Source organism: Rhizobium sp. 1399 (assembly GCF_031455475.1).
Lineage (GTDB): Bacteria > Pseudomonadota > Alphaproteobacteria > Rhizobiales > Rhizobiaceae > Rhizobium.
The window spans coordinates 222702-278618 of the sequence record NZ_JAVDSU010000008.1 but is presented as its reverse complement, the minus strand read 5'-3'; the positions used below and the strand labels follow the sequence as shown (position 1 = coordinate 278618).

General features: G+C 60.6%; 54 protein-coding genes (2 of these 54 running past the window's edge). 21 read left to right on the top strand and 33 right to left on the bottom strand.

Features of this window, described 5'->3' with window-relative positions:
- Both J2X71_RS24595 and J2X71_RS24590 read left to right on the top strand, forming a co-directional pair.
- Window positions 1-861, top strand: partial view of a hypothetical protein gene (locus J2X71_RS24595; protein WP_310386104.1) — the end only. 879 nt of this gene lie to the left of the window's left edge; only the last 861 of its 1740 coding nucleotides appear in the window; the start codon falls outside the window, past its left edge; its stop codon occupies window positions 859-861.
- A gap of 252 nt (window positions 862-1113) precedes the next feature.
- Window positions 1114-1896, top strand: a complete 783-nt coding sequence (locus J2X71_RS24590; RefSeq protein WP_310386103.1) for a DUF481 domain-containing protein — start codon at window positions 1114-1116, stop codon at window positions 1894-1896.
- A gap of 45 nt (window positions 1897-1941) precedes the next feature.
- On the opposite strand, the gene J2X71_RS24585 is transcribed toward J2X71_RS24590, so the two are convergent.
- Entirely contained in the window at window positions 1942-2958 is a 1017-nt protein-coding gene (locus J2X71_RS24585; protein ID WP_310386101.1) for an HAD family hydrolase, read from the bottom strand.
- Window positions 2933-3937: a formylglycine-generating enzyme family protein gene (locus J2X71_RS24580; RefSeq protein WP_113322695.1), complete on the bottom strand. Its 1005-nt coding sequence runs from the start codon at window positions 3935-3937 to the stop codon at window positions 2933-2935. Before J2X71_RS24580 ends, J2X71_RS24585 begins: the two co-directional genes overlap by 26 nt.
- A 231-nt stretch (window positions 3938-4168) precedes the next feature.
- On the opposite strand from J2X71_RS24580, the gene J2X71_RS24575 reads away from it, so the two are divergent.
- Window positions 4169-4924 carry a transporter gene (locus J2X71_RS24575; protein ID WP_405049746.1) on the top strand — a complete coding sequence of 252 codons (756 nt, stop codon included), beginning with the start codon at window positions 4169-4171 and terminating at the stop codon, window positions 4922-4924.
- 15 nt (window positions 4925-4939) lie between these two features.
- On the opposite strand, the gene J2X71_RS24570 is transcribed toward J2X71_RS24575, so the two are convergent.
- From J2X71_RS24570 to J2X71_RS24520, 11 genes are all read right to left on the bottom strand, one after another.
- Window positions 4940-6238, bottom strand: coding sequence for a hypothetical protein (locus tag J2X71_RS24570; RefSeq protein WP_310386096.1), 1299 nt, complete (start codon window positions 6236-6238; stop codon window positions 4940-4942).
- Window positions 6235-7791 carry a VWA domain-containing protein gene (locus J2X71_RS24565; protein WP_310386095.1) on the bottom strand — a complete coding sequence of 519 codons (1557 nt, stop codon included), beginning with the start codon at window positions 7789-7791 and terminating at the stop codon, window positions 6235-6237. The genes J2X71_RS24570 and J2X71_RS24565 overlap by 4 nt, the downstream gene beginning before the upstream one ends.
- On the bottom strand, window positions 7788-8777 hold the full coding sequence (locus tag J2X71_RS24560; RefSeq protein WP_310386092.1) for a VWA domain-containing protein: 990 nt from the start codon (window positions 8775-8777) through the stop codon (window positions 7788-7790). The genes J2X71_RS24565 and J2X71_RS24560 overlap by 4 nt, the downstream gene beginning before the upstream one ends.
- Window positions 8764-9276, bottom strand: coding sequence for a DUF4381 domain-containing protein (locus J2X71_RS24555; protein WP_310386090.1), 513 nt, complete (start codon window positions 9274-9276; stop codon window positions 8764-8766). Before J2X71_RS24555 ends, J2X71_RS24560 begins: the two co-directional genes overlap by 14 nt.
- Window positions 9276-10229, bottom strand: coding sequence for a DUF58 domain-containing protein (locus tag J2X71_RS24550; RefSeq protein ID WP_310386088.1), 954 nt, complete (start codon window positions 10227-10229; stop codon window positions 9276-9278). Before J2X71_RS24550 ends, J2X71_RS24555 begins: the two co-directional genes overlap by 1 nt.
- Window positions 10226-11203, bottom strand: coding sequence for a MoxR family ATPase (locus tag J2X71_RS24545; RefSeq protein WP_310386086.1), 978 nt, complete (start codon window positions 11201-11203; stop codon window positions 10226-10228). The genes J2X71_RS24550 and J2X71_RS24545 overlap by 4 nt, the downstream gene beginning before the upstream one ends.
- A 72-nt stretch (window positions 11204-11275) precedes the next feature.
- On the bottom strand, window positions 11276-12892 hold the full coding sequence (locus tag J2X71_RS24540; RefSeq protein WP_310386085.1) for an arylsulfatase: 1617 nt from the start codon (window positions 12890-12892) through the stop codon (window positions 11276-11278).
- A gap of 186 nt (window positions 12893-13078) precedes the next feature.
- Entirely contained in the window at window positions 13079-14293 is a 1215-nt protein-coding gene (locus tag J2X71_RS24535; protein ID WP_310386083.1) for an alpha/beta hydrolase, read from the bottom strand.
- Window positions 14294-14449: 156 nt separating this feature from the next.
- Window positions 14450-15553: a glycosyltransferase family 2 protein gene (locus tag J2X71_RS24530; protein WP_310386081.1), complete on the bottom strand. Its 1104-nt coding sequence runs from the start codon at window positions 15551-15553 to the stop codon at window positions 14450-14452.
- A 69-nt stretch (window positions 15554-15622) separates the two neighbouring features.
- A complete protein-coding gene (locus J2X71_RS24525) occupies window positions 15623-16534 on the bottom strand; it encodes a glycosyltransferase (protein WP_310386079.1) in 912 nt (303 codons plus the stop codon).
- Window positions 16527-16937 carry a hypothetical protein gene (locus J2X71_RS24520; protein WP_310386077.1) on the bottom strand — a complete coding sequence of 137 codons (411 nt, stop codon included), beginning with the start codon at window positions 16935-16937 and terminating at the stop codon, window positions 16527-16529. Before J2X71_RS24520 ends, J2X71_RS24525 begins: the two co-directional genes overlap by 8 nt.
- Here J2X71_RS24520 and J2X71_RS24515 point away from each other — a divergent pair.
- A complete protein-coding gene (locus tag J2X71_RS24515) occupies window positions 16929-17114 on the top strand; it encodes a hypothetical protein (protein WP_310386076.1) in 186 nt (61 codons plus the stop codon). The two genes, J2X71_RS24520 and J2X71_RS24515, sit on opposite strands and share 9 nt — an antisense overlap.
- 29 nt (window positions 17115-17143) lie before the next feature.
- On the opposite strand, the gene J2X71_RS24510 is transcribed toward J2X71_RS24515, so the two are convergent.
- The 5 genes from J2X71_RS24510 to J2X71_RS24485 form a co-directional block, all read right to left on the bottom strand.
- The gene (locus J2X71_RS24510; protein ID WP_029868588.1) at window positions 17144-18595 is read right to left on the bottom strand and encodes a hypothetical protein; all 1452 of its coding nucleotides are present in this window, start codon (window positions 18593-18595) and stop codon (window positions 17144-17146) included.
- Between the two features lie 133 nt (window positions 18596-18728).
- The gene (locus tag J2X71_RS24505) at window positions 18729-20096 is read right to left on the bottom strand and encodes a polysaccharide biosynthesis/export family protein (protein WP_405049744.1); all 1368 of its coding nucleotides are present in this window, start codon (window positions 20094-20096) and stop codon (window positions 18729-18731) included.
- Between the two features lie 8 nt (window positions 20097-20104).
- The gene (locus tag J2X71_RS24500) at window positions 20105-21055 is read right to left on the bottom strand and encodes a glycosyltransferase (protein WP_029868590.1); all 951 of its coding nucleotides are present in this window, start codon (window positions 21053-21055) and stop codon (window positions 20105-20107) included.
- A complete protein-coding gene (locus tag J2X71_RS24495; protein WP_405049743.1) occupies window positions 21052-22803 on the bottom strand; it encodes a Wzz/FepE/Etk N-terminal domain-containing protein in 1752 nt (583 codons plus the stop codon). The genes J2X71_RS24500 and J2X71_RS24495 overlap by 4 nt, the downstream gene beginning before the upstream one ends.
- 89 nt (window positions 22804-22892) lie before the next feature.
- The gene (locus J2X71_RS24485; protein ID WP_310386067.1) at window positions 22893-23606 is read right to left on the bottom strand and encodes a sugar transferase; all 714 of its coding nucleotides are present in this window, start codon (window positions 23604-23606) and stop codon (window positions 22893-22895) included.
- Window positions 23607-24078: 472 nt separating this feature from the next.
- Here J2X71_RS24485 and J2X71_RS24480 point away from each other — a divergent pair, with 472 nt between their 5' ends.
- The 5 genes from J2X71_RS24480 to J2X71_RS24460 all read left to right on the top strand — a co-directional run bounded on the left by J2X71_RS24480 (window position 24079) and on the right by J2X71_RS24460 (window position 30008).
- Window positions 24079-24816 carry a Crp/Fnr family transcriptional regulator gene (locus J2X71_RS24480; protein ID WP_007820756.1) on the top strand — a complete coding sequence of 246 codons (738 nt, stop codon included), beginning with the start codon at window positions 24079-24081 and terminating at the stop codon, window positions 24814-24816.
- A 119-nt stretch (window positions 24817-24935) separates the two neighbouring features.
- Window positions 24936-26327, top strand: a complete 1392-nt coding sequence (locus J2X71_RS24475; protein ID WP_029868542.1) for a glycosyltransferase family 4 protein — start codon at window positions 24936-24938, stop codon at window positions 26325-26327.
- Window positions 26324-27568, top strand: a complete 1245-nt coding sequence (locus J2X71_RS24470) for a glycosyltransferase family 4 protein (protein ID WP_029868543.1) — start codon at window positions 26324-26326, stop codon at window positions 27566-27568. The genes J2X71_RS24475 and J2X71_RS24470 overlap by 4 nt, the downstream gene beginning before the upstream one ends.
- 77 nt (window positions 27569-27645) lie before the next feature.
- Entirely contained in the window at window positions 27646-29127 is a 1482-nt protein-coding gene (locus J2X71_RS24465) for a lipopolysaccharide biosynthesis protein (RefSeq protein WP_310386064.1), read from the top strand.
- Window positions 29128-29177: 50 nt separating this feature from the next.
- A complete protein-coding gene (locus tag J2X71_RS24460) occupies window positions 29178-30008 on the top strand; it encodes a glycoside hydrolase family 16 protein (RefSeq protein ID WP_029868545.1) in 831 nt (276 codons plus the stop codon).
- On the opposite strand, the gene J2X71_RS24455 is transcribed toward J2X71_RS24460, so the two are convergent.
- Complete coding sequence (locus tag J2X71_RS24455) at window positions 30005-30886, bottom strand: LysR family transcriptional regulator (protein ID WP_310386061.1); 882 nt, start codon at window positions 30884-30886, stop codon at window positions 30005-30007. The two genes, J2X71_RS24460 and J2X71_RS24455, sit on opposite strands and share 4 nt — an antisense overlap.
- 93 nt (window positions 30887-30979) lie before the next feature.
- Here J2X71_RS24455 and J2X71_RS24450 point away from each other — a divergent pair, with 93 nt between their 5' ends.
- Genes J2X71_RS24450 through J2X71_RS24440 form a run of 3 tightly spaced genes read left to right on the top strand, consistent with a single transcriptional unit; the run spans window position 30980 to window position 33403 of the window.
- Complete coding sequence (locus J2X71_RS24450; RefSeq protein WP_405049742.1) at window positions 30980-31765, top strand: SDR family oxidoreductase; 786 nt, start codon at window positions 30980-30982, stop codon at window positions 31763-31765.
- A gap of 10 nt (window positions 31766-31775) precedes the next feature.
- Entirely contained in the window at window positions 31776-32480 is a 705-nt protein-coding gene (locus J2X71_RS24445) for a ribonuclease activity regulator RraA (RefSeq protein WP_310386059.1), read from the top strand.
- The gene (locus J2X71_RS24440; RefSeq protein WP_310386057.1) at window positions 32477-33403 is read left to right on the top strand and encodes a dihydrodipicolinate synthase family protein; all 927 of its coding nucleotides are present in this window, start codon (window positions 32477-32479) and stop codon (window positions 33401-33403) included. Before J2X71_RS24445 ends, J2X71_RS24440 begins: the two co-directional genes overlap by 4 nt.
- Window positions 33404-33515: 112 nt before the next feature.
- Here the strand turns inward: J2X71_RS24440 and J2X71_RS24435 are convergent, their stop codons facing one another.
- The 3 genes from J2X71_RS24435 to J2X71_RS24425 form a co-directional block, all read right to left on the bottom strand.
- Complete coding sequence (locus tag J2X71_RS24435) at window positions 33516-34487, bottom strand: D-2-hydroxyacid dehydrogenase family protein (RefSeq protein ID WP_310386055.1); 972 nt, start codon at window positions 34485-34487, stop codon at window positions 33516-33518.
- A gap of 107 nt (window positions 34488-34594) precedes the next feature.
- Window positions 34595-35791, bottom strand: a complete 1197-nt coding sequence (locus J2X71_RS24430; RefSeq protein WP_310386053.1) for a LysR family transcriptional regulator — start codon at window positions 35789-35791, stop codon at window positions 34595-34597.
- A gap of 31 nt (window positions 35792-35822) precedes the next feature.
- Window positions 35823-36743, bottom strand: a complete 921-nt coding sequence (locus tag J2X71_RS24425) for a methylenetetrahydrofolate reductase (RefSeq protein ID WP_310386051.1) — start codon at window positions 36741-36743, stop codon at window positions 35823-35825.
- Between the two features lie 507 nt (window positions 36744-37250).
- Between J2X71_RS24425 and J2X71_RS24420 the strand changes: the two genes are divergently transcribed.
- The 5 genes from J2X71_RS24420 (at window position 37251) to J2X71_RS24400 (ending at window position 41588) form a co-directional block, all read left to right on the top strand.
- On the top strand, window positions 37251-38210 hold the full coding sequence (locus J2X71_RS24420; RefSeq protein ID WP_310386049.1) for a VOC family protein: 960 nt from the start codon (window positions 37251-37253) through the stop codon (window positions 38208-38210).
- Window positions 38211-38213: 3 nt separating this feature from the next.
- Complete coding sequence (locus J2X71_RS24415; RefSeq protein ID WP_310386047.1) at window positions 38214-38942, top strand: PIG-L deacetylase family protein; 729 nt, start codon at window positions 38214-38216, stop codon at window positions 38940-38942.
- Window positions 38942-39613, top strand: coding sequence for a 4-carboxy-4-hydroxy-2-oxoadipate aldolase/oxaloacetate decarboxylase (locus J2X71_RS24410; protein WP_310386045.1), 672 nt, complete (start codon window positions 38942-38944; stop codon window positions 39611-39613). Before J2X71_RS24415 ends, J2X71_RS24410 begins: the two co-directional genes overlap by 1 nt.
- Window positions 39606-40664 (top strand): 4-oxalomesaconate tautomerase, encoded by a 1059-nt coding sequence (locus tag J2X71_RS24405; protein WP_310386043.1) that lies wholly within the window; start codon window positions 39606-39608, stop codon window positions 40662-40664. Before J2X71_RS24410 ends, J2X71_RS24405 begins: the two co-directional genes overlap by 8 nt.
- Window positions 40665-40730: 66 nt before the next feature.
- Window positions 40731-41588: a DUF1932 domain-containing protein gene (locus tag J2X71_RS24400; RefSeq protein ID WP_310386041.1), complete on the top strand. Its 858-nt coding sequence runs from the start codon at window positions 40731-40733 to the stop codon at window positions 41586-41588.
- A gap of 163 nt (window positions 41589-41751) precedes the next feature.
- On the opposite strand, the gene J2X71_RS24395 is transcribed toward J2X71_RS24400, so the two are convergent.
- The 3 genes from J2X71_RS24395 to J2X71_RS24385 are packed head-to-tail and all read right to left on the bottom strand — an operon-like array spanning window position 41752 to window position 43968.
- Entirely contained in the window at window positions 41752-42078 is a 327-nt protein-coding gene (locus J2X71_RS24395; protein ID WP_113319501.1) for a YciI family protein, read from the bottom strand.
- On the bottom strand, window positions 42078-42920 hold the full coding sequence (locus J2X71_RS24390) for a class III extradiol dioxygenase family protein (protein ID WP_310386039.1): 843 nt from the start codon (window positions 42918-42920) through the stop codon (window positions 42078-42080). The genes J2X71_RS24395 and J2X71_RS24390 overlap by 1 nt, the downstream gene beginning before the upstream one ends.
- Window positions 42913-43968 (bottom strand): alpha/beta fold hydrolase, encoded by a 1056-nt coding sequence (locus J2X71_RS24385; RefSeq protein WP_310386036.1) that lies wholly within the window; start codon window positions 43966-43968, stop codon window positions 42913-42915. The genes J2X71_RS24390 and J2X71_RS24385 overlap by 8 nt, the downstream gene beginning before the upstream one ends.
- Window positions 43969-44166: 198 nt before the next feature.
- Here J2X71_RS24385 and J2X71_RS24380 point away from each other — a divergent pair, with 198 nt between their 5' ends.
- The 3 genes from J2X71_RS24380 to murA all read left to right on the top strand — a co-directional run bounded on the left by J2X71_RS24380 (window position 44167) and on the right by murA (window position 47987).
- A complete protein-coding gene (locus J2X71_RS24380; RefSeq protein WP_310386033.1) occupies window positions 44167-44901 on the top strand; it encodes a GntR family transcriptional regulator in 735 nt (244 codons plus the stop codon).
- 156 nt (window positions 44902-45057) lie between these two features.
- Window positions 45058-46470, top strand: coding sequence for an aminomethyltransferase family protein (locus J2X71_RS24375; RefSeq protein ID WP_310386031.1), 1413 nt, complete (start codon window positions 45058-45060; stop codon window positions 46468-46470).
- Between the two features lie 203 nt (window positions 46471-46673).
- Complete coding sequence (gene murA, locus J2X71_RS24370; RefSeq protein WP_310386029.1) at window positions 46674-47987, top strand: UDP-N-acetylglucosamine 1-carboxyvinyltransferase; 1314 nt, start codon at window positions 46674-46676, stop codon at window positions 47985-47987.
- A 2-nt stretch (window positions 47988-47989) separates the two neighbouring features.
- Here the strand turns inward: murA and J2X71_RS24365 are convergent, their stop codons facing one another.
- From J2X71_RS24365 to J2X71_RS24345, 5 genes are read right to left on the bottom strand one after another with little or no spacing between them, the layout of a single operon-like run.
- A complete protein-coding gene (locus J2X71_RS24365) occupies window positions 47990-48688 on the bottom strand; it encodes an ABC transporter ATP-binding protein (RefSeq protein ID WP_310386027.1) in 699 nt (232 codons plus the stop codon).
- Complete coding sequence (locus tag J2X71_RS24360) at window positions 48688-49434, bottom strand: ABC transporter ATP-binding protein (RefSeq protein ID WP_310386025.1); 747 nt, start codon at window positions 49432-49434, stop codon at window positions 48688-48690. Before J2X71_RS24360 ends, J2X71_RS24365 begins: the two co-directional genes overlap by 1 nt.
- Entirely contained in the window at window positions 49431-50465 is a 1035-nt protein-coding gene (locus tag J2X71_RS24355; protein WP_310386023.1) for a branched-chain amino acid ABC transporter permease, read from the bottom strand. The genes J2X71_RS24360 and J2X71_RS24355 overlap by 4 nt, the downstream gene beginning before the upstream one ends.
- The gene (locus tag J2X71_RS24350) at window positions 50462-51322 is read right to left on the bottom strand and encodes a branched-chain amino acid ABC transporter permease (RefSeq protein ID WP_310386021.1); all 861 of its coding nucleotides are present in this window, start codon (window positions 51320-51322) and stop codon (window positions 50462-50464) included. The genes J2X71_RS24355 and J2X71_RS24350 overlap by 4 nt, the downstream gene beginning before the upstream one ends.
- Window positions 51323-51376: 54 nt before the next feature.
- Window positions 51377-52552, bottom strand: coding sequence for an ABC transporter substrate-binding protein (locus J2X71_RS24345; protein WP_310386019.1), 1176 nt, complete (start codon window positions 52550-52552; stop codon window positions 51377-51379).
- A gap of 333 nt (window positions 52553-52885) precedes the next feature.
- Between J2X71_RS24345 and ppk2 the strand changes: the two genes are divergently transcribed.
- Window positions 52886-53794 carry a polyphosphate kinase 2 gene (gene ppk2 / locus J2X71_RS24340; RefSeq protein ID WP_113319511.1) on the top strand — a complete coding sequence of 303 codons (909 nt, stop codon included), beginning with the start codon at window positions 52886-52888 and terminating at the stop codon, window positions 53792-53794.
- Window positions 53795-53833: 39 nt separating this feature from the next.
- Here the strand turns inward: ppk2 and J2X71_RS24335 are convergent, their stop codons facing one another.
- The 3 genes in view from J2X71_RS24335 to J2X71_RS24325 are tightly spaced (at most 3 nt apart) and all read right to left on the bottom strand, a layout consistent with a single transcriptional unit that may run on beyond the window.
- Window positions 53834-54676 carry an ABC transporter permease subunit gene (locus tag J2X71_RS24335; protein ID WP_310386017.1) on the bottom strand — a complete coding sequence of 281 codons (843 nt, stop codon included), beginning with the start codon at window positions 54674-54676 and terminating at the stop codon, window positions 53834-53836.
- Between the two features lie 3 nt (window positions 54677-54679).
- The gene (locus J2X71_RS24330; protein ID WP_310386016.1) at window positions 54680-55564 is read right to left on the bottom strand and encodes an ABC transporter permease subunit; all 885 of its coding nucleotides are present in this window, start codon (window positions 55562-55564) and stop codon (window positions 54680-54682) included.
- A protein-coding gene (locus J2X71_RS24325; RefSeq protein ID WP_310386014.1) for an ABC transporter ATP-binding protein crosses the window boundary here: on the bottom strand, window positions 55561-55917 show its 3' end. The gene runs 747 nt beyond the window's last position; only the last 357 of its 1104 coding nucleotides appear in the window; its start codon lies beyond the right edge, outside the window; the stop codon is at window positions 55561-55563. The genes J2X71_RS24330 and J2X71_RS24325 overlap by 4 nt, the downstream gene beginning before the upstream one ends.

The following is a 55917-nucleotide window of genomic DNA, read 5'->3' as shown; positions in this document are numbered from 1 at the left end:
CGTCAGGAGATCGTCGATGTTCTTGCTCGCCGCTTTGCAGCGACGCGGGGGGCGATCAATAATATCGAAACGCATGCCGGCAGTACGGAGTCGATCGGAAACGCCTGCGTCCTGCGTGCCGAATATCAGCTCGATGACGGCAGCTCGGACAATATGGCCGCGGTGCGCTCCTGCCTTGAACGGACGCTTGCCGCCGATCCGAGCAATTCCGATGCGAAGGCGCTGCTCGCACGTGTCCTCATCGCGCCGGAGGCCGCGGCCGGGGATGCCGCGGTGCGCGCCCGTGCTCTCGATTTGGCAAACCGCGCGGTTTCGCTCGCCCCAATGTCGGACCGCGCCTATGTGGCGCTGATGATGACGCAGTTCGCCGATGGGCGCATCGATGCGGCGCTGCAGGCCGGGAACCGGGCGATCTCGCTCAATCCGAGCAATCCGGATGCGGTGGCGAAACTTGCTTCCGTACTGTTTTCGGCCGGTTACTTCGACGCCGGTGTCGCCATGGCGCAGGATGCGGGGCGGGCCGTCGATATCGTGCCGCGTGATGCCATGCTCGTGCTTGCCCTGGATGCTTATCGCCGCGGTGATTGGTCGGAGGCCTCATTGCTTGCCGAACAGGTGAACTGCACCGATTTCGTCGTGCGGGCTTTACGGGTGGCCGCACTCGGTCAGCTCGGTTCCGACCAGGCGAAGGAGCGGCTTGCCGATGTGCGGGGCAGGGATCCGGATTTCGAGCGCACCTTGCGTTGGAAGCTCGAGGCAAGGCGCTTCCAGCCATTACTTTCGGCAGAGATCGTAGCAGGACTGACAAAGGCGGGGGCCGTATTCGCGCTCAACGACGTCACCGGAGCCGTGAACCCGTAAATGGGATTAGCTGCTCGCTTCCGTTCTCTGCAAAGCTCTCCTGCAACCTGGTGGGCCGATGCGACGAGAACATTCGAAGCGTTTTTCCTTTCGGCTTCCGAGGCAGAAGCGTCGCAATATCCCGAAAACGACAGGCCCGTTTACAGCGGCGTTTACGGCGCGGTTTACCGTAACGTACTTCCGCGTAGAGCCGGAGATGTATCCTATCGCCACAGGGGCGATTAAATTCGTGGGTCAGCAGAGGGATATTGGATGCGAACCACCATGCTATTGCTTTCCGCGGCCATTCTGGCCGCTCCCGCAGTCGTGAAGGCTGCGGATATTGCTCCCGTTCTCGCTCCACAGCCGCTGCCGGATGATCCTGACAAATGGACCTTTTCGATCTCGCCCTATTTCTGGGCCGCCGGGATCACGGGCGACACCGGTGTTTTCGGCCTTCCGGAGGTTCATGTCGACGAGAGTTTCGGCGATATTCTCTCGGATATCGATTTCGGCTTCATGGCAGCGGGTGACGCCCGTTATGACCGTTTCAGCATCGTGACCGATATTATCTATGCCCGCATAACGACGGACTCGGCCACGCCGCGCGGCATATTCGCCGACGAGGTCGACCTGAAAACGGAAACCTTCACGGCGATGATCGGTGCGGGTTACTCGGTGATAGACGAGCCCCAGGGCCGCCTCGATGTGATCGGCGGCGTGAAGATCTGGTATACCGAAACGACGATTTCCTTTTCCGGCGGCCCGCTGGGCGGCGTGTCAGGCACTGACGATGCCACTTGGGTCGATGCCATGGCCGGCGTCAGGGGGATGTATTCGATCACGCCTTCGATCTATTTTACCGGGTGGGGTCTGATCGGCGCCGGCGGTGCCGATCTCGACTGGGATGTCATGGCGGCTATCGGCTACAAATGGAATGACACCATTTCCGCCGTTGCCGGCTATCGTGCTCTCGGCGTGAACTATAGTGACGATACCCTGACCAACGATATCGTCGAGCATGGCCCGATCCTGGGCGTCGTCTTTCATTTCTGAGATTGCGCGAGGGCGCTCGCGGCAATCACCCGACCGAGCGCTTTTTCACTGATCGAAAGCGAAGATCTTTTTCCAGTCGTTCTTCATGTCGACCACCAGCCAGTTGCGGCGCTCGGCCTCGTTGAGTGCCTTATCCAGCTTCCCGAAGGCTGAATCCCTATCATAGGCGTATTCCCGCGCGGCGTCGGTATGGTGGACCAGCATGGCGAAGCCCGGACCTTTGCCTGCCGTCGTCCAGCGCATCATCTCGTAGTCGCCATCCGAATTGCCGGCGACGAAGATCGGCCTGAGGCCAATGAACTTGTTGATGCCCACCGGCTTGCCTGGACCATCGTCGACAAAGTCGATCTTCGGCAGGCGTCTGAGAACCGGAACGTCGCCGACCAGATCATATTCGGTGGCAATCGTACTGCCGACGACCTGTTCGGGCGGGATGCCGTAGATCTTTTCCGTCACCGGACGCATGAATTCCACGCCGCCGCCCGAGACGATATAGGTGCGAAAGCTGTTAGCGCGCAGATAGTCCAGCAGTTCGCGCATCGGCAGGTAGGTCATCTCGGTATAGGGCTTGCCGGTCTTCGGATGTTTCGATGCCGCAAACCAGTCGGTGACGATCGTGTTGAATTCGTCCGTGGTCGTGTTGGCATGCGTCACCATCACGAGGTCCACCATGCCCTTTTCACCACCTCTTGCGACGCCTTTCAGGTCGCCGCCGAGAACGCTCTTGAAGGGCTCTCTGGTCTTCCATTCGGGATGCTGTGGCGCGAGCGTCTTGACCCGGTCGAGCACAAAGCCGAGCTGCGCGTAGTAGGGCTGCTCGGACCAAAGCGTGCCGTCATTGTCGAAGACGGCGATGCGGTTCAAAGGCGCGACATAGCGCTCACCACCCTCCGTGACGGTTGCCTTGACGAAATCCGTGATGCGGCTCTTGGCGGACGTGTCATTCCACGAAGGCAGCGGCTCCTGCGCGAGGACCGGGTTCCACGATGCCGCGATCAGAAGGATGAGAGCGACGACGAGGGAGGCAAGGCTTGCGTCAATGGTTTGAGTGGATCGTCTCATGGACGTCCTCCGGTGGCGCTGAAACGCGTTTGATGCAGCGGAAGCCGAGATGGCTCGTCGATGTATCCTCCGGTTCGGCATGGCGGGCTGCCGGGCGATAGCGACGGCAGTAATTCGGTGCACAAAGATGCGAGCCGCCCTTCAGCACACGGCGCGGAATGCGGATGCTGGGTTGGCGGGGATCGTAACTCGCCTCCACGCCGCCGCCGCGCGGATTGCTTGGAATGCAGCAGGCTTTTGCAGCGGGTTCCGTGTGGCGGTCGGACCAGTAGTCGGTGGTCCATTCCCAGACATTGCCGATCATGTCGTAGAGGCCGTAGCCGTTCGGCGGAAAGCTGCGAACGGGCGAAGTCCGCTCATGGCCTTTCGGTTTCGTGGATGTCACGGGGAAGGTGCCCTGCCAGGTGTTGGCCATGGGGGTGCCGCCGGGCATCAGCTCGTTGCCCCAGGCGAATTCGGTATCGTCCAGGCCGCCGCGAGCTGCAAGCTCCCATTCCGCTTCACTCGGCAGGTCAAGGCCTGCCCAGTCCGCATAGGCCTTGGCATCGCACCAGGCGACATGAACGACGGGGTGGTCGAGCTTGCCGCGCAGGTCGCTCAGGCCACCGAGCGGCCTGCGCCAGTTCGCACCGAACTTGAAGGTCCACCACTGGGTGATATCAGACCCACTGACCGTCTTCGGCTGGAAAAAGACAAGCGATCCGGCGCGCAGCATCTCTGGCCTGGCGCCGGGGTAGTCCCTTGCCTCGGGCGTCTTTTCGGCGAAGGTGATATAGCCGGTCGCCTTGACGAACTCCGTGAACCTGCGGTTCGTGACCGGGATTTCGTCGATCCAGAAGCCATTGACCTTCACGGGATGTGCGGGCGCTTCCTCCGGGTAGTGGTCGTTCGAACCCATCGTGAAGGTCCGGCCGGGAATCCAGACCATGCCTTCGGGTGTCGCTCCCGAAGCCTGCCCATCGTCGAATGCCAACGCCATCGTCACCTCCGGAGTCTGAGCTTGAAGTTTCGCGCTTAAGCGGGGGAGACGGAAGTACGTTACCGTAAACGCGCTCGCGCGCGAGGTAATGGCTGGCGTAAATTTACGGTAACGTACTTGTTTGCGAGGGTGAGCCTGTGTCTTCTCGTGCCGCATGGGTATCGGAGGGATATTATGAGCCGGATCAGGTTGGCGTCTTGCCTGCTGGCGCTTTTGCACGGGCTGTTCGGCATGATCGGCTCGGCTGCGGCGCAGGAGTCCGACAGCGATCTTGCCAAGAAGCTCACCAATCCGGTCGCTTCGCTGATCAGCGTCCCCTTCCAGTTCAACTATGACCGCGGTTTCGGCCCGGAAGACGGCAATCGCGAGACGCTGAATATTCAGCCGGTCATTCCGTTTTCCATCAATGAGGACTGGAACATCATTTCGCGCACCATTCTGCCTGTCATATGGCAGGACGATATTGCTGGCTCCTCCGGGCATCAGTTCGGTATCGGCGATATCACGCAGAGCTTCTTCTTCTCTCCCAAGCAGCCCGGACCGGGTGGACTCATCTGGGGTGTTGGCCCGGTCTTTCTCATTCCGACAGCGACGGACGAATTGCTGGGGGCCGGGAAATGGGGCGCGGGTCCGACCGCGGTGCTGTTGAAACAGGACGGTCCCTGGACTTATGGCATTCTCGCCAACCATATCTGGTCCTTCGCGGGACAGAGCGACAGGGCGGATGTGAGCTCGACCTTCCTGCAGCCCTTCCTCTCCTACACGACAAAGGATGCCTGGACCTTCACGCTCAACACCGAGAGCACCTATGACTGGGAAGCCAACCAGTGGTCCGTACCGATCAATCTGCAGGCTTCGAAGCTTCTGAAATTCGGCCAGCAGCCAGTCAGCCTGTCCGCCGGCGTTCGCTACTGGGCGGATGCGCCCGACAATGGGGCCGAAGGCTGGGCCTTTCGCGTCGGCATGACATTCCTGTTTCCGAAATAGAAACCGGGTGGGCCGTCAGGCTGGCGATCTTTCATCGGCCGTGATCGGGTTGAGCGGCGGCAGCGCCGATCGTTTTTTCTCGTCGCTCACAGCACCGTGCAGGACAAGGGCCTTGGCGATTGCGGTCCTGTCGATATCCGTACCCACTTGTGCCGCAAAAAGCCTGCGTTCCAGAAGTTCGATCTGCTGCTTGAGGTCGGCAGAGCCCTCTCTTGCCAGCCAATCGGCGATAGTTCGGTACCCGAGTTCCGAGGCCCAGGCCTGCAGGGCCGCATAGATTGCGGTTTCGCTGCCGGTCCTGATGGTCTGCGTTATTTGGCGAAGGTGATGGGAGCGGGAACCGTCTCTGAGATCCCGATGTTTCGAGCGCCATGCGGCGAAACTGGGTGCGAGCCAGCGGACAATGAGGACGGCAGCCGCCAATGCGACGGCGATTGCGGCGATGAGCCAGATGCTGCGCGGGCGCGACGAGGGGTTCTCTTCCTGTGAAAGCTGTGGAGCGATCGCCTCTTTGACCGCTGCAGCGCCGACCGTGACTTTCACATCGGGAAGTGTCGCGGTTTTCTGCGTTTTGCTGTCGACATCGAACCACGGGTAGGAAACCGCGGGTATGTCGAATGTTCCGGCGGTGGCGGTGGTATAGACAATGGTTTCGGTGTGTCTGCTGGCCGTTTCCCTGTTCATATCTATGCCGTCTTCTATCTTCGGCGGCTTCACATATTGCTGCAGCCCGGATGCGGGACCGATGTCTACCGGCGGCATCATCATTGCCTGTGTGTCCAGAGCCGTGACGGTGATGGTCCGCGAAAGCGCATCGCCTGCCTTCAGCCTGGACGGATCACGATCGAAGGATTGTTCGATCGTCAAACCATGCGCCGCAAATACCGGCTGGTCCGGGAGGGAGTCGCCACCGACCGTGAAAGAAATACCCGGGATGGTGACGGTTGCCTTTGTCGGCTTTCCTTCCACGGCATAGCCAAGCTCGATCGGGATATCCGGCAGGGTAAAGAGGCCGGATACTTCCGGCACGATCGCATAACTGCGGCGGATGCCGGAATATTGCACGCCGTCGATGGTCTGCGTCAGGTTGAAGCTGCGCTCCTCCGGCAGGGTGACCATTGCGTTCGGAACATCGAATAGGGGAAACTGCGGCGGCGAGGTGAAGAAGTCGGGTACGAAGACATCGACCGTCAGGCGCATCTGCTGCCCCGGCACGATCTCGCCGTTGCCTTCGATCGCCGCCCGCGCAAACGGTTCGGCGGCGAGCGCACTCCCCGATATCACCAGCCAAAACAACAGGCCAAAGCGCATCATTGCTTTTGCTCCTGCGCTTCCATTGCGAACTTGCGCGCCATCAGGTCGGCCGGGCTCGTCTGAATGTTCTTCATCCACATCTCCGAGGTCTGTTCGGCGATGCTGATCTGCCCTTCCTTGCCTTTTTTTCCCTTGTCGTCGAACTGGACGCTGTCGGGCTTCTCGTTCGGCTCCTGCGGCTGCTCTTCTTCCTTCTCCTGTTGGGCCTTTAGTAGCCTTTCTGCGATGACGAGATCGGCCTCAGCATCCGGCCAATCCTTCTGTTTTTCGATCGCCTTCTGGTAAGCCGCGACGGCCTCTTCGAGTTTGCCGAGATGCAGGAGTGTATTTCCCTGATTGTACCAGCTCTCGGCCGTATCGATGGCTGCGAAGGCGTCGAGCGCATCCTGAAAATGGCCAGCCCGGTAAAGCGCGACGCCTTTCCACATGGGATCCCTGAAATGGCCGGCAGCCCTCTCGAAATCGGCCTGTTCGAAAGCCAGTCGCCCCTGCTGGTTCGGCGTCAGCCACAGATCCATGAAGTCAGCCGCCTCCGCCGGAGACGGCGTCAGCAATCGGATAGCGAGGAACAGAGCGCCGACCCTGATCACCCAGCCGCGTCGGAAGGAGAAGGCGAGCAACAAGGCGACCGGACCAACCAGCCACCAGCCGGCATCCCGCCAGCGATTGCCTTCGGAAGCCTGCGCATCGGCAAAATTCGTGCTGATGCGCTGGCTGATCCAGCGCACGTCCGTATCGTCATCCGTGATCGTTGCGACATCTGCCTCCGTCGCCGACTGTACCTGCTTCAGGGCCTCGACATCGAGTTTGGGCAGGAGGCGCCCGCCGCCCGCACCTGTCAGAAAGCTGCCGTCGGCCGTCTTGACCGGACCGCCCTCGGCAGTTCCTATGCCGAGAATGACGACGCTATTGGCATTTGCGGCCTTCAGTGCATCCAGTGCCGCCGGTTCGATACCATCGGTCAGAAACAGGATCGTGCCAGCCATGCCCTCGGTCTTGAAAAGGTTGTTCGACAGCGAAAGCGCAGCTGACGTGTCCTTGCCGGGCTTGGGCATGATCCGCGTCGCCAAGGCATCCGAGTAGCTCTCGATCAAGGAGGCATCTTCTGTCAGCGGTACTACGAGGTGGGCGCTGCCGGCATAGGCGACGACTGCGGTTTTCGCCCCGGGTCGCGCGGCAAGGATATCGCGGATCTTGAGCTTTGCGCGTTCGATGCGGCTGGGGCTGATATCGATCGCATCCATGGTCGGCGAAAGATCGACGGCGATGACGAGAGGCGCTGTATCCTCGACAAAGGGCGGGGCCTCGCGCTGCCATGTCGGGCCTGCTGCGGCGATTGTGCCCAAAGCCATCAGACCGGCGAGCAGCCATGCCGGATTGATCCGGCCATGACCGACAGGCTCGACGATCAGCTTGTCGAGGAGATGCGGCGCGATCATGCCCTTCCAACGGTCGCGAATATCGTCTGAGCGCGCTGCTAGCCAGAGGATGAGCGGCGGAACGAATAGCGCCAGCAACCACCATGGCCGCAGGAAATGCAGATCCGTGATCATGCCACAGTCCTCCTGCGGATCAGGCCGTAAGCGCCTGCAAAAAGGTGATAGAGGGCGAGAATGACGATCGCGGCGCCAAGCGGCCAATGGAACAGTTCGATACGCGGGCGCCAGGACAGTACCTTCTGTTCATCAGGCGTGATCTGGTCGAGAACGTCATATATCGCCTCGAGCTGGTTCTGGTCGCCGCCGAAGAAATAACGGCCGCCGGTATCTGCGGCAATCTTCTGCAATGTGCTCGTATCCAGCTTGTCCTCGCCTGTCGCGGCGGGATCACCGATGCCGATCGCATGGATGATGATGTTATTCCTGCCGGCGATCTCTGCCGCCTTCAGCGGCGGCATCTTGCTTGCCGTATCATTGCCGTCGGTCAGCAGAATCAGGACTTTTTCCGGGACTGTGGTCTTTTCGAACATTCTAAGCGCGAGGCCGATCGAATCCCCAAGCGATGTGCGCGGGCCGGCAATGCCGGGCAGCAATCCGTTGATCATCATCCGTACGAGATCATGGTCCATGGTGAAGGGCGCAAGCGGGTAGGGCGCATCGCCGAAAGCGATCAGGCCTAGCCGGTCGTTCGGTCGTTTCGTGACGAAATCGGCGACCACGGTTCGTACGGCGTCGACGCGCGCTCTCAGACTGCCGTCGGGTACCGGGAAATCACGTGTCTCCATCGATTGCGAGAGGTCGAGCGCCAAGAGGATATCGCGCTGCGGCTCTACCTTTTCGAGCGGTGGCTCGACGAATTGTGGCCGGGCGAGCGCCAGCACGACAAGGCACCAGGCGAGGCCCTCGACGATCGTCTGGTGCCATGCTCGCTTCGGCACGACGGAACCCTCTGTCGGATGAACGCCGGCGGCGCGTGTTACTTGATCGAAAAACGGCAGACGGATCGATGCCGATGTCTCCCGGTGCGGTGGCAGCAACCACCAGATCAGCAGGGGAAGTGGAAGCAGCAGAAGCAGCCATGGATGCTCAAGCTGATACATGGTGCCTCCTGATCCACCGTCTCGAATTGAGTATGAGCTCATTGGCGCTATCAGGGGGAAGAGCGGCGATGGCTGCACTGTCGTGATACTCGAGATCATCGAGCAGGCGGGTCAGCGCCTTGTACGCTCCGCGGCTGTCCATGCGCTGCAGCCACGCCTGACCGGTGAGGGCTGCGACATCACTCCTTGGCCATGCCGCGAGTGCCGTGCGCTTCAAGAGTTCCGACAGTTCGTGGACACCCTTTTCCCGGCTCGACGGACTGCGAATGTCGGCTTCGATGCCATCAAGCAATCGCAGAGCTTCCCGCCGGTAGGCATTGCGGCGATATCGCCTGAGCCAGACAAGGAGGGCCGCCAGCACTGCAATGCCGAGCAAGACAGCAAGTGCAGCCCAGCCCCAGGTCTGAGGCAGCCAGGAGACATGCGGCGGAACCGCAATGTCGTGTAAAGAGCGGAGTGCCGTTTCGGTCATCGGATCGAGCTGGATTTTCGGCTCCATCAGCGCCTCCGCTGCCGCCAGGCGGGTTGCTCGAGCAGGCGGCGAAGCTGCGGGGCCGTCTCCTCGGCAGTGGAGACGGGCAGCATGGGCAGGCCAAGTTCGCGTTGCCATGCCCGCAATTCGCGGCCGCGATTGCGGGCGAAGGTGTCGATGGATTTGCGCACGCCGGCCTGGCTGAGCGACAGTTCCGCCTGCAATCCTCCGCCGCTGACGACGATATCGGCGGATTTGGGAAGCTCCAGGAGAAAGGGATCGTAGATCAGCAGACAGATCACGTCATTGCGAGCCGAGAGTGCCAGCAGCAGATCGCGCGTCGTCACGCCGTGCCCGCCGAAATCGCTGATGATCACGATGAGATGATCGTGATGGGCGATACCCGCTACGCGCTGCAGCACTTCATCCAGCGAGGCCGGAGAGGGCGCGCCCGCAAAGCCGGCGTTTAACGCCGCGTTCTTGGCGGCAATCTTGTCGGCAAGCGCGATGATGGCATTGCGGCTCCGATGTGGCTTCACCTCCTCTATATCGCCATCGCCAAAGATGAAGCCGCCCACCCGGTCGCCCGATCCAAGAATGCGCCAGGCGCAGAGCATGGCGGCCTCGGCGGCGGTGACGGATTTCATGGCGCGGCGGCTGCCGAAGAACATGCTGATCCGCTGGTCGACCACCAGGATGGCCGGCCGCTCCTTCTCCTCACCATAGATGCGGACGACCGGCCTGCTCGTATGCGCCGTCACCCGCCAATCGATGGAACGGATATCGTCGCCCGGTAGGTAATCCCGCAATTCCTCGAAGATCAGGCCGCGGCCGCGCAGCGCCGATTGCATGCGGCCGGCGAGCTGCTGGTGGCTTCTTGCCTTCTGGACGAAGGTCAGGTTGCGGGCGCGGCCCTCGAGAGCGACGAGCTCTTCCGTCGTGACGTAGACGCCATCGTTGCTGAGGGCCGCGCCACTCATGAGACCGCGACCAGTTCGGTGACGCGGGCGATGACCTGATCGGCGGTGGTATTGGCGGCGTGTGCCTCGTAGGACAGGATAAGGCGATGGCGAAAGACATCGTTGACGATGGCCTTCACATCGTCGGGGGTCACGTAATCGCGGCCTTTCAGCCATGCGTAGGCGCGTGAAACCTTGTCGAGGCCGATGACGCCCCGCGGGCTGACGCCGACCTGCAGGAGTTTTGCCAGGTCCTTGTCGTATCGGTCGGGATAGCGCGTGGCTAAGACGAGGGCGACCATGTATTTCTCGACCGGTTCGGAGACCGTCACCGCGCCGATTTCCTTGCGGGCATCGAAGACCGCCTGCGGGTTCAGGCGCTCCGTGGCCGGCGCGGAACCTTTGGTGTGGGCAGCGTTCTCCTCGTCTCGGTTGAGCCGCATGATCGCGGCTTCCGATGCCCCGTCAGGATAGGTGACCTCGACATGCATGAGGAAGCGATCGAGCTGCGCCTCGGGCAGGGGATAGGTGCCTTCCTGCTCGATCGGGTTCTGTGTCGCCATGACCATGAAGAGATCAGGCAACGGATAGCTCTTGCCGCCGACGGTAACCTGCCGCTCTTCCATCGCCTCCAGCAGGGCCGATTGTACCTTGGCCGGTGCGCGGTTGATCTCGTCGGCAAGGATGAGATTGGCGAAGATCGGCCCCTCTTGAAACTTGAACTCACCCTTGCCGCCTTCAGAGAAATAGATCTCCGATCCGGTGATATCGGCGGGCAGCAGGTCCGGCGTGAACTGGACACGAGAAAGCTCTGAATCGAGGTTTTTTGCCAGGCTCTTGATCGCCCGCGTCTTGGCAAGGCCTGGCAGGCCCTCGACCAGCAGATGGCCATTGGCGAGCAGCCCGAGCAGCAGCCGTTCGACCATCTTCTCCTGTCCGATGATCGATTGGCTGATACGCTTGCCGAGATCCAGGATGTCGTCACGTGCCGTCATATGCGCTCCGCGTGAGTTCGAATTGCAGGCGCGATAGAATTTGCCACGCCTGCGGTCTTTCGCCAGGCGATGCTATTGGGCGCCAGCTGGGCTCTGCTCGAGCGATCGCATCAGCGCCTCAACCATCTGGTCGACGCTGAAGCTCGCCGAACGTTGGCTTGGCGGGAATTCGCGGAAGGTCTGGAGGAATGGCGCAACACGCCAGACGCCGTACTGGATGAGATAAGCATTCTTCGCCAGCCAGTCGTAATACTGGTCGGAGACGACATCGGCTCGCTCGTACGGGTCCATCCGCAGATTGAAGACCTTCGGTGCGCGCAGGCATACGAAGGGATTGGCCCATACCACGAAGCCACCCGGCTCCCGCTGTTCGCAGAAGACGATCTTCCAGTTGTTGTAGCGATAGGCGACGAGCTGTCCGTCGTCGTTGAAGTAGTAGAAGTCTTGACGGTTCGATTTCTCTTGCTGGTCCGTGAGATAGGGAAGCTGGTTATAGCCGTCGAGATGGACCTTGAATTGGTTGCCGCCGATCGTCGTGCCTTTTACCAGCTTGTCCTTGATGTCTGGGTCGCCGGCCGCGGCAAGCAGCGTCGGGAACCAGTCGAGTCCTGATATCATCTGGTTGGAGACCTCGCCGGCCTTGATATGGCCCGGCCAGCGCACCAGGGCGGGAACGCGGAACGCGCCTTCCCAGTTGGTATCCTTCTCGCTTCGGAACGCCGTGGTAGCGGCATCCGGCCAGGACCATTGGTTAGGCCCGTTGTCAGTCGTATAGACCACGATCGTATTGTCGGCGATGCCGAGATCATCGAGGGCTTTCAAGAGCTTGCCGACGTCGCCGTCATGCTCGATCATGCCATCGGCATATTCGTTGCCGGGCATGCCGCTCTGGCCCTGCATCGACGCACGCACGTGCGTGAAGGCATGCATGCGGGTCGTGTTCATCCAGGTGAAGAAGGGTTTGCCCGCCTTCGCCTGCCTGTCCATGAAATCGATCGCCGCGGCCGTCGTCTCATCGTCGATGGTTTCCATGCGCTTGGTGTTAAGCGCACCGGTATCCTCGATCTTTCCGTCTGCCGTTGCCTTCAGCACGCCGCGCGGTGAGCTGGTGCGAACGAACTCCTCATCGTCTTTCGGATAATAGGGACGTTCCGGCTCCTCTTCGGCATTCAGGTGATAGAGGTTGCCGTAGAACTCATCGAAACCATGCTTGGTCGGCAGGAATTCGTCGCGGTCGCCAAGGTGGTTCTTGCCAAACTGGCCCGTCGAATAACCGAGCGGTTTGAGGGCCTGGGCAATGGTGATGTCACGCGGCTGCAGGCCGACGGTTGCGCCGGGAATGCCGACCTTGCAGAGACCGGTGCGCAGACAGACCTGGCCGGTTATGAACGTGGAGCGGCCCGCCGTGCAGCTGTTCTCGGCATAATAATCCGTGAACATCAGGCCTTCCTTGGCGATGCGATCGATGTTGGGCGTGCGGTAGCCCATGACGCCGAAGGAATAGGCGCTGATATTCGTCTGGCCGACGTCATCACCGAAGATGACGAGTATATTCGGCTTGTCGGGCGTCGCCGTTGCGGCAGGAGCCGCCTCCTGAGCGTAGGCCATCGAAACGAAGGGTGCAGCGGCGAGGCTCATTGCGACAGCTGCCGTTGCCGAAAGAAGTCTCCCGGAGAGTGTCGTGGCCATCACGTCCTCCCCTTCGCAAGGTCGTTCAACATTCCGCTCTCCTTGGTGTCGGGCAGGGATGACCCCGCCGGAACTGGATCGTCGCCATTCGATCGGGAGAGACTTCTACTTTGAGGTCGTTTGCGGAAGTACGTTACCGTAAATGCCGGTGTTGCGAGACGTAACCGCCCACGTAAATCGCGCTCGTTACTGCGTCAGCGGCTTCGATTGCGGGTCGGCGCGAAGTGTATCTTCGACTTCGACTGGTTTTGCAGCGGCCGGCAGAGGCTGTCCGATGATCGTCAGCGGTGCTGCGACTGCCGTGCCGGCGACCTTACCCACTGTTTGCACCGTGCCTCCTACGACGGCGGCAACGCCCTCGCCGAGGGTGATGTTGGAGTCCGTCAGGGGCTGGCCAGTCATCAGCCGCTGGCCGATCAGCTGGACGATTTCGGGGCTTTCGGCAAATTTGCCGTGATTGAGCTTGTCACCGGTGTCGACCTTTGTCAGATCGATGGCCGCAATGCCGGCCTCCTCCAGCCTGCTGCGATAGGGTTCCTTGGACGGGTCGATGGCGCCCAGCCGGGATACTTTTCCGGTGATTAAGCTCGAAACTGCCAAAGCCCGATCGTCCTGCGAAACGAAGATCGTGAATTTCGGATGGGGCGTACCCATCTCCACGAACTGCTTGGCGAAAACCTGTATATCGATATCGGGCGAGGCAAGAATGACATCGCGGATCTTGGTGTTCACATGCCCGTCACGGATGCCCATCTGGCGCAGAGATTCCATGGCGAGCCAGGTTCCCATGGAATGGGCAAGAATAGTGATATCCTTGACGCTCGGATCCTGCGCGAGGATTCGCAGCGCCTGTTCGAGTGCCGTGCGCGAATAGTTCGTGCTTTCCTTGTCGTATTCATAGGCCGTCAGCTTTGCACGCGAAGGCCAGGTGAAAAGGACCGGCGTCGCCTTCATGCCGCTGTCGTGGACGATCTGGGCGAGGCGGAAGACGGAATCCTCATAGGTATTGTTGAACCCGTGTATGAAAACGAGTGCGTGGCCATCAACGAGATGCTGTTGGAACCACGCTCGCCCTTCCGCCCGCGTCTCGAGCTGCTCGACCCGCGTGACGGCGAAATCGGTCGCCGGGTTTGGCGGCAGCTTTTCGGGCCACTGTACGGTGCCAGCCGCGCGCTTCGGCGGAATGGAAATTGCGATATCCGTCAGGTAGGGCTTCGGACTGCGTTCCCCATTGAAAAGCGTCGCAGGATTTGCGGAAGGCTGACGAGTGGTCGCCACCAGCATCTCGACCTGCGAGGTTTTCGGAGTATTGGCCGTGAGGGCGACAGGGGTCATCACCCCGGTCGGATGGCCGCAGCTTGCCAGCACGGAAAATCCGGCAAGGAGAATGCGTCGCAGCATGATCACTTCCTGGTTCAACAGTCCGGCACTCTAGGCCACGCTACAGCGCGGATGGAAGTAAGTTACCGTAAATGCGGGTGTTAATACGAATGTTTGAGCAGCCTCGGCAGCGACCCGAAGTGAAGGCCGGCCGATGCGCCATCTAAATGTACGAATTCAACGGGAAGCTTGCGCTTCGCCCACGATGACTGCGCCTCCCTGTGCCGGGATACCTGCTTTTTCCTGTGAAAGCAGACTCTGCTGCCGCAGGTCGCTGTCGGACGCGCTGCGCCAGAGTTGCCAACCTTCGCCCTGTATAAGACCGCTGTCGGAGAGATCCTTCCAGTGGTGATAGGTGCTGGTGCCTGTGTGGACGAAGTTGCGAGCGTCTTCGGGGGAAGAGTACATCGTGTACTCGGCAGTATGCTCCGAGCGGTTGGCGGGATCGGCGACCTTGTTGAGAAAGCTCGACAGGAACTTGAAGTGCAGGAGGGCGCTTGTGATTCCGACAGCGCCGCGCATTTCGCCAAGGTTCAGGGCGAGCGGCCAGACCTGGTGCGAGGATTTGAGATAGAGGCGTTCACCGGATACGTAGATCAGCGGGATCTTGTTGAGCGCTGGGCCATCCCAGATGCGGCCGCGAAAATAGACACGACCGCGTACACCGCCCTTGATCCAAATAGTGCGGCTGTTCCTGTCGAAATGCGATTCATAGCCTGATCGGTCGAAGAGGCTGCAGACCTCGAGCGGATTGCGGCCGGGCTCGCAGATGTTTTCGCTGACCGGATTGCGGCTGTACATGTCGATCATGACCGAACGGAGCGAGCGGGCACCGACGGATTCCATGTAGGTGGTCAGCTGGCTGATCGAACACGTATCGCAATGCGGATAGACGAGAAACTCATCCGCATCGACATAGAGAACCCATTTTTCCTGGCAATGGCGGTTCATGACCGCGTTGATCCAGTCATTGCCGAAGCGCGCTGCCTTGTAGGAACCGGTGGCTGACAACAGCGAAACATCCTGCATGCCGGACAGGAGCTCGGCCGTGCCGTCGCTCGAACCGTTGTCGATGCAGATGAAGTGCTCGACACCGAGATCGCGATAATATTGCAGGAAGAACTCCATCCGGTGTCCTTCGTCGCGGATCACGCAGATCAGCACGTGGCGTGCCTGCTTCAGGCTATCGCGCAGCCCGGCATAACCGACCTGGCCAGCCTTCAGCGAACGGCGCAGCCGGGCCTTGGCGTAGTGCGAGATGCTGATCGTCAAAGCACTCATTTCTGCTCCTGAACACTGGTGCCGGCTTTAAAGACCGGCTCTGCCTGCAGGGATCGGGCCGACTTTTCGTCAGACGACATAGTCGCCGGCGAGCAGGGTCTGGACGCGCGGATTGGGCATCTCATTCTGAAGGGCATGCATCACGCGCTCGCGCATCGAACGATATTTGTAGACTACCTTGCGGTCGAAGCTGATGCCCCGGTAGAGCGCGTTATAGGCTGGGTGTGTCTTGCGCAGATCGATATAGACTTGGCTTTCGGTATCGCTCCACGGGAAGAACGTGCCGTGCCAGGGCTTGGGGTGCGCCATGTAGTGGACGATGGCGAGCGAGGACATGTCCACCAGATGCAGGAACTGCTTGGGGAAGTTCCACCGGTTCGACACCAGGATGAGCGAGGAGCCACAAACATAGTTCAACGCGCCCTGATCATGCTTGCCGTCGCAGGCTTCCGGGTTCGTGGCAAAGAGTTGCAGCGCTTCCGGCCCGATCCAGCCGTCGCGGTGGAATTTCAGAACGCCGGCATTGAAGTAACTGCTGTCCTTGCCGTTTTGCAGCAAGCCATTGATAGAGGTGTAATCGCGGGCTGCGAAGAACTTTCCGGGCGGCACGAAGGCATTTTCGAGATCGGCAAGGCTGCTGACGATCTGCGTGTCGCCATCCAGATAGATGATCTGGGTGTAATTGTCAGGCAGAATCTCGGCGAGTACGAGCTTGGCCATGGTGCTGACGCTGATACGGCCCATGAAATGCGAACCATCGAGCTTGCCGAGGGATTGGTGCAGTGCTTCTGTCGCATCCATCAGCTTGACACCGCTCAACGCCAGAAGGCTCTTCAGCTCCTCAAAATTGTCCAGATGTTCCGACATAAGAACACAGACATCCGTCTCGGAATTTGCAAATTTTCGGGCCTGCAGCGCCGAGAGAATAGTCGGAAAGGAATATTCGACATCCGTAACGTAGGCCACGCACTGATTACTCATGGTACAATCCTTCTCGTCGTTCTTCGTCGGCAAGTGTCTTTATTGAGTCTGTAAAAAATTTCTCTTTGTCGAGTTGCTGCCTTGTACTTGTCACAGGCGAGTAATTTCTCATCCGGTCGGGAGCCAATCGTGCCTCGTCGGCGTTTTGATCACGGCGGATTGTGAGAAAATTAACCATTGCTATCGCTCCACTACCAAAAGCCGGGTGTTGTGGATTAAGCCCTGTAATGTGAAGATCGGCACGGGGCGCATGTGGGACGATAGAAAGGAATAAGGCATCGCAATGCTGAACGGCACGATCATTGTGATACTGATTTCGCTCGCAGCCGGAGCGGCCATTCGCGCCTGGGCCTTCGCGATATTCGCGATCGTTGTAGCCCTCGGTTTCGGCATCGTGGCTCATCAAAACGCTTCGCTGCTTGAAGCCGCGCTTTACGGTCTCGCTATCCTCGTGCTGATGCAGGTCTGCTATGTGGCAGGGGTCTTCGTGGCCGGGCTTTGGCGCCGCAGCCGCAAGCCGTCCAAGGAGAGTGCGATCGTCGACCCGGCGCCCGTGCCGAGCAAGCAGCAGCAGGGCTGATATCACCGACATGTTTTCTGCCCCGCACATCATCGTGATGGAAATACCGGCGTACTCATCAGAGATGCCGGCGTCCTCTGCAGGCGGGTCATGCGGTTCTGCTGCCCATAGGGGGCGGTCAGGCAACCGCTTGCAAGCCCGGCCGTGATGCTGAAAAGCAGGCCGAGGTCGGTGCTGCTTCCGGAAATCGTCGCCGAGGCAATCTGCGCGACGGAAGCGAAAACGGCAGCCATCCCAATCGCCCGGTTTTCACGGCTCGCCAGTTTGCTGCGAGCAGCAGCCGTCAGGAGGCTGTAAAGGAAGAGCACGAATAGGACCGTCCCGGTGAGGCCGACGTTCGACAGAAGTGCGGCGGCGAAGCTCGATGCGCGCACGGTGCCGAGGCCTGCCCCGAAAGTGGCTGTTTCCACGAAAGAGACCAGCGCCAATGTGTTCCAGGCGGTACGCTCCTCGCCGGATTGCGATTCGAGCTTGTTGGCCAGGGTGACGTTCGCCAAATCGCCGACGGCGTTCCACGCGCTCGGGATCAGGGCCACAGCCATGATCACGCAGGGCACCATGAGCAGAGTGATCAAAAGGAAGGTCGCATAGGGACGTGTGGCCTGGCCGCTCAAAAGCCGCTTGAGGCTAAACAGGATCGCAACACCGATCATGAAGAGGCCGGCGACATAGGCAGTCGTCGAGGTGCAGAGGATCACGGTCAGGCCGACCGATACCGTTGCAAAGCCGGTGAAGCGGCTCGGGAAGCGCTCAAGCCAGAGGATGAGGGTGAAGCTGAAAAACACCAGAGCCGCCGCACCATAGGCACTTGCCTCCGGGAAGGAACCGACGATGCGCTTGAAGCCGCCGATGACCTCGGCTGTGTGCATCGTATAGTTGGCGTTGCGCATGAAATCGAGCAGGTCAGGCTGACCTATCGTGAACGTTGCGATATCGAGCAGGGCGAAACCCAGGCAGACGAGCGCCGTGACGATGAGCTGGCGGGCGATGAAGCGCCCGTGCCCGAGCCGGGCAAAACCGCAGACGACAGCGAAGCAGATGAGGTCGCCGAGCAGGTAGACGGACTGCGTGAGATTGGAGGAACCCGGCGCCAGCGGCGATGCCATGATCGACATCAAGCCGGAACTGCTACGTGCGGATGAATAAACCAGTGTCGCGCCGGCGAAAATGCGGGGCAGGAAGAAGGCCGATACGGCGGAAAACAGAACATAGGCCGCAAACCAGAAGCCGGGGCCGGGATAGGCCAGGCTGGTCAGGGCCGCCTGTTTCTGGCGGGGACGAAGCAGCACACCGATCGCGACGAAGAGCAGCAGCAGATGGCTCGGCTGAATGCTGCTGCCGCCGAGTGCGGGAAGCTGGAAGGCTGCGGCTGCACCGAGCAGCGTGGAGATGCAGAGGGCAGTTATCGCAAAGCGGGATCCATAGTAGACGAGCGCCAGGCCGAGCAGGAAGACGAGGAAGCCGATCGGTTCAATGGTCATGCCGCTACCTCCGAACAGCGTCGACGATTCTCTGCCGTCACGCCACGCACACCCTGCGTGCGGCGCAAAAAGACGGCAAATGCAGACATGAACTGAATTCCGACGCTAACAGGCATAGTCCTACCGTGGTCTCCTAGTTCGATCCCGTCCGCGATACCCAGTTGGGACGGGGCGTATCGCTTCGGGCTACATTAGGGATGAGGGCGGCGGCCGGCTGCTGGGGCTGCGATGCAGCAGATGAGGCATCGGCAGCTGCCTCGACGCCGATCTCGATGATGTCATGCGGCAACAGAGCGGTGTTTTCATTTGCCACGATATTGGTGTAGCTGCCGTCCTCGTTGCGGCGAATGATCTTGAAGTTCTTCTTCGTCGTGCCGAGAAGCGTCGATTCCGCACCCATGCGGGCGAGTTCGGCACTATATCCGGCCTGATCACCGAGCAGTTGCGCCACCTGCATGTCGATGCCCGCCTTGTTGATGGCGAGGCTGAGCGTGTTCAGCTCTTGCTGGTTTTCGGCGTTCCGCTTGTTGATTATAGTTGCCTTTTCACGCTGGCTCTCGTTCAGTCCCTGGCGGGACTTGGTCAGCGCGATCTCGAGGTCCAGCAGTTCGCTCTGGGTTTCAGCCAGGCCGCGGTCCACCGAATATTGGCGGGTATTGCTGGTCAGGCCCTTGCTGACGAGGCTGTTGACGTTGTTCAGCTCCTGCTGCGCAAGGTCGATCTGTCGCTTCTGGGAGACGATCTTGGCCTCCAATGACTGGATTTCCTGCGTATAGAGGCGGCTCAGATCGTCTGCCGCCTCAATCTGGCTGTTGGACTCGACAGCCCGCAGGCGCATCAGGTTCAGTTCCTCGGCCTTGAGCTTGTCGATATCCGGGACGCCTGCGATCTCGGCAGGAATGTCGAAATCTGACTGACCGGCGATCTCGGCGCGCAGGCGGGCTGCACGCATCAAGAGATCACGGCGATTCAGGAGGGCTGAGCGATAGTCGCCGGCCGACTGGATTCGGTCTCGCTGATAGTAGCTGCTGTCGTCACGCGACCGCATGTAGCCGCCTGCAATGCTGACGGCCTTGATGACGGTCATATTGGCCTCGAAGGGATAGCGTCCCGGCCGCTCGATGCTGCCGTTGACGAAGATCGGCGCGTGCTGGTCGATTTCGACAGCGATGAAAGGCCTTCCGGGAAGGTCGGCCTTGTCGGCCAGTGCGTCTGAAATGGCATCCGACAGCTGCTCGGTCGTCTGGCCGGAGGCCCTGATTTGACCGGCGATCGGGATCGAAAGATTGCCCGCATCATCGACGCTGTAGGTTCCATCGAGAGCTTCCCAGCTCGCATATTTGGAATCGGTGGAACGCCATTCCACGACCCGCAGCTTTATCTTGTCTTCGGGGACGAGCGTGTAGCTGTCGGCGTGGGCAGCACTCCATCCCATCGCGCAGGTAAAGACGGCGGCAAGGCCAACGAATGGAAGACGATCAAGGAAAGACATGGGCCACATGGCGTCTGTTACCTCCGTTTTGCCGCGATGGATGGCGAAGGCATCTCGCGATTTGGGAACTGGCTGAGTTCGAGGATGCGCATGGGAGATGCACGTCCCATCAGCAGATCGGACAAAGCCAGGAAATTGCCGTTCAGCCGGCCACGACGGTCGACCGCGCGATCATTGAGCAGGGTGCCCCGGGCGTTCGCCAGGATATTGCGGCCGATCTGCGCCAGCGCACGGGTCAAGGACATGGTGCCCTTGCGCATCAGATGCACGGGATTTGCGACTTGCGAATAGCCGAGCCTCTTGCCGGGCTGGCGTCCGGACTTGACGCCGAGATGGACGCCGCAGGCGCCCGAAATATGCACCGATCGTCCGTAGCGGGCGATGGATCGGCTGAAATCAACATCTTCGAGCCAGCCGTAGAGTGGCAACTCCTCGTCGAAGGCGAGCCCGTGGCCGACAATTGGCGCCAGCCGAACCGCCATGTTGCATCCATAGGCGTTATAGATTTCGGTCACCTGCTCGCCTCTTTCGCCTGCGGTCTTGATGACATGCATGGCTTCGGACTGGGTCAGCCCCTTGCCGAGAATGCCGTCGGCGAGGACGTCTCCGGTCGCGATGACCACATCCGGATTGTCGGCGAAAACGGCTGCCATGCGCGGAATAAAGCCGGGCGCGGGAATGAAGTCGTCGTCGAGGAAGATCAGCACGTCCATGTCAGCGCTTGCGGCTTCAATGATCCGGTTGCGCTGGGAGGTCAGGCCGCGAGGGCCGACCTTCAATTCCACGCCCTTTCGGTCGGTGAGCCCGGCAGCATCATCCAGGTTGGGGACGCAGACGATGATGCGCTCCGGGTGAGGCTGGAGGCTGTCGATATAGGTTACCGTCTCCAGAAGCGTCGCGGGCCGGCCCGCCGAGGCAATGCCGACGGCGATCTTCAGCTTCGGTGCTTGTGGGGTCGGAGCCATCATGTCTGAACACTCGCTGGTGTGTTGTTGATGATCGCGCCAAGAATTTCTGCGCCGACATTGCGCATGCTGTCGATGACGCGAACGGTCTCGTCAATCGAAGTGCGGCCGTAAGAGGTTACGACGAGAACGCCGTCCAGCTCCGGAGCGATCGCATTGGCGTCAGGCGACGAGGTGAAGGCGGAGATATCGACGAATATGGCGTCGAATTCCTTCTTCAGATCGCTGAAGTTGAGCTGAGTGCGGCGCGAGCTCAGACGGACGGCGGGCGTCACGGCGCGGACCTTGCCAAGAGGCAGGAACTTGAGCGTCGGTGTCAGTGACAGGGTGGCGGTGCGGATTGCCTCGATATTGTCGAGCACGTCGATCAGGCCGGCTGAACTGTTCGGCGCAATGGACTTGCTCAGGGAAGATTTTGTCGCCGCGGCATCGATCAGCAGGGTACGCGAACCTGATATTGCCGAGAGCACGGCAAGCTCGCAGGCGATGGTGGATGCTCCTCCGCCCGGGTTGACGGCCACGATGCCGATCACCACGCGCCGTCTGCGGCGAAAGCCTGTGACAGTCGCACCAAGTTCGGCCATTCCGGGGATCATTGGATAGGCGACGGTGCCGCTATCATTGGCAGTAGGCAGGGCCGCCGCGCGGCCAGCCCTTTTTGCGCGTCCAAGGGGTGTGACGAAAGACAGGCTGGCCGCCTGCGAGAGCTGGTTGGTGCGCATGATGCGCCGGTCGCTGACATGGCGGATCATGGCTAGGCCAAGGCCGGAACCGGCGCCTACGATCAGCGCGAAGGCGAGGATCAGCGAATTGTTCGGCTGCGCCTTGGAGAGCGGTGAGGTGGCCCGCGAAACGATGGTGGCGTCGGAGACCGGATAGGAAATGCGCTGCTTGGCCTCGGTGTACTGCGTGAGGGTGTTTTCGAAGAGGGTGCGGCGGGCGTCGGTCGCGCTCTGCAACTCAGCAAGCTTGAACTGGTCGCGCGGGTTCGCCTTGAAGGTGGCAAGCGCACTTGCGGCATCGGCAAGTCCGCGCTGCTGTTCATTGACGAACTGTTCTAGCCATTCGCTGTACTGCTGGGCCGCAGCGGCCTTCATCTGGACATTCTTGCGGATGTATTGCTGGGCAACCGCATCGGCGATCTCAACCGCCGTCTGCGGGCTGGATGCGGATGCGGATATTTCGAGGATCGTCGATTGGCCGATGCGGCGCATCGCGACAATATTGCGCAGCCGTGCGATCGCCCGGTCGGTCCGCTGCGTTTCCTGGCTCGTCGCAGCTGGCTGGGCATTGCCCGAGGTTGCATCACCCCGTGCCGTCTCCGGCTGGGCGGTGCTGGTGGCGTTGCCCGTCAGCCAGTCCTTGACCTTGTCCTGCAGGGACAGGGACTGATTGGAGAAGGCCGGATCGTTGGCGAGGTTCAGCGCGCTGGCGGCGCCACCAAGCACGTCGCTGGACTTCGCTATTTCAAGCTGTGCATCGATGAAGGCGTCTTCGGCGAACGCGCGTTGAGCGTCCGAGCCGTTCACCTGCGGGAAGACCATAAGCTGCGTACTGGCCACGTAGGTCGGCTTGGCGATGAGGAGATAGGCAGCGGCAAGTGCCAGGAAGAGCAGGATGGTAGACACGATCCAAGGCCAACGCATCCTGACGAAAAAGGACATGTCCCGCAGCGTCAGCGACGAACTACCGCTGGCCGTGGCCGGCAAAGATATCGGGGAGACGCTGCTGAAGACGTGATTTGAGTTCATAGTGTCCTGATCCAAAGGGCGAGAGTGTCTTCTTCGTTGATATCCAGCAGGTGCGTATGGCCCGGGTCGGGCCATACGTCGTTCTTGGATTAGTAGCAGCCGCGCTGCGAGAACAGGGCGGGAACGGTCTTTGCGATGATGATGAAATCGCGCGCGAGCGACCAGTCGCGGACATATTGGACATCAAGCGCAACGCGATATTCGTAGCTGACATCGTTGCGGCCGCTGGTCTGCCACTGTCCGGTCAGGCCTGGTCTTGCGGCCATATAGCTCGTGACATGCTCGCCGTAGCGGGCGAGTTCTTCAGCCGTCACCGGCCGCGGGCCTACAACGCTCATTTCGCCGCGCAAGATATTGATGAGCTGCGGGAGCTCATCGATGCTGGACTTCCTCAGGATCTCACCGACAGTGGTGATGCGCGGATCGTTCTTCAGCTTCCGCGTCGTTTCCCACTCGGCCCGCGCTGAGGGATTGGCGCGCAGCAACTCGGCGAGCTGTGTGGCGGCATCGGTCTTCATGGTGCGGAACTTGAGACAGCCGAAGGCGGCGCCCCCATATCCAATCCGCGTATGCGAATAGAAGACTGGCCCGGGATCGCTCAACTTTACGATGAGTGCTACGATCAGCATCAGAGGTGACAGCAGAACCAGAGCGGTGGTTGCCACGACGATATCAACCGCGCGCTTGGATGCCCTTCCGACCACATGAGGCCGTGATACTATGCGACGATCGTTATTCGGCGCGGACTGGTCAACGTTCGGCCAGGATTCACGAACTTCAATACTCTGTGTTTCCCAAGTCATCGACCGACTCCAAAAGTTTCCGGTTAGAACCTTATGAAGTTTGGTGCAGCGCAATGTGCTTGTCTGTGACCGCGGTCATAATGATTAGCAAATTCTTTATGCTAATACTGTAATGCTACGGAGTTCTCTACGAATTCGGCGGCAGGGGATTTCTACATCCTAATTTTATTCGAAAATTTAACTTACATGTCGTCTAAGGCGCACGGCTTGAATAGATGAAGCCGGGCGTTGTAGCTATTTTTTGAACAATTTTGATAGGGACCGCCCCAAAAATAGGCAGTTTGGCTTAATACCTCTCCTGAATTCGACGGATACTAGAAAAAATATAATCTATATAACTGGGGGTATTGTCACTATTATTTGAGATGCTCTTGTCATCTTCGATTGTTATTTGACTCTCAAGTTAGGACAATATAAATGATGCAGTGCAGCATCAGCTACGACCAATCTGTTTTGTTGGGGAGTTATGCGCATGGACGGAGCTACACAAACGAGAGACTATAGGGTCGCTGTGGGCAATGCGGCTATTAGCGTTGTTCCGGATACATCTTTGAACAATCGCATCTCAAGTGACGACGACTTCCCGTTCTGCCGCGCGACTATACGCAATTTTCGTCGCGGCGAACTTATTGCAGGCGCTGGAGTCTTTGTAGACATGTTCGCTCGCGTACAGCGCGGGCTAGTCAGCGCCAGTACGATGCTGCCTGATGGCAGGGAGTTCATTGTCGAGATCATTCCGAGGGGCGGTTTGATCGGTGAGCTCGAAGTATTACGTAAGCAAATACTGAATCTGGAGTATAGAGCCAGTTCGGATTGCGAGCTATACTTCTTCGAAGGCCGGCTGCTGCGGGAAAGGTACGCCACCGATCCGCAGTTCCAGGAGAAGGTTTTTTCGAGAACGCTTGCGCGTGTTTCCGAGCTGGAGCGCCGCATCATTTCGAACGCCGGATCCAGCCTTCAGTCGCGGCTGGCGGCAATGCTTCTGCGGCTATCTTCGGTCTACGGAAAGGATACGCCGGCGAACCGGGACGTGCTGATAATTTCCCAGAACGATCTGGCGGCGACGCTTCCGGCTTCTCGTGAAAAAGTCAACCAGTGCTTGCGTCGCCTGCGTGAATGCAAGGTGATCGACGGAGCCCAGGGCAGGATCCGTATCCTCAACCGCAAGGCGCTGGAAGCCTATGCCGACGGTGCGGCGTCGGCAAAATAATGCACTTCGTCACGATCCGGCTGCCGTTCGCAGCCGGTCCGTGACCACTTCACCCTCATGGACGGTTAGGGGCCTGGCCGTCAAAAAGCATCCATTGTGTCTGTCGTCGGAGAGCTTCTATGAACGACATCGGCCAACTGCGTCCTGATGAGAATGGGCCTGCCGTTTCGACGTTGCGGTGGCCGGCTTCCGGACGCTACGCAAAAATATGGAGGGACGGCATCGCGGCGCACCCGGTGCTCGACCGTGTGGTCGTCATTGACGACTATTCGACGGCGAGGGGTGGGGCGACCGCCCTTGCGGTCCTGTCGGCGAAGCTCTTCTGCGGACTCGGCATTGCCGTGACCTATATCTGCGGCGACGATGGAGCGAACGAGGAGCTTGCTTCCCTCGGCGTTTCAATCGTCAAGCTGAATAGCCGTGACCTCCTGAGTTCCAACCGAGCCAAGGCCTTCGCGACCGGCATTCATAATCCGGCAGCCGGCAGCATGATTTCCGCCTGGGTGCGGGCCAATGATACGCCCAGGACAGCCTATCATGTTCATGGCTGGCATCAGATCCTGTCGCCGGCGGTCTTCGACGCGCTTACACCCGTTGCGGAGCGATGCGTCGTTCACGCCCATGATTTCTTTACCGGTTGTCCCAATGGGGCCTTTTTCGATTATCAGGCGCAGGAGATCTGCCAGCGTCGTCCGCTCGGGGCAGGCTGCATCACCACCTCCTGCGACAAGCGCAGCTATATGCAAAAGCTCTGGCGTGCAGCCCGCGGCGCCAATCTCTTGCGCGCGCTGAGAAGCCGTCCCGCCTTTAGCAGGATCATCCTGCTCCACGAAAAGATGGCAGAGTTCCTGGTGGGCTCCGGCTACCAGCCGGAACGGCTCGTCACCATCCGCAATCCGATCGCGCCGCTGACGGCCGAGCGTGTCATGGCCGAGGACAATGATGAGTTCGTCTTCATCGGCCGGCTGGACGAGGAAAAGGGCATCGAAGACGCGCTTGCTGCTACACGCAGGGCCGGTGCAAGGCTTTGCGTGATCGGCGACGGGCCGCTGATGCCGAAGGTCGTGGCGGCCGGCGATCATGTCCGGGCCATGGGCTGGCAGTCGCATGCGGAGATCGGTCGGATCATCCGCACCGCAAGCGCGCTTGTCATGCCGTCTCGCTATCCGGAGCCGTTCGGCCTTGTGGCGATCGAGGCGGCGCGCAGCGGTCTTCCCGTTATCATGACCAAGGGTGCTTTCCTTGCCGAGGAAATGGAGAGGGCCGGAATGGCGATCTCCTGCAACACGATGGACGAGGAAGCCTTCGCCACAACGCTGACGGCCTTCCGCAAAATGCCGAAGGAGGATGTTCGCCTCATGAGCGAACGCGCCTTCCGGCTATCGCCCAATCTGGCAACAACACACGAAGAATGGCGCGATGCCCTTCTCGCGCAATACCGCAGTCTGATTCCGACGAATGTAGTGCCCGAGCCGAGGGGCGGGGCGATCGTACAAGGAGCGTTCAGGTGACTGTTAAAGCAGCAAGCTCTCTCCCCGAAGCAATGGCATTCCGGGGCGACGCGCCCGTCGTGGCAAGAAGCCGGGTCGTCGAAGCCGGCAGCAGGGTCGATGCGAAGCAGCCTCGCGTCGCGATTGTCCACTACTGGCTGGTATCGATGCGCGGTGGCGAAAAGGTGGTGGAAGAACTCTGCCGTATGTTCCCTCAGGCAGACATCTTCACGCTGGTGCATAATCCCGAGCGTACCAGCGATTTCCTGAACAGCCGCAACATCCAAACGTCCTTCCTGCAGAAGATCCCGCGTTCTACGCGCCATTACACGAAGATGCTGCCGCTCATGCCCTTCGCGCTCGAGCACTTTGACCTGCAGGACTATGATCTTGTCATTTCAAGTGAATCCGGCCCCGCCAAGGGTGTCATCACCCGGGCGGATGCACTCCACATCTGCTACTGCCATTCGCCGATGCGCTACATCTGGGATCAGTTCCATGTGTACCGGCGCGGTGTTTCATGGATCGGCAAGGCAATGATGTCACTCACGGCTCCGATGCTGCGGGCCTGGGATGTGACGACCGCCTCGCGCGTCGATACGTTCGTAGCGAATTCCAGCTATGTCGCGGGCCGTATCCGCCGCTTCTATGACCGTGACGCCGTCGTTATCTATCCGCCGGTCGCGACCGACGATTTCGCCATCGGGCAGGGCAAGGGCGAATTCTATCTCTATGCGGGCCAGCTCACCGCCTATAAGCGGCCGGATATTGCCGTGAAGGCCTGCACGGAAATGGGCCGCAATCTGGTCGTGATCGGTGAGGGCGAGCAGGAGGCCTATCTGAGGTCAATCGCCGGACCGACGGTGCAGTTTCTCGGCCATCAGCCGTTCCCGGTTCTGCGCGATCATCTGTCGCGCTGCCGCGCACTGCTGTTCCCCGGCATCGAAGACTTCGGCATTCTGCCGGTGGAAGCGATGGCGTCCGGCCGGCCGGTTCTGGCTTTCGATGCAGGTGGCGCACGCGAGACTGTCTGCGCACCGCATGTCGGCTTCCGCTTTGCCGAGCAGAGTACGGAAGCGCTGATGGAAACGATGGCAGCCTTCGAAGCGGTCGAGGACACGCTCGATCCGGTGGCGATCCATAACCACGCCCTGAAATTCTCCGCAGCAGTGTTCCGCGACCGCCTCGGCTCGCTCATCGATGAGCAACTCGCCAAGCATGGCCATCAGGCCGCAAGCCCCGTCAGGAGGAAAGTAAGCTGACACGCACAAAAACCCCGGAGCGGCGGCACCCAGCGCTCCCCAGAAGAGGTTCGTTGCTCATGGCCAAGGAATAGATCGTGTCAAGCGTATCGCATAGAACGGCGACAGCAAGCATCTGGACAATCAGCGGAAAATTCCTGGCACGACTGCTCGATTTCGTGAGCCTGCTCATTCTTGCAAGACTTTTGAGCCCGGCCGATTTCGGAATCGTCGCCATTGCCACGTCGGTTCTTGTCATCGTCGAGGCGATCCTCGATCTGCCGCTCACCCAGGCGTTGGTGCGTGTTCCCTTGCCAACTGAGCGGATGTTTGCAACGGCCTTTACGTTGAGCCTCCTAAGAGGAACGGCGATCAGCCTGTTGATGATCGTCATCGCCTGGCCGATGGCTCTCATTTACAACGATCCGCGGCTTTTTCAGCTGGTTGCCGTGGTTTCGATCGCGCCTGCGATGCGTAGCGTCATCAGCCCGCGCATGGTGCTTTTCATGCAGCGTTTCGACTTCAGGCGCGAATTCGCGCTCGACATCATCGCCAAGGGATCGACCCTGATCTTCGGCGTCGGTGTCGCGCTTGCGACCGACAGTTACTGGGGGCTGGCGATTGGCGCCGTTGCCGGACCGACGGCGTCGACCATCGTCTCCTATATCTTCGCGCCGATGCGGCCGAGGCTCAGCCTTTCGGAATGGAAGCACTTCCAGGACATGATCGGCTGGAACACGATTTCGCAGGTTCTCAATTCACTCAACTGGCAGATGGACCGGCTGCTGCTGCCGCGCTTTACGAGCCTTTCCACCTACGGTGCCTTCAGCGTCGCGGATAATCTTGCCGGCATTCCCTATCAGACATTCGTCGGTCCGCTGATGCGCCCGCTGATGGCCGCCTTTTCCAATGTCAGCGACCGAGGCAAGCAGATTACCGCCTATTTGAAGGCCACCAATGCAATCATGGTCGTGGCGGCTCCCATCCTGTTCGTCATCATTTTCCTGGCCGAACCGATCCTGCGCATCGTCGTCGGCGAGAAGTGGGCCTTTGCGGCGCCGATCCTGCAGTGGCTCTGCGCCGTCAGCCTGATCGGTCTGCCGACGACCATCATGCCGCCGCTCGTCATGGTTCTCGACAAGACCCGCTATGTGGCGCTCAGGATGTTTGCTGAATTCGCAGTGAGGGCACCGGTTACCGTGCTCGGCGTCGTGATGTTCGGGCTTGACGGTGCGCTGGCAGCGCGCGTCATCGCCGCTGTCGTCGCCTATGCCGTCTGCCTTGTCATCACGCAGCGGCTGATCGGTGCCTCGATTGGCGCGCAGCTCTACGCGTTTGTCCGGCCGCTTGCGGCCTGCCTGCCGATGATCGGTTTCCTGCTCTGGGTTCAGCCTGTTCTCATCGCCATGCCGCTCGGCATCGAACTCGTCATCGGCGTCGGTCTCTGCAGCGTTGCGGCGCTTGCAATCTTCTGGGTTTCCTCCCTGCTCTTGTGGCAGGCCGTAGGGCGGCCCGACGGGCTGGAAGCCATCGTCGTCAGAAAGATCATGCCCTGGCGAAACGGAGTCGTCGTTTCATGATCGGCTCGCAAAACCCTACAACGGGGTCGAAATCTCCTGGAGGGAGAAACATGCACCACACGAAATTTGCCGGAAGATTTGCGCTTCTTATCGTCATCGGCCTTTTCGGCCCGCCAAGTCCGCGGCCGAGCGAGGCAGAAGAGCCGCTCAATCTCGACGATTTTCAGCTGACCTTTGCCGAAGACTTCAACACGCTCGATGCTTCGGCCTGGGGCGAGAACGGATCGCGCTGGATCGCGCATACACCGTGGAATGGCGATTTCGGCGATGCTCAGTTTACCGACCCGATGGACGGTTTCCCTTTTACGGTCAATGACGGCATCTTGCGGATCGAGGCTCGGAAGGATGCGGATGGTAAGTGGCGCTCCGGTCTGCTCGCCTCCACCAATCCGAAGGGCGAAGGCTTCTCCCAGACGTTCGGTTATTTTGAAGCGCGCATGAAGCTGCCGCCCGGCAAGGGCGTCTGGCCGGCTTTCTGGCTGATCGGCCTCGACCGGTCCAAATTTACCTCGGAAATCGACGTGATCGAATATTACGGCCGTGCGCCCGGCGAGTTCAGCATGGGCTATCATGTCTGGCGCCCGAGCAACCAGCACACGACGGACGGCCATCTGACGAATGTGCCCGAAGGCTCGCTCAGCAGCGACTACCACACTTTTGGCGTCGATATCGGCCCGCAGAAATCGACCTTCTATCTGGATCGTAATCCCCTCTGGAGTTTTGATACGCCGCCGGAATTCCAGATGCCCTTCTATCCGCTGGTCAATCTTGCGCTGGGGTCAGGCTGGCCGATCGATGAAACGCCGAACCCGTCCTATCTGCTGGTCGATTATATCCATGTCTATCAGCGAAAGAACCTGATTTCGGCCAAAAACGATTAGGGCCGGATGGCGGTCTGCGAGCGTTTGAGCGCGTCGAGTACGATGCCGGTCAACCGGCGCGATGGGGAGCTGCGCGGCCAGAGCATCCCGACCTCTCGCGGTGGAAAGGGCACGGGCAGTTCGAGGACAGCGATGTTGAGACCTTCCGGCCAGGGTCTTGCCCAGTCCGGCACCAGCGAGACGCCGAGCCCATTGGCGACCATGACCGAGATCGCTTCGAGGGAATCGAGTTCCAGACGTTCAGCCGGCTTCAAACCCTGTCTTTGAAGATATTCATCGGCAAGGCGGCCGCCCCAGTTGTTCCGGTCGTAGCGGATGAAGGGGCGGGTCTTCAGGAGTTCGTGCGGGTTCTCGCCCCGGCAATCGGCAGGCGCTACGAGAACCAGACGTTCGGCCCGCAGCAGTTCCCATTCCAATGTTTTCGGTATCGAAAAAGGTGGCTTTACGATGATCGCCGCGTCGATATCCCGGTCTATCAGCCGCTGGTAGAGATCGGTCGACGGGCCTGGCAGCAGGAAGACCTCGACCAGCGGCATGCTGGCGAAGACTTCATGCAGGGCTGAGGGCAGCAGCCCGGTCAGCGCAGTCGTGATGGCGCCGAGACGAAGCTCGCCGGAAGGCAGATCGGCGTTGGCAAGGCTGCGCAGATCGCGGACCTCTGCGAGGATCCTGCGGCTCTTTTCGATGATGGCGTGGCCGGTATCGGTCGGGCGGACACGGCGGCCAACCCGGGTCAGCAGCGGCACGCCGACATCGTCTTCCAGCGCCTGCATGCGCTGGGCGACCGCGGCCGGCGTGATGCCGAGGCGGCGGGAGGCTTCGGCCAGCGATCCGAGTTCGGCAACCAGCAAGAAGGTATCGAGAAAGCGCGTTTCCATAAGAAAAGTTTTTCTATCTTCTGAAACTGGAAAAAGCGAGATTTTTCTTCTTTTCGTGATCGCCATAATGCTGACGAAACCGGAGTATCTGCCTTGGATATGCAATTGAATGGAAAGACCGCGCTGGTGTTCGGCGCTGGTGGTGGTTTGGGTGGCGCGATTGCCCGCTCGCTGGCCTCGGAAGGCGTTCGCGTCGCGGTTGCCGATATCGATGAAGCCGCGGCCAGGAAGACGGCGGAAGGCATCGTTTCCGCTGGAGGGAAGGCGCTGGCGATCGGCTGGGATATCGCCGATCTCTCTGTTATCGAGGCGAGGCTGGCTGTGATCGCCGATACTTTTGGGGCCGTCGATATCCTCGTCAACAATACGGGCGGACCGCCACCAACACCGGCCTCCGGTCAATCGGCGGAAACCTGGTCGAAATATTTCGACATGATGGTGCGTTCGGTGATTGCCGTGACGGATGCCGTATTACCCGGCATGAAGGCGCGCGGTTGGGGCCGTGTCATTACGTCCACGTCATCTGGCGTCGTGGCACCGATCCCCAATCTTGGTATTTCCAACAGCCTGCGTCTGGCGTTGGTCGGCTGGTCGAAGACGCTCGCCCGTGAGATCGGCCGCGATGGGATTACCGCCAATATCGTGCTGCCGGGGCGCATCGCGACCGGCCGCATTACTTTCCTCGACGAGCAGAAGGCGAAGCGCGAAAACCGGGCGGTGGAAGAGGTGACGGCGGAGAGCACAGCCGCCATTCCTGTCGGGCGTTACGGCCGGCCGGGGGAATATGGCGACACGGTTGCTTTTCTCGCCAGCCCGCGCGCATCCTATATTACCGGCTCCGTCATCCGCATCGACGGCGGCCTCATCCAGAGCATATGAGGTGCAATCCATGTCTCTAGATCCAGCCGTTATCGAAATTCTGAAGGGCGTCTCCACGGCGACTCTGACAACCGTGCTTCTGAAAAAGGGGCTCAGGAATGTCTGGATGCGCGGCACAAAGCCGGTAAGGCCGGGCCAGGAGCGGGTAGTCGGCCCAGCCTTCACGCTGCGTTTCGTACCGGCGCGGGAGGATCTGGCGACGCCAGAAAGCTGGGCTTCGCCGATCTCCACGCGGGCGGCGATCGAGGATATGCCCGAGGGATGCATTGCCGTGGTCGATGCGATGGGGGTGCAGGATGCCGGTATCTTCGGCGATATTCTCTGCGCCCGGATGATGAAGCGTAAGGTCGCGGCCTTGGTCAGCGATGGTGTGGTGCGCGATCTGGAAGGCGTGCTTGCGAGCGAGCTGCCCGTCTGGTGCGATGGCATGGCTGCGCCGCCCTCCGTCGCCGGGCTGACCTTCGTCGGCTGGCAACAGCCGATCGCCTGCGGTGGTGTTGCTGTTTTCCCCGGCGATATCGTCGTTGCCGACAAGGACGGCGCCGTGCTTATCCCAGCCGCCTTGCTCGATGCGGTGCTTGCCGAAGCGCCGGAACAGGAGCGCATGGAAGGCTGGATCATGACCGAAATCGACCGGGGCGTGCCGCTGCCTGGTCTCTATCCCATGAACGCGGAAACCAAGGCACGCTATCAGGCGTGGAAGGATGCACAATGAGCTTCGGAACTGACGCAAAGGGCGTCTATGCAATTGCGACCACGCCATTCCTGCCTGATGGTATTCTCGACGCGCCTTCAATCGACAAGTTGACCGACTTCTATCAGGACAGCGGCGTTACCGGCATGACCATCCTCGGGATCATGGGCGAGGCTCCGAAGCTTGAGCCGGCGGAATCGCGAGCAATCATTCGCCAGGTGGTCGGCCGTTCAAGAGTGCCGGTCGTTGTCGGCGTCTCTGCACCTGGCTTTGCGGCGATGCGTTCGCTCGCCCGCGATGCGATGGACATGGGGGCTGCCGGCGTGATGATCGCGCCGACGCCGGCGCTTCGCACCGATGAGCAGATCGTCCAGTATTTTGCGCAGGCTGTTGAGGCCGTCGGCACTGACGTTCCGTGGGTGCTACAGGATTATCCGCTGACGCTGACGGTCGTCATGTCGGCCAGCGTGGTTGCCAAGATCATTTCCGATCATCCCTCCTGCGTCATGCTCAAGCACGAGGACTGGCCGGGGCTGGAGAAGATCTCAAAGCTGCGCGCCATGCAGAAAGCCGGCGAGCTTCGGCCCTTCTCGATCCTCTGCGGCAATGGCGGCATGTTTCTCGATTTCGAGCCGGAGCGTGGTGCTGACGGCGCCATGACCGGCTACGGTTTCCCGGACATGCTGGTGGAACTGGTCAATCTGTTTGCCGCGGGAAAACGCGATGAGGCGCATGATCTCTTTGATGCGCATCTGCCGCTGATCCGCTACGAGCAGCAGCTCGGCGTCGGCCTTGCCGTCCGCAAGCATGTTCTCATGCGCCGGGGCGTCATCACCTCGGATGCGCAGCGCAAGCCTGGAAGCGCGCTCGGTGCAACGGCACGGGCTGAGGTCGACTACCTGCTGCGCCGCCTTGCGCGGCACGATCCTCGCGCACCGGTCTGACGAACAAGGCTCCCCACGGCAAAGCGGGGAGCCCTTGTTGTTCAAAATGCACCGCCGCTCGCTCGATGGCGGCGCTCGCCTGCGAGGCAATGTGTAAGCAGTCGTTCCCACTCTACTTCGGAGAATTTAGAACCCGGACCGGTTTTCCGTCGATCCAGGCGGCGATATCCTCCACGGCATCCCGATAGAAGATGCGATAGGTTTCCTCTGTCACATAGCCGAGATGCGGTGTCGCCACGACATTGGCGAGCCGCCGGAACGCGTGGTTTGCGGGCAGGGGCTCCTCGTCGAAGACATCAAGGCCGGCGCCGCCGAGATGGCCGCTTTCCAGTGTTGTGACCAGTGCCTGCTCGTCGACAAGTGGTCCCCGGGACGTGTTGAGAAGTATGGCACCCGGTTTCATGCGGTCGAGTTCGCGCTTGCTGATGATGCCTTTTGTTTCAGCATTGAGGGTGAGATGCAGCGTGACGATATCGGCGGCGGATAGCAGTTCATCGAGGGAGGCGGCGTAGCCGATACCGAGATCGGCACTTTTCTGCGGCGTGTTGGAGCGCGACCAGCCGATGACGTTCATGCCGAAGGCGCGGCCGTAAGTGGCGACCTGCTGGCCGAGCTTGCCGAGACCGACGACGCCGAGTGTCAGCCCCCTGAGGTCGCGCCCGACGGAGAGTTGCCACGGATTTTGCGCTGCGCGGAAGTTGGCGACTTCCGAGGGGATATGGCGAACCAGCGCCATCAGCAGCGCCCAGGTGAGTTCAGCGGCTGAGCCGACAAAACCGCGCGTGCCGGCAACCGTGATGCCGAGGCGGGTGGCAGCGGCCATGTCGATCGAGGCATTGGCCATGCCGGTCGTGATCAGCAGTTTCAGCTTCGGCAGCCGACCGAGGCGTTCGGCGTCGAAAGGGGTGCGTTCCCGCATGGCGATGATGATGTCATAGTCCGCCAGCCGGCCGATCAGCGTGTCGGTATCGGCTATATGGTCGTCGAAACGATTGATCTCGACCTTCCCCTCGATGCCGCTCCAGTCGGCCATGGAGAGGGCGACGCGCTGGTAATCATCGAGAATGGCACAGCGTAAAGGCATTCGAAGAACTCCATGAAATATCGGTGTTTGGCGCCCTGGTCAGAGAACCATTATCGCATATTCCGAGGATATGGTGGCCGCTCGCGCAATCGTGAGAGAGGCATAGGCTAGTCGAGTTCTGCCGAATGCTCCCTGAGCAAAGCCAGAAACTCCGCCTGAAGGGCCGTCGGCAGCCAATGGCGGCGCAGCGTGACACCGACGGGGCGGCGCGAATCCGGCAGCGGATAATCCATCGCGGCGAGAAAGCCTGCCTCGAGCTCATAGCGGATCTGATAGCGGGAGAGCAGAGCGAGGTGATCGGACTTCAGGAGCACGCCCCTGATGGCATTGAGCGAGCCGGTCTCGACGCTCTGGCGGGCAGGTTTGTCCTTCGGAAAGGTTGCTGCCACGGTGTTGAAGGTTTCGCGCGAGGGCGTGTCGCGGCGGGCGACGACCCAGGGGTAGTTTGCGAGATCGTCAGGGGTGATCTCCCGGCGCTGCGTCAGGGGATGGTTGGCCCGTCCGACGACGCTGAGATCGAAATCGAAGAGCGGTTCCTGATGCAGCGTTTTCGAGATGAGGCTTCTGCGCAGTGCGCCGACGAGGATATCGATACGACCGCGCTCGAGATCGTCGATCAGCACCCCGTAGCTGCCCTCCACGATTTCGAAGCGCGCGAGCGGATAGCGGCTAGCGAGAAGTGCGACTACGTCGGGCACCAGGAAGGTTCGGGTCAGTGGCAGGGTGCCGATCGAGATACGGCCGGCATAGTGATTTCGTGTCTCCAGAAGCTCGTCGCGAAGGTTTTCGAATTCAGAAATCGCCAGGCCGAACCAGCGGGCGGCGGAAAGGCCTGCGGCCGTCAGGCGGACATTGCGACCGGAATTTTCGAAAAGGGAAATGCCCGTGACGGCTTCGGCTTCGCGAGCGGCGCGTTGTACGGCCGGTTCCGATTGCTCCAGCATGCGGGCAGCGGCGCTGAAGCTGCCATGTTCGGCAAATGTCGCAATGGCGCGCAGGTGCGGCCATGTGAGGCGCATCTCGATAACGCCGATTGCCGCTTTTGCAGCTGGTCCACAGGCCTGACGGATAAGACCAAGAAGGCGACGGAACCGCTGTTGGGCGATCTGGCCTTCTGCCGTCAGCGTCATGGCGTCGCGTTCGACCAGGGTTGCGTTCAGAAGCTCTTCCAGCCGCCGCAAGGCCTGGGATGCTGCAGGCTGGGTGATGCCGAGAATGGCTGCGGCTGATGTCAGCGAGCCGGTCTCGGCGCAGGCGACGAGCAGCCTGATATGTCTGATATTTGGATGGTTGGGCGTCGGCATGGCTCTTCCTGAGGACCCGGGGAGGGGCTTCTCAGGGTAGCGCGACCGATGTTTCGACGGAACGGTGTTTGTTCATCCAGTCTGCCGCCACCTGGATGCCGCCGAGCGGGAAGATATGCAGTTGGCCGATGAGGCTTTCAGGCTTTTCTGCTTTGTGATCGGCAAAGGCAGCGACCAGATCGGTCGGCTCGTAGGGCAAGAGCAGCTTGCTCATGTCCATGGCGCGCTTCTGCAGCACCTTGATCGAGGGGCCAATGCCGCAGGAGATTGCGTATTTGATCAATGTCTGCAGCTTGGCTGGACCGGCAATGCCGACATGGATGGGCATGGTGACGCCGGCTGCCTGGATGCGTTCCGCCCAGTCGATGACAGGCTGAGGATCGAAGGTGAATTGAGTGGTGATGGCAAGCTGCGCATCGGTACGCGAGGCGAAATCCTGTTTCCAGAGCAGTGCCCGATCGGCCAGGGCAGTTGATCCGTCCGGATCGACATCGCGGCTGCCTTCCGGATGACCGGCAAAATGCAGATGCGTGAAGCCGTGATGGTCGAAAAGCCCGGTCTCGATCAATTGTGTGGAACTGTGAAAATCGCCTACAGGCGTGTTCCTGCCGCCACCGAGCAGGAGAGCCTGGCGGACATCGGCTTCGCCCCGATATCGTTCCAGCCAGTCCGCCAATGTGCTGACATCAGGAATACTGCGGGCCGGGAGATGCGGCATGACTGCAAACCCTTGTGCGCTTAGCCGCCTTGCCGTCGCCACCATATCATCGATCGGGGTGCCGTCGAGATGAGCGATATAGACTCGGGTCCCCGTCGGCAGGAATGCACGAAAGTCATCGATCTTAGCGGCCGTACGTGGCATGACCTCGATCGAGCAGCCCTCGATCATGTCTGCGAATTCCGGCTCAGGAGTGCGTTCCCTGGATTTGCCGGCAAAATTCAACAACGCCATTTCATCACTCCCTTCGGCACTCCTCTACGCCTCTCAAAATGTATACATAAAGAAATCTATTTCAATCCAGATGAGTCAATTTCGGGTGAAATTGCGATAAATCTGCAGATATCTCGATCTATAGGTATTCATTTAACTCGAAAAGAACAGGAACGTGCCTGTCGTGTAGGCGGTGCATTCGCTCCGGCAGCGTCAATAAATCCGGGCAGGGCCGCTAAAGGCGGCATCGAGGGCCTCGACAATTATATCGAGCTGAAAACCATCCATTTTGTCTAGGTGCGGGCAGGGTGGACGGTCGCCGGAGCGGGCTTGGCAGCCATCCTTTCAGCCCACTTCTGCCTCTATCTGTAACCTCAGCTTATGACCCGTCAGCAGAACGAAGTTGCCTGCCGCTGCCAACCTTCCTAGTATTTTCAATGGCAGGCGGACGTGGAGGCGTGCTCCTGCGAGGAGGATCATCATGAGATTTTTGAAAGCCGGTGAGGCCATCGCCCGGCAGCCTGCCGCATGACCGAGCCCTGTTTTGACGTCGCCCATCTCGGTCATGTGGAACTCTACAGCGACCGTTTCGACGAGAGCCTGGATTTCTTCACGCGGGTCTATGGGCTCACACCCAGCCTGATTGAAGATGGCGTCGCCTATCTGCGCGCCTTCGACGATTATGAATTCCATACGCTGAAACTGGTTCGGCATCACACGACCGGCGTAGGCCATGTCGGCTATCGCACGTCGTCTCCGGAAGCCCTGGAGCGGCGGGTGAAGGTGATCGAGGAAATGGGCTGTGGCCTTGGCTGGGTGGACGGCGACGCGGGACATGGCCGCGCCTATCGCTTCACCGATCCGGATGGTCATATTTTCGAGCTCTATTACGAAACGCATGTCTATGAGGCGCCCGAAGGGGAGCGTCCAGCGCTGAAGAATATCGCCCAGCGCTATCATGGGCGCGGCGCCAGTCCGCGCCGGCTCGACCACCTGAACCTGCTCGCAAGCGATATCAGGGCAATCCGCGACTTCATGACGAAAGCGCTTGGCAGCCGGGTGACGGAGCAGATCCAGCTCGACAATGGCCGGCTTGGAGGCTGCTGGTTCACGGTCAACAACAAGACCTATGACATCGCCTATTCCGAGGACCATACCGGTGCGAAGGGTCGCTTCCATCACGTGACCTACGCGGTCGACCAGCGCGAGGACATTCTGCGCGCGGCCGATATCTTTCTGGAGAACGGCGTCCATATCGAAACCGGGCCGCACAAGCATGCGATCCAGGGCACCTTTTTCCTCTACGTCTGGGAGCCAGCGGGCAACCGTGTTGAGCTCGCCAATGCCGGCGCGCGGCTGATCCTCAGGCCCGATTGGCCGACAGTCACCTGGACGGAGACGGAGCGCAAGAAAGGCCAGGCCTGGGGTCTGAAGACGATCGAGACATTTCACACGCATGGCACGCCACCGGTGGCGAGGAAGGACTAGTTCATGGCAAAGACGGCCTTGGTCATCAGCGCGCATTCGGCGGATTTCGTCTGGCGCTGCGGCGGTGCGATCGCGCTGCATCAGGAAAAGGGTTACGAGGTGACGGTCGTGTGCCTCTCCTACGGCGAGCGTGGCGAGAGCGCCAAGCTCTGGAAGAATGCCGGGATGACCCTGGAAAAGGTAAAGGCAGGGCGGCGTATCGAAGCGGAAAATGCGGCCAAGGCGCTTGGCGTGCACGATATCCAGTTCTTCGATCTCGGGGACTATCCGCTGGTCGTGGATCAGGAGGCAAAGTATCGGCTGGTCGATGTGATCCGTGCCGTGCAGCCGGAATTCATGCTCAGCCACTCCAAGTGGGATCCCTATAATACCGACCATATGTACGCGACACAGGTGGCGCTCGAAGCGCGGATGATCGCGCAGGCCTGGGGGCATAAGCCCGGCGAGAAGGTCCTTGGCGCGCCGCAGCTCTATCTCTTCGAGCCGCATCAGACAGAGCAGATGGAATGGAAGCCCGACGTCTTCCTCGATATTTCACCGGTCTGGGAGAAGAAATGGGCGGCGATCCAGTGCATGGAGGGGCAGGAGCATCTCTGGCACTATTACAAGAATGTCGCCGAGAACCGCGGCAATCATTTCATGCGGAATTCCGGGGGCCAGTCGGGCGGCCGCAAGGCAACACATGCCGAGGGCTTCCAGTCGGTGTTCCCGCGAACGGTGGATGAACTCTGATGGGCGTCGTCGTTCAGAACATCGAGAGGGCGGAACAATCCGTTATCGATCGTCTCGCTGCCTGCGGGGTGGCGACCGTGCATGAGGCGCAGGGCCGCAAGGGCCTGCTCGCAAGCTACATGCGACCGATCTATCCGGGTGCGAGGATTGCGGCGAGCGCGGTGACTATTTCCGCCCCTCCGGGCGACAACTGGATGCTCCATGTGGCTATCGAGCAGATCAGAGCGGGTGATATCCTGCTGCTTGCGCCAACCAGCCCCTGCGAGGACGGTTATTTCGGCGATCTTCTGGCGACGTCTGCCATGGCGCGTGGCTGCTGCGGGCTGGTGATCGATGCCGGCGTACGCGATGTTGCCGATCTCAAGACGATGAACTTTCCCGTTTGGTCGAAGGCGATCTCTGCGCAGGGGACGGTCAAGGAGACGCTAGGCTCGGTCAATATTCCCGTCGTCTGCGCCGCTGCACTGGTCAATCCAGGTGACGTGATCGTTGCCGACGATGATGGCGTCTGTGTCGTGCGGCGGGAGGAGGCTGCTGACGTTGCCGGCAAGGCCGAGCAGCGGGTCGCGGCGGAAGAGGAGAAGCGCCGGCGGCTTGCCGCAGGCGAACTCGGGCTTGATATCTACAAGATGCGCGAACGGCTGACGGAGAAGGGGCTGAAATATGTCTAGGGCCGCCGCGCAAGACGGCGTTCGCTGCATGTGGATGCGCGGCGGCACCTCCAAGGGCGGTTATTTCCTGGCTGAGGATCTGCCCGAGGATCGCGATGGATTTCTGCTGCGCGTGATGGGCTCGCCCGATCCGCGACAGATCGACGGCATGGGAGGTGCCGACCCGCTGACCTCTAAGATCGCTGTCGTCCAGCGGTCCGAGAGGCCCGGCGTCGATATCGACTATCTTTTCCTGCAGGTTTATGTCGACGAGCCCATCGTCACCGATGCGCAGAATTGCGGTAATATCCTTGCCGGCGTCGGGCCTTTTGCCATTGAGCGCGGCCTGATCGAGGCCGAGGATGAGCAGACCGAAGTCCGCATCTTCATGGAAAATACCGGGCAGGTCGCCACCGCCAAGATCGCCACGCCGGATCGCCGTGTGACCTATGCGGGTGACGCTCGTATCGACGGCGTGCCGGGCACGGCGGCGGCGGTGCCGATCACCTTTGCAGATACGGCAGGTTCAAGCTGTGGAGCCCTGCTGCCGACCGGCCATGCCGTCGATATCATCGAGGGTGTCGCATGCACGTTGATCGATAATGGAATGCCCTGTGTCGTCATGCTCGCCAGCGATCTCGGCATCGATGGGACGGAAACGCCTGATACGCTCGAAGCCGATGGAAACCTCAAAGCAAAACTTGAGGCGATCCGGTTGAAGGCAGGGCCGATGATGAATCTTGGCGATGTCGCGAAGAAATCCGTGCCGAAGATGACCATGGTTTCGTCGGCAAGAGCTGGTGGCGCGATCTCGACACGCACCTTCATTCCGCATCGCTGCCATGATGCGATCGGCGTGCTCGGCGCCGTCAGTGTGGCGACGGCCTGCCTGCTGCCCGAAGGGCCGGCGGCAAAACTGGCTGTCGTGCCCGATGGCAACGAGAAACTGATCTCGGTCGAGCATCCGACCGGGGAGATGAGTGTGGTCGCGACCGTCAGGGACGGTGTCGTGACCGATGCTGCAGTGCTGCGGACCGCGCGTAAGCTTTTCGACGGATATGTCTTTGCGTGAATGCTGCTGCACTTTGTTGCTGATCAACAAGGACAGGCCGTCATATCCGCAAAACAGGAGGCTGAGATGAGGATCGGGTTTCTAGGTTACGGCGAAGCGGCGCGAGCTTTTCACGAGGGCTTGAGCCGGCCGGGCCTGAGCTTCATCGCCTATGATATCCTGCTTGCCTCGGGCGGCGAGGCCGTGCGCGAAGCGATGCGGACCCGCGGCGCCGATATTTCCGAGACCATTGCGGGGCTCTCAGAAGCGGACTGGGTGTTCAGCGCCGTGACTGCCGACCAGAGCCTGCTTGCGGTCGAACCGCTGCTGCCGCATCTGCGTCAGGGGCAGGTGGTGATCGATATCAATTCCGTGTCTCCCGGCCGAAAACGGGAGACAGCTCTCGCTGTAGAAGCGGCGGGCGGCGATTATCTCGACATGGCGGTCATGGCGCCGGTTCACCCGCGCAAGCACCAGACGCCCGTACTGCTCGCCGGTGCTCCGGCTGAGCGGCTGTTGTCGGAGCTTCTGGGTTTCGGCTTTTCGGCAGAGATTGCGGGGCCGGCAGCCGGTGCCGCGACAGCGATCAAGATGGTACGTTCGCTATTTGTGAAAGGGCTGGAGGCGATCACTGTCGAGGCCTTGCTCGCAGCAAAGGCATCCGGCTGTTACGAGGAAATCCTCTCTTCGCTTTCAGGGTCTTTTCCTGGTCTCAACTGGCCACAATTTGCCGAATACCAGATGGAGCGCACGACGCGGCACGGGCGGCGGCGGGCGGCGGAGATGCGCGAAAGCGCTGCGACGCTCGATGCGCTTGGGCTTCGTGGCGGCTTGGCGATGGAGATTGCCGAGGTGCAGGAGCGCATGGGTGCTTGCGGCCTCGGCCAGACTGGCGGGCTGGAAGAAACTGTCGGACGTGTGCTGGAATTGCGGTTGAGGCCTTAAGAAAGGATTAGCATCCGAGGTTGGGATCGTATGGCCCGGATGAGGGGGCCGTGGCTCACAAGCGACCGTCCCTCTCGGTCCGATCGTTCCCTCTCTTGCTTTGCCAGCCCCCTCATCTGCCCCTCTCCGGGGCACCCCTCCCGCTCGTGGCGGAACTAAAACTCTATGTCCTCGGTGTCATCGGATCACGGATGCGTCCGGCCTGGAATGTCGCAGGCAATGGCGTGAGTTCGATCTTTGCCACAATGCCTGCCCTGTTGAAAGGGTCGCCCTCTGCAAAGGCTGTCGCTTCGGCGATACCAGCCGTTTCCAATATGCCGAAATTGCCGATCGAGGTCCCGCCGTCATCGAGCAGGGCAGAGCCGATCAGCACCGTAGCGAGGCCTTCACCGCCGGATTGCACCCAGGCGCGATGGGCCGGGCGGTGCAGGTCGCGGGCGCTATCCTGCCCGGAATGGTGCAAGCAGCGCATGAGGAAGAAGGCGGGCATCAAGCGGCGTTTTCCAGAACGATCATGCCGGCACCGGTCATGGAGGCAGGGGCATGATAGTGCTTGTGGACGAGGTTTACCTGCTCGTTCATGGCGGCACGCATGACCAGCCACATGATGAGCTCTGCGCCTTCAGAACCGAACTGCTCGACATAATCCTCGCGGCTCATGGCGCGATAAGGTTCAGGATTGGCAGCAATGCCGTCCAGCCAGGCGCGATCCGCCGTCTGGTTGATGAAGCCGGCGCGGGCGCCTTGAAGCTGATGCGACAGGCCGCCGGTGCCGAGGATGACGACGCGTTCGTCACCCGGCCAGCTTTCGATCGCCTCGCGCAATACCTTGCCCATTTCCCAGCAGCGCTGCGGGGTGGGGATCGGATACTGGATCGTGTTGACCCAGATCGGCAGAACCTTGACCGGCCAACGCTCCGGCCGGCCGAAGAAGAGTTCCATCGGCACCTGCAGGCCGTGATCGACCTCGATCTCGCGGCAGACCAGCGGATCGAAGTGGCGCTCGACCAGCTTGTCGACGAAGTGCCAGGAAAAATCGACCGCACCTTCGAAGGCGGGAATGGACCGTGGTCCCCAGCCTTCATCGACCGGCCGATAGGTTTCCGCCACGCCGACGGCAAAGGTCGGCACGCGGTCGAGGAAGAAGCTGTTGCCGTGATCGTTGAAGACGACGACGGCGATATCGGGCTTCGCCTCGCGCATCCATTGCTTGCCTGCCTCGTAGCCATCGAAGAAAGGCTTCCAGTCCGGCGTGTCGCGCAGGCCCTTGTCGAGTGCTGCGCCGATCGAGGGAACGTGGCTCGTTCCGAGGCCGCCGATGATCTTAGCCATTTCTTTTCTTTCCCAGTCTTTCGTAGAGGAAATCCTCATGCGACATGCCGGCCTGTGCAGCGCCGATCTGAGTGATCGGTGTCGGGTCGACGGCGGCGATCTTCAGGATGAAGAACAGGTTGCCGCCGAGGCGCACCATCTCGTGCCAGTCACGGTTTTTGACGGCGGCTTTTTCCTCATCGTCCAGGCCGAAGCGGGCAAGATAGGCATCCTCATCCGCCTTGAAGGCGTCGCGGTTAGCAGGCTGACCAAGCGCCATCGCCATCTTGTTGAGCTGGTAGCCACGGATCGAGCCGGCCCGGTCGAAGAGCGGCGTATCGGGAATGGTCGCGGTATTCTCAAGCATAATTCCTCCAAATCTGCGCGTCAGCCAGCTGGCGATTGCGGCCGTAACTTCGACTGGCCGCTCTACGGGTGCGAAGTGCCCGGCATCTTCGATGATGACGAGTTCTGTATCGGATGCCGCGTCCGCGATTTCCTGATGCTGGACGATCGGGCTCCAACCATCGTGGCGCGCTGCGACAAGCAGAATGGGACAGCCGAGTTCGGCTATATAGGCGCTAGCGTTCGGCCGGTTGATCAATGCGCGGATCTGCCGCTCATGCATATCGGGATCGGCTCGCAGCACCATGGCGCGCAGGCTGGCGATGAGTTCCGCATCCGTCAGCCGGGCTGGGCTCAGCATGGGCGGCAGCCACTCGTCGGCCAGTTCTTCCATGCTGCGGTGGCCAAGGTCGATCATCTGCTGGCGTCTGATTTCCTCGCCGTCGCGTTTCGGGTGATGGCCGGTATTGGCGAGCACCAGGCCGCGCACGCGGTCCGGTGCGATGCGTGCCATTTCCATGCCGACGCGCCCGCCCATGGAGTGGCCGACCGCAATGAGATCGCCGTCGGTGGCAGCGAGAATGCTTTCCGCCATGGTCGATATCGAGGAGGTGCGAGAGACGTCGGCTGCATGCACCGCCATGTGCTGCGCGACAGCCTCGGCAAGTGGCGCCCATACAATGCTGTCGGACACGAGCCCCGGAATGAGCACGAGCGTTGCCATCGATTTTCCTCCCGCAAGACAGACATCATAAATGTATACATGGTGTCAAGGGATTGGCCGATATGGCTATGATAATTGCCGTACTTTGCGGACATTACCTCTGATATGCATACAAATCTGTGCTAGAGTGATGGCTTGAAGCGGGGTTTTGTATGCGTTCGCGCTGTTATATACATTTAGCCGGGATTGGAGGCGCCGATGAAGCAGAGTGAAGCCGCAACGCATGGCCGTCGCGCCGTTATCGAGTTGCGGGAAAAGATTTTGAGCGGCGAACTGCAGGGCGGCACGCGCCTCTTCGAAGTACCGTTAGCGGAAGCGCTTGATATTTCACGCACACCGGTGCGCGAGGCGATGTCGCGGCTGACGGAGGAGGGGCTGCTCGATCGTCTGCCCAATGGCGGCTTTGTGGTCCGTCGCTTCGGCTTTGCCGATGTGGTCGATTCCATCGAGGTGCGTGGCGTCATGGAAGGCATGGCGGCAAGGCTCGCTGCCGAACGAGGTGCCACACCTGATGCGCTTGAGGATATCCGGCAGACGGTGCTCAAGCTCGACGCTTGTTTCGGCGAGCAGCTCGACGATGTCGATTTCGACGCCTATTCCGACCTGAACGAAAAATTCCACCATCAGCTTGCAGCGCTTGCCGGTAGCGAGATCATTCGGCGTGAGGTGGAGCGGGCAAGTTCGCTGCCCTTTGCCTCGCCCTCGGCCTTCCTGCCCGACAAGGCTGATATCACCGCCTTCCGTCGTTCGCTGCGCTCCGCGCAGGACCAGCACAAGGCGCTCGTCAGTGCGATCGAAGCGCGCGAAGGCAGCCGCGCGGAAGCGATCGCCAGGGAGCATGCCCGCACGGCGCGGCGCAATCTTGAATACATTCTGGCGGAGGACCCAACCCTGATCGAGCAGATCAGGGGGCTTGCGCTGATTTACCGGTAATTTCAGATAATTCGCGCTTCAACAGGGCGGCTCGTGGCCGCCCTTTTTCATTTTCGGCGCATTGAACTGGGCGCTGCGGGGAGAAAATAGGCTTGCAATCTGATCGCATTGGGCATTTCATGTATACATTATCGCATGCCAATGGGAGGATATCAGGTGGCAAGATCGAACCTATCCGAAGTTTTGAAGTCGGCCGGCAATACGGTGGAGTTGCTGCGCAATTCCAAGGTCGGCATGTATGTATACCCGGTCGTGGCGGCCGAGTTTTCCAACTGGCGTTCGGAGCAGGCCGCGTGGCGCAACTCCGCCGTCCTCTTCGATCAGTCGCACCATATGGACGAGCTGACCGTCGAGGGCCCGGACGCGGAGAAGTTCCTCGCCTATCACGGCGTCAACTCCTTCTCGAATTTCGATACGAACCGCGCCAAGCATTTCGTGCCGGTCACGCCTGCCGGTCATGTCATCGGCGATCAGATCATCTTCCGTGAGCGCGAAGACAAGTTCATCCTCGTCGGCCGTTCGCCGACCTCTAACTGGCTGATGTTCTGCGCCGCTTACGGCAAGTGGAATGTGCGCCTGAAATATGATCCGCGTTCGCCCTCCCGCCCGGAAGGCGAACGGGTGCTGCGCACGCATTACCGCTACCAGATCCAGGGGCCGGATGCCCCAAAGATCTTCGAGAAGATGAACGGAGGCCCGATCCCCGAGGTCAAGTTCTTCCATGTCGACAAGATCAAGGTCGGCTCGAAGACGGTGAATGCGCTGCGCCACGGGATGTCCGGCGCGCCCGGCCTGGAAATCTGGGGCCCCTATGAGGACAAGGCCTATATCCACTCGGTCATCCTGGAATCGGCAAAGGCGGCGGGCGTCGATCTCGTTCGCTGCGGCAGCCGCGCCTATTCCACCAACACGCTGGAATCCGGCTGGATCCCGTCGCCGCTGCCGGCCATCTATACGGGTGACGGCATGCTGGCGGCCTATCGCGACTGGCTGGGCGCCGACAGCTACGAGGCGACGGGTGCCATCGGCGGCAGCTTTGTTTCCAGCAATATCGAGGATTATTACGTCACGCCGTTCGAACTGGGCTACGACTTTTACATCGGCTGGAAGAAGGACGATTTCATCGGCAAGTCCGCACTTGAAAAAATGAAGGGCCAGACGAGCCGTAAGAAGGTAACCTTCGAGTGGAACGCCGAAGACGTCGTCAACGTCATCGCCTCGGCCTTCCGTCCGGGCGATGATCACTTCAAGTGGATCGATTTCCCGCAGCCGAACTATGCCTCGACCAGCGCCGACAAGATCATGCGCGATGGCAAGATGGTCGGCATGTCGATGTTCAACGGCTACAGCTACAACGAACGCTGCATGCTTTCGCTCGGCATCGTCGATGCAGATGTCGAGATCGGCGATGTCTTGACCCTCGTCTGGGGCGAGCCCGATGGCGGCTCCGGCAAGACGTCCGTCGAGCCGCACAAGCAGGCGGAAATCCGTGTGCGCGTTTCGCCCACGCCCTATGCCAGCGAAGCCCGCGAGAATTACGCCGACAGCTGGCGTAGCAAGAAGGGCTGAAATCCGACACCTCCATCCACGGTGTTAACGACGGCGCCCGGGAGGGCGCCGTTTTTTGTGGATTCGTCCCGTCGTCTTGCCTCTAGCCGTCCGTGCGCAGCAGCGCTAAAAACAGCCACACTTTCCGATCAGCGATCACTCCGATGTCACAATGACAACGCAGATATGCCCCCTGAAAATCGAATCGAACAAGGATGACAGCAGTGGCACAGGCCCAGCCGCATGAGCGAATTCAGTACATCGTCGAGGGCGGCCATCGCCTTGCCGGCGAGATCCAACCAAGCGGCAACAAGAATGCCGCCCTGCCGATCATTGCCGCCTCGCTGCTGACCGACAAGCTCGTGCATCTGACCAACGTGCCGCGCATCCGCGATGTCGAAGCACTGGTCGAGCTGATCCAATCCGTCGGCGCCAAGGCGCGCTGGCTCGGCCGCAACGAACTCGAGATCGAGGCGAGTGATCTCAAGCCGGCTGATCTTGATCCTGGCCTCTGCGCTCGTATCCGCGCGTCGATCCTGCTTGCCGGTCCGATGCTGGCGCGCTGTGGCGAGATCACGCTGCCGCCGCCGGGCGGCGATGTCATCGGCCGCCGCCGCGTTGACACACACTTTCTCGCATTGGAACAACTCGGTGCGGAGATCAGCGTTAACGGCTCCTATAGTTTCCGCGCCAGGCACCTGTGCGGTGCGGACGTTTTCCTGGACGAACCCTCGGTCACGGCAACGGAAAATGCGCTCTGCGCGGCTGTTGCCGCCGAAGGCAAGACGATCCTGCGCAATTGCGCCTCCGAGCCGCATGTTCAAGATCTCGCTCATTTCCTCATTGCCCTGGGTGCGAAGATCGAGGGTATCGGCACCAATACAATGACCATTCACGGCGGCCAGCCGCTTGGCGGCGCGTCGCACCGTATCGGCCCTGACCATAACGAGATCGGCTCGCTGATCGGCCTTGCTGCCGTCACCGGTTCCGAAATCACCATCCGACGGGCGGGCGTGGAACATCTGCGCTCGACGCTGATGACCTTCGAACGTCTCGGCATCCGCTGCCGCGTCGAGGGCGACGATCTCGTGGTGCCGGCGGGGCAGGAGATGAAAATCCAGCCGGATTTCGGCGGGCACATTCCGAAGATCGAAGATCAGCCCTGGCCGGCATTTCCGGCCGACACAATGTCGATCGCCATCGTTACCGCCTCGCAGTGTGATGGTGTGGTGTTGATGTTCGAGAAGATGTTCGAAAGCCGGATGTTCTTCGTCGACAAGCTGATTACCATGGGTGCCCGCATAGTTCTTTGCGATCCGCATCGCGCGATCGTCGCCGGCCCTTCCAAGCTGCGTGCCGCACAGGTGGAAAGCCCGGATATCCGCGCTGGCATGGCAATGCTGATCGCCGCCATGTGTGCCGAGGGAACGAGCGTCATCAACAATGCCCAGCAAATCGAGCGCGGCTATGAGCGGATCGAGGAGCGGCTGAACGCGCTCGGTGCGCGCATCACCCGTGTACCGCCGCGCGAGGCATAATCTCAGACGCTGAGATGCGCGTCGAGGGTCTCCGGTGAGGCGAGAAGTGCCTCGGACGTGTTGCGGTAGGTGACTGCGCCGCGTTCAAGCACGATGACCTCATCCGTCAGCGGCAGCACCTTGCGAGCCTTCTGCTCGACAATGATCGCCGACATGCCCTCACCGGTGACGATGCGGCGCAGTGCGGCCAGAAGTTCGTCGACGATGATCGGCGCGAGGCCTTCCAGCGGCTCATCGAGCAGCAGGATCTTCGGATTGAGCATCAGGGCGCGGGCGATCGCGAGCATCTGCTGCTCGCCGCCGGAGAGCTGGTTGCCGAGGTTGCGACGGCGTTCCTGCAGACGTGGGAACATCTGGTAGACGCGGCCGACATTCCATGCGCCGGGGCGGGCGCTCGCCGTCAGGTTTTCCTCCACCGTCAGCGAACGGAAGATATTGCGTTCCTGCGGCACCCAGCCGATGCCGAGCGGCGCGCGCTTTTCCGCCCTGAGCCGGGTGATGTCGCGCTGCTGCAGGTGGATGGAGCCGGCGTGGTGGGTGGTGACGCCGATAATGGTGTTGAGCAGCGTCGTCTTGCCGGCGCCGTTGCGGCCGAGCAATGCCAGCGAACGGCCTTCCTCCAGCGAGACATCGACCTTGGCAAGCACCTGCGCTTCGCCATAACCGGCAACGAGGCGCTCAATCCGCAGCAATTCGGTCATCAGGCATCCTCCCCGAGATAGATGGCTTTCACCCGCGGGTCTTTCGAGATCTCGGCGACGGTTCCCTCGGCAAAGAGCGCCCCGGCGGCGAGTACCGAGATACGGTCTGCGAATGAGAAGACGAGATCCATATCGTGTTCGATCAGCACGACGGTGACATTGGCCGGCAGCTCGCGGACGATGCCGAGAACCTCGTGCCGCTCCTCTTCGGGAACGCCGGCGGCGGGCTCATCGAGCAGCAGCACCTTCGGCTGCATGGCAATCGCAAGGGCGATCTCCAGAAGGCGCTGCTTGCCATAGGGCAGGAGTGTCGTCGGCGTGCCCATGACATCGACCAAACGAAAGCGCTCCAGCAGTGCGGCGGCTTCATCGGCGACTTCGCGGTCGGCCGAGAGCGGCCGCCAGGCGAAGCGGCCATGGCCCTTGCGTTCGCTGATCGCCAGCATGACGGAATCGAGCGGCGTGAAATCGCCGAAGAGCTGATTGATCTGAAAGGTACGGGCAAGACCCTTGCCGACGCGGCGATAGGAAGAGACACCGGTAATGTCCTCACCAGCGAGCAGGATCTCGCCACTGTTCGGTGTCAGTACGCCGCTCAGCAGGTTGATGATCGTGGTCTTGCCGGCTCCGTTCGGGCCGATCAGGGCATGGCGGGCACCTTGGCGGATCTGCAGCGAGACATCGTTGGTGGCGATGAAGCCGCCAAAGCGCTTGACGAGATGACGGGTTTCGAGGGCGAGCGTCATTTGCTTTCCTCCGCGACGGTTTGCTGCATGCCGGCTTCGCGCTTGCGGGCCGAGCCTGGTAGCAGGGTCTGCCAGCGTGTCAGGCGCTCGCGGCCGACCAGAACGATGATGATAAGCACGAGGCCGATCCAGAACATCCAGTATTGCGGCGTGATGACCGACAGCCAGTTGCGCAGGATGGAGAAGATCACCGCGCCGAAGACGCCGCCATAGAGATAACCGGCGCCGCCGATGACCAGCACCAGCAGCACTTCGGCTGAACGGTGGAAAGCGAGCACGTCCGGTGAGACGAAGCTTGTCGTCTGGGTCAGCAGCGCGCCTGCGATACCGGCATAGGCCGCCGAGATCGTGTAGATCGCGACGATGCGGCGGGTAGGCGATATGCCGAGCATGGAGGCGCGGCGCTGGTTGCGCTTGATCGCCTTCAGCGACAGGCCGAAAGGCGAATTGACGATGCGACGGGCGATGTAGGTCAGAGCGACAAGCACGATAAGGCAATAGACATAGCCGGTGCGGCCCCAGAGATCGAATTCGAAATAGCCGAGGATCGGGTCGATGATGATACCGCTCAGTCCGTCAGCGCCGCCGGTAAGCCAGGCCGCCTGATTAACCACTTCGGCAAGCAGCATGGCGACGCCAAAGGTGGTCATAAGGCGCGTGAGATCGGAGCCCCGCAATACGAGGAAACTCGTCAGGAAGCCGAAGAGGGCGCTGACGAGGCCAGCCGCCATCAGGCCGATCACGGGCTCGCCGGAGACATGGACGGCGAAGAGGCCTGCTGCATAAGCGCCGAGGCCGAAGAAGGCGGTGTGGCCGAGCGAGACGATGCCGGCATAACCGAGGATAAGATCCAACGAGACGGCAAAGAGCGCCAGGATGGCGATCTCCGTCAGGATCAGCATCTGCGATGGCAGGACGAAGATCGCAGCGATGGTCGCCAGCCACAGCGCTAATTCCCAGATCTGCCAGCGGCCGGCGTGCCTCAGGAGCCCCATGGCCTGCTTGGAGGCGTTGTTGCGTTCGCCGCTCATCGGCCGCCCTCCCGGGAGAAGAGGCCATGGGGCCGGAGGATCAGCACAAGGATCATGACGGCATAGATGATGAAGGCGCCGAGTTGCGGCACGTAATATTTGCCGGCGACATCGGCGACGCCGAGCAGAAGTGCTGCGATGAACGGGCCGGTAATGGACGAGGTGCCGCCGACGGTCACGACGATCATGAAATAGATGAGGTATTTCAGCGGAAAGTTCGGATCGAGGCCGAGCAGTTCGGTGCCGAGCGCACCACCAAGGCCAGCGAGACCGGAGCCGAGCGCGAAGGTCAGCGCGAAGATGACCGAGACATTGATGCCCATGCCGCGGGCGACGCGTCCGTCATCGACGGCCGCACGTAGCTGGCTGCCGAAGCGGGTTCGGGTGAGCGCCAGTTGCAGCGTGACCGTCAGCACCGCGCAGATGACGATGATGAAAAGCCGGTAGCGGCCGATATCGATACCGAGGAAGTCGAAGCGGCCGCTGAGCTCAGGTGGCAGGTTGATGAGTTGCTGCTGCCCGCCCATGAAATAGTCGATTGCCGCGATCGCCATGAAGACGAGGCCGATCGAAAACAGCACCTGATCGAGATGCGAAGCCGAATAGAGGCGGCGGTAAAGCAGCCGTTCCAACACAACGCCGGCAAGCGCTGTGACGATGAAGGCGGCCGGCAGGCACCAGTAGAAGGAGATGCCGTAGCTATTCATCATGATGACGGTGACGTAACCGCCTGCCATGGCAAAGGCGCCATGCGCCAGATTGACGAAATTCATCAGGCCCAGCGTGACCGACAATCCGCAGGCGAGAACAAAGAGAAGCATGCCATAGGCGATGCCGTCGAACAGGATTGTCAGCATGAGACCTCACTGCATCCAGACGGCGGAATTGCTTCCGCCGCCTGTTTCCTGGGCTTACTTGGCAGCCGTATTCGGATCGTGGATCTTCGGGTAAGTCGCGAACTCGACATTGTAGAGCTCGCCATTCTTCTCCTTGACCTCGCGCATGTAGATATCCTGCACGATGTCGCGGGTATCAGGATCGATGGTGATAGGCCCGCGGGGGCTGACGAATTCCATGCCCTTCATGGCTTCGACAAGCTTGGTGCCGTCAGTATCGCCGCCGGTCTTTTCGAGGGCGGCATAGGCGACATGCATGGCGTCATAACCGCCGACCGACATGAAGTTCGGGCGCATGTTCTTGTTGGCCTTGCGAACTTCGGCAACGAAGGCCTTGTTTTCCGGGCTGTCGTGGTCGGTCGAATAGAAGTGGCCGGTGATGACGCCCTTGGCGGCCGGCCCCATGCCGTTCAGGAGATCGTCATCGGTGACGTCGCCGGTGGCGATCAGCTTGATACCGGCATCCGCTAGACCGCGATCGACGAACTGCTTCATGAAAATCGCGCCGACACCCGAGGGCACGAAGACGAAGAGGGCATCCGGCTTGGCATCGCGCACACGCTGAAGGAAGGGCGCAAAATCCGGGTTCTGCAGGGGAACGCGGAGTGCTTCAACAACCGTGCCCCCTTCTTTCTTGAACTGGTCGGTAAAGCCTTTTTCGATGTCGATGCCCGGACCGTAATCGGTCACCAGCGTGACGACCCGCTTCAGATTGTTCTGGACGGCCCAGGTGGCGACCGGGACGGCGGATTGCGGACCGCCCATCGAGGTGCGCACGAAATAGGGCGACTGCTTCATGATGGCCGAGGTTGTGGCCGAGGTGATGATAGCCGGAACCTTCGCCTGGTTGAGAACCGGGGCGACGCCCATGGCAAGCGGCGTCAGGCCGAAGCCGACGAGCATCTTGACGCCATCATTGACGACGAGTTCCTGGGCGATGCGGCGGGTCTGGTCGGCAGTGCCGGCATCGTCACGCAGGACGAGCTCGACCTTCTTGCCTGCAACCGTATCGCCGTTGATTGCCATGTATGCGCGAGCGCCGGCCTCGACCTGGCGTCCGGTTGAGGCGAAAGGGCCGGTCATCGGCAGGATCACGCCGATCTTGACCGTTTCCTGTGCAAATGCAGGCGCTCCGGCAAGTGTAGCGAGCGCAGCGCCAGCTACGAATAGTCTTCTTGAAAACGAAACCATGTATACTCCTCCCAATGTTGTGCACCATATCTCTCTCCCGGAGATATGCCCGCGACCTGAGCGTTTTCCCTCGCTCCTCCGAAGAAAACGCCGCCATCGCGAAAATTGCTCAGCAAGTCTAATGTATACATAAAACTTGACATGGCACAAGCCGCGGCCATCTGTAGAACCAGTCGATTGCGCCCGCCGGAACGGCAATGAAAGGCGGGATAAGCCGGTGTTTGCGCCTTATAATTTTGCGTTTTGCCAAAGCAAATTTTTGATCGTCGCAACTCTGTCATATAGCTATGGCGAGAACGTGCTTTATCGAGCGAATTGAACAGGGAGCGTGCCATGATCGAAAACACTGAGCTCGACCGTATCAAGAACGAGATTGCAGACAGCTTCGATGAAGAGCTGGAAATGCAGATGGAGGAGGACCGGCTCGACGAGCTGGTCGCCGAGGGCATGTCCGGCCCGGCCGAACAGACGCTCGAACGCAAGCTCTATTTCCGAGAGCTTTTCCGCCTGCAGCATGAACTTGTCCGCCTTCAGGACTGGGTCCACTACAAGAAGCTCAAGGTCGTCGTGCTCTTCGAAGGCCGCGATTCCGCCGGCAAAGGCGGCGCGATCAAGCGCGTGACCCAGCGCCTCAACCCGCGCGTCTGCCGCGTCGTGGCACTTCCGGCGCCGACCGAGCGCGAGCGGAACCAGTGGTATTTTCAGCGCTATACTCCGCATCTGCCGTCGGCAGGCGAAATGGTGCTCTTCGACCGCAGCTGGTACAACCGCGCCGGCGTCGAGCGTGTCATGGGCTTCTGCAGCAAGGACGAGCTGGAAGAGTTCTTCCGCTCGGTGCCTGAGTTCGAGCGCATGCTGGTGCGCTCCGGCATCATCCTCATCAAGTACTGGTTCTCGATCACCGACGAGGAGCAGGAATTCCGCTTCAACATGCGTATCCACGATCCGCTGAAGCAATGGAAGCTTTCGCCGATGGATCTGCAGAGCCGTGTCCACTGGGAAGAATACACCAAGGCCAAGGAAGAGATGCTGGATCGCACGCATATCGACGAAGCACCGTGGTGGGTCGTCCAGGCCGTGGACAAGAAGCGGGCGCGCCTGAACTGCATCGCGCATCTGCTGAGCCAGATTCCTTACGAGGATGTGCCGAAGGAAGAGATCGTACTTCCCGAGCGCGTGCGTCACGAAGACTATCAGCGTATCCCGGTTCCGCCGGAACTCTACGTTCCCGAAGTTTACTGATTTCTTGGAGCCGCTGCCGGTTCTGCCGGCAGCGGTTTCTCAATGCGCCGATTGCTGCTTGGCGCGGGCGACGATCTGCGTCGGATTGACGAATTGCAGCGCGATGATGAGCCAGAAAAGCGTCGTCACCATATAGATCACCGCCATCGCATCGATCGACTGGCTGGCACGCACGCCGGATGCAAAGACCGCGTAATAGAGCGAGACGACCAGCGTCTGCGTCTGCGGTCCGGCGATCAGGAAGGTCAGCTCGAACATGGCAAGAGTGCGCACCAGAACGAGCAGCAGTGCTGCCAGCATCCCGGGCAGCAACAATGGCAGCAGGATACGGATAAAGAGGCTCGTGGTGCCGGCGCCGAAGACGCGGGCTGCCGCCTCGATGCGCGGATCGATCTGCTCGATGAAGGGGATCATGACGAGCACGACGAAGGGGAAGGAGGGCACCAGGTTGATCAGCACCACGCCCCAGAACGTGCCGCCGAGACCGAGCTGATAAAGCACGGTCGCCAGCGGGATACCATAGGTCAGCGGCGGGATCAGCAACGGCAGCAGGAAAAGCAGGATGATGGCGCGTTTGCCCGGAAAGTCGCGACGCGCCAGCGCATAGGCCGTCATGACGCCGAGAATGCCCGAAATGATCACAACGACGAAGGCCATCTCGAAGGTGACGATGACGACGCTGGAAAGTTGGAACTCATTCCAGGCGCTGAAATACCAGCGATCCGTCCAGCCGCGCGGCAGCCATGTGCCGAGCCAGCGCGTGGCGAAGGAGTTGACGATCACGGCCGCGATGACCGCAAGCAGGTTGAGGACGAAGAGGGTTGCGAGCGCCCAGACGGCGATGCGCCAGATCTTCGAGGTAAGGCCCTGGTCACGGATCATGGCTCAGCCTTTCGTGCCGCCGGCAGGGCCGCGGTAGAAGAATGAACGCGCGCCGAGAATGGCGACGACAACGATGAGTTCGACGCCGCCCATGATGAGGGCGATCGCCGTGCCGTAGGAATGGTCATATTGTTCGAAAGCGGCCTGGTAGGCGGCGATCGAGATGACGCGGGTCGGGCCCGCCGGCGCGCCCAGCAGGACAGCTGACGGGAAGACGGCGAAAGCTTGCACGAAGGACAGGCAGAAGGTCACGGCGAGACCGGGCACAAGCAGTGGCAGGAAAACGCGTATGAAGCGCTGGCGCGCATTGGCGCCGAGCGTGGCGGCGGCCTGCTCGATCGCCGGATCGATGCCGGTGATGTAGGACAGCGTCAGCAGGAAGGCGAAGGGAAAGCCTGTTATCAGCAGCGAGGCAAAGACGCCCCAATAATTGTTGGTAAGCTTGACTGGCGAATCCAGGATGCCGAACAGGATGAGCGTTTCGTTGAACCAGCCGCGCGGGCCGAGAAAGGTCAGCAGACCATCAGCGACGAAGACGGTACCGAGCGTGATCGGCAGCACGAGGATCGTCGTCAGCAGACGCTGGCGGCGCATCAGCCGGACGCGGAAGGCAACGGGGACTGCGAAGGCCAGGTTGACGATGGTGACCGGCAAGGCGAGCCACATGGTGTTGGCGATCGTGCCGTACTGGAACTGGTCGGAGAAGAACTTCGCGTAATTTTCGTACCAGAGCCCGCCATCCTTCGGCATCAGCGAATCCGCGACGCCGTAGATGAAGGGGTAGATGAAGAGCGCGATCATGAAGAGCAGGCCCGGCAGCACGAGCAGCGTCGTGCCGTCGAGGCCTTGTGCGGCAAGTCTGGTTTTCAATGAGGGGCCGCCGTTCATGCAGGTGAGCCTTTGAAGACCAGAGAACGGCCTGCGACTGGCTGCAGGGTGGTGGCAGAGCCACGCGGCAAGGTATCGTCGGAGCGGAAATAGAGCTCCGATCCGTCGGCCGAGCGGGCCATGCCGAAGAAGGCGCGGCCGCGATATTCGGTGCTCGCGACGATGACGGGAATGCCGTCGGTGGTGGCAACGAGATCTTCCGGGCGCACTGAGAGGACAGCGGTATCGCCGACTTTCAACGTGTCGCGCATGGTGCCGGTCAGCCGGGCGCCGGCGGCTTCGATTTCCGCCTCAGTGCCGGATACGGAGACGACGCGACCGGGAATGCGGGTGCGGAAGCCCATGAAATCGGC

Excerpts from the sequence above, each read along its gene's own strand:
- J2X71_RS24590 (WP_310386103.1), top strand. The coding sequence starts at position 1,114 with ATGCGAACCACCATGCTATTGCTTTCCGCGGCCATTCTGGCCGCTCCC.
- J2X71_RS24585 (WP_310386101.1), bottom strand. The coding sequence starts at position 2,958 with ATGAGACGATCCACTCAAACCATTGACGCAAGCCTTGCCTCCCTCGTC.
- J2X71_RS24580 (WP_113322695.1), bottom strand. The coding sequence starts at position 3,937 with ATGGCGTTGGCATTCGACGATGGGCAGGCTTCGGGAGCGACACCCGAA.
- J2X71_RS24575 (WP_405049746.1), top strand. The coding sequence starts at position 4,169 with ATGATCGGCTCGGCTGCGGCGCAGGAGTCCGACAGCGATCTTGCCAAG.
- J2X71_RS24570 (WP_310386096.1), bottom strand. The coding sequence starts at position 6,238 with ATGATGCGCTTTGGCCTGTTGTTTTGGCTGGTGATATCGGGGAGTGCG.
- J2X71_RS24565 (WP_310386095.1), bottom strand. The coding sequence starts at position 7,791 with ATGATCACGGATCTGCATTTCCTGCGGCCATGGTGGTTGCTGGCGCTA.
- J2X71_RS24560 (WP_310386092.1), bottom strand. The coding sequence starts at position 8,777 with ATGTATCAGCTTGAGCATCCATGGCTGCTTCTGCTGCTTCCACTTCCC.
- J2X71_RS24555 (WP_310386090.1), bottom strand. The coding sequence starts at position 9,276 with ATGGAGCCGAAAATCCAGCTCGATCCGATGACCGAAACGGCACTCCGC.
- J2X71_RS24550 (WP_310386088.1), bottom strand. The coding sequence starts at position 10,229 with ATGAGTGGCGCGGCCCTCAGCAACGATGGCGTCTACGTCACGACGGAA.
- J2X71_RS24545 (WP_310386086.1), bottom strand. The coding sequence starts at position 11,203 with ATGACGGCACGTGACGACATCCTGGATCTCGGCAAGCGTATCAGCCAA.
- J2X71_RS24540 (WP_310386085.1), bottom strand. The coding sequence starts at position 12,892 with ATGGCCACGACACTCTCCGGGAGACTTCTTTCGGCAACGGCAGCTGTC.
- J2X71_RS24535 (WP_310386083.1), bottom strand. The coding sequence starts at position 14,293 with ATGCTGCGACGCATTCTCCTTGCCGGATTTTCCGTGCTGGCAAGCTGC.
- J2X71_RS24530 (WP_310386081.1), bottom strand. The coding sequence starts at position 15,553 with ATGAGTGCTTTGACGATCAGCATCTCGCACTACGCCAAGGCCCGGCTG.
- J2X71_RS24525 (WP_310386079.1), bottom strand. The coding sequence starts at position 16,534 with ATGAGTAATCAGTGCGTGGCCTACGTTACGGATGTCGAATATTCCTTT.
- J2X71_RS24520 (WP_310386077.1), bottom strand. The coding sequence starts at position 16,937 with ATGAGCCACGATGCCGAAACCGAGGGCTACAACGATCGCGAATATCGC.
- J2X71_RS24510 (WP_029868588.1), bottom strand. The coding sequence starts at position 18,595 with ATGACCATTGAACCGATCGGCTTCCTCGTCTTCCTGCTCGGCCTGGCG.
- J2X71_RS24505 (WP_405049744.1), bottom strand. The coding sequence starts at position 20,096 with ATGTGGCCCATGTCTTTCCTTGATCGTCTTCCATTCGTTGGCCTTGCC.
- J2X71_RS24500 (WP_029868590.1), bottom strand. The coding sequence starts at position 21,055 with ATGATGGCTCCGACCCCACAAGCACCGAAGCTGAAGATCGCCGTCGGC.
- J2X71_RS24495 (WP_405049743.1), bottom strand. The coding sequence starts at position 22,803 with ATGAACTCAAATCACGTCTTCAGCAGCGTCTCCCCGATATCTTTGCCG.
- J2X71_RS24485 (WP_310386067.1), bottom strand. The coding sequence starts at position 23,606 with ATGACTTGGGAAACACAGAGTATTGAAGTTCGTGAATCCTGGCCGAAC.
- J2X71_RS24480 (WP_007820756.1), top strand. The coding sequence starts at position 24,079 with ATGGACGGAGCTACACAAACGAGAGACTATAGGGTCGCTGTGGGCAAT.
- J2X71_RS24475 (WP_029868542.1), top strand. The coding sequence starts at position 24,936 with ATGAACGACATCGGCCAACTGCGTCCTGATGAGAATGGGCCTGCCGTT.
- J2X71_RS24460 (WP_029868545.1), top strand. The coding sequence starts at position 29,178 with ATGCACCACACGAAATTTGCCGGAAGATTTGCGCTTCTTATCGTCATC.
- J2X71_RS24455 (WP_310386061.1), bottom strand. The coding sequence starts at position 30,886 with ATGGAAACGCGCTTTCTCGATACCTTCTTGCTGGTTGCCGAACTCGGA.
- J2X71_RS24445 (WP_310386059.1), top strand. The coding sequence starts at position 31,776 with ATGTCTCTAGATCCAGCCGTTATCGAAATTCTGAAGGGCGTCTCCACG.
- J2X71_RS24440 (WP_310386057.1), top strand. The coding sequence starts at position 32,477 with ATGAGCTTCGGAACTGACGCAAAGGGCGTCTATGCAATTGCGACCACG.
- J2X71_RS24435 (WP_310386055.1), bottom strand. The coding sequence starts at position 34,487 with ATGCCTTTACGCTGTGCCATTCTCGATGATTACCAGCGCGTCGCCCTC.
- J2X71_RS24430 (WP_310386053.1), bottom strand. The coding sequence starts at position 35,791 with ATGCCGACGCCCAACCATCCAAATATCAGACATATCAGGCTGCTCGTC.
- J2X71_RS24425 (WP_310386051.1), bottom strand. The coding sequence starts at position 36,743 with ATGGCGTTGTTGAATTTTGCCGGCAAATCCAGGGAACGCACTCCTGAG.
- J2X71_RS24420 (WP_310386049.1), top strand. The coding sequence starts at position 37,251 with ATGACCGAGCCCTGTTTTGACGTCGCCCATCTCGGTCATGTGGAACTC.
- J2X71_RS24415 (WP_310386047.1), top strand. The coding sequence starts at position 38,214 with ATGGCAAAGACGGCCTTGGTCATCAGCGCGCATTCGGCGGATTTCGTC.
- J2X71_RS24410 (WP_310386045.1), top strand. The coding sequence starts at position 38,942 with ATGGGCGTCGTCGTTCAGAACATCGAGAGGGCGGAACAATCCGTTATC.
- J2X71_RS24405 (WP_310386043.1), top strand. The coding sequence starts at position 39,606 with ATGTCTAGGGCCGCCGCGCAAGACGGCGTTCGCTGCATGTGGATGCGC.
- J2X71_RS24400 (WP_310386041.1), top strand. The coding sequence starts at position 40,731 with ATGAGGATCGGGTTTCTAGGTTACGGCGAAGCGGCGCGAGCTTTTCAC.
- J2X71_RS24395 (WP_113319501.1), bottom strand. The coding sequence starts at position 42,078 with ATGCCCGCCTTCTTCCTCATGCGCTGCTTGCACCATTCCGGGCAGGAT.
- J2X71_RS24390 (WP_310386039.1), bottom strand. The coding sequence starts at position 42,920 with ATGGCTAAGATCATCGGCGGCCTCGGAACGAGCCACGTTCCCTCGATC.
- J2X71_RS24385 (WP_310386036.1), bottom strand. The coding sequence starts at position 43,968 with ATGGCAACGCTCGTGCTCATTCCGGGGCTCGTGTCCGACAGCATTGTA.
- J2X71_RS24380 (WP_310386033.1), top strand. The coding sequence starts at position 44,167 with ATGAAGCAGAGTGAAGCCGCAACGCATGGCCGTCGCGCCGTTATCGAG.
- J2X71_RS24365 (WP_310386027.1), bottom strand. The coding sequence starts at position 48,688 with ATGACCGAATTGCTGCGGATTGAGCGCCTCGTTGCCGGTTATGGCGAA.
- J2X71_RS24360 (WP_310386025.1), bottom strand. The coding sequence starts at position 49,434 with ATGACGCTCGCCCTCGAAACCCGTCATCTCGTCAAGCGCTTTGGCGGC.
- J2X71_RS24355 (WP_310386023.1), bottom strand. The coding sequence starts at position 50,465 with ATGAGCGGCGAACGCAACAACGCCTCCAAGCAGGCCATGGGGCTCCTG.
- J2X71_RS24350 (WP_310386021.1), bottom strand. The coding sequence starts at position 51,322 with ATGCTGACAATCCTGTTCGACGGCATCGCCTATGGCATGCTTCTCTTT.
- J2X71_RS24345 (WP_310386019.1), bottom strand. The coding sequence starts at position 52,552 with ATGGTTTCGTTTTCAAGAAGACTATTCGTAGCTGGCGCTGCGCTCGCT.
- ppk2 (WP_113319511.1), top strand. The coding sequence starts at position 52,886 with ATGATCGAAAACACTGAGCTCGACCGTATCAAGAACGAGATTGCAGAC.
- J2X71_RS24335 (WP_310386017.1), bottom strand. The coding sequence starts at position 54,676 with ATGATCCGTGACCAGGGCCTTACCTCGAAGATCTGGCGCATCGCCGTC.
- J2X71_RS24330 (WP_310386016.1), bottom strand. The coding sequence starts at position 55,564 with ATGAACGGCGGCCCCTCATTGAAAACCAGACTTGCCGCACAAGGCCTC.